We start from the raw sequence: 57,671 nt of genomic DNA, 5'->3' as shown, positions 1-57,671 counted from the left end.
GGCAAGGATTTTGACGAAGCCGTCGCCTGGTGGACAACCCTGACCACCGATGATGGCGCGACCTTTGACAGCGTTGTCACCCTGCAGGCGGAAGAGATTGCCCCGCAGGTCACCTGGGGCACCAACCCAGGTCAGGTCATCTCCGTCACCGACATCATTCCGGATCCGGCATCATTCACCGACCCGGTAGAGCGCGCGAGCGCGGAAAAAGCGCTGGCCTATATGGGCCTGAAATCTGGCGTACCGTTAACCGACGTGGCGATTGATAAAGTCTTTATCGGCTCCTGCACCAACTCGCGTATCGAAGACTTACGCGCGGCGGCCGAAATCGCTAAAGGCCGCAAAGTCGCGCCGGGCGTTCAGGCGCTGGTCGTGCCAGGCTCTGGTCCGGTAAAAGCGCAGGCCGAAGCCGAAGGCCTGGATAAAATCTTTATTGAAGCCGGCTTTGAGTGGCGTTTACCCGGCTGCTCCATGTGCCTGGCGATGAACAACGACCGCCTGAACCCGGGCGAGCGCTGCGCCTCCACCAGCAACCGTAACTTTGAAGGCCGTCAGGGCCGCGGCGGGCGTACTCACCTGGTCAGCCCGGCCATGGCAGCCGCGGCGGCCGTTACCGGTCATTTCGCCGATATCCGTAGCTTGAAATAAGGAAACCATCATGGCAGAGAAATTTACCCAACATACCGGCCTGGTGGTTCCGCTGGACGCCGCGAACGTCGATACCGATGCAATCATTCCAAAGCAGTTCCTGCAGAAAGTCACGCGTACCGGTTTTGGCGCCCATCTGTTTAACGACTGGCGCTTCCTGGACGACAAAGGCGAACAGCCTAACCCGGAATTCGTGCTGAACTTCCCGGAATATAAAGGCGCCTCTATCCTGCTGGCGCGGGAAAACTTCGGCTGCGGCTCTTCGCGCGAGCACGCGCCGTGGGCGCTGACCGATTACGGTTTTAAAGTCGTCATCGCGCCGAGCTTCGCCGATATCTTCTACGGCAACAGCTTTAACAATCAGCTGCTGCCGGTCACCCTGAGCGAAGCGCAGGTCGATGAGCTGTTTAAGCTGGTCCACTCCCAGCCGGGCATTAAGTTTGAAGTCGATCTGGAAGCCGAAGTGGTTAAAGCAGGCGATAAATCTTACAGCTTTAAAATTGACGCTTTCCGCCGCCACTGCATGCTGAACGGTCTGGACAGCATCGGCCTGACTTTGCAGCATGAAGAGGCGATCTCAGCCTATGAGAAAAAACAGCCGGCCTTTATGAATTAAGGCAGCCGCCATGTATATCTCAGCCCGGACCGCGATCCGGGCTTTTTTTTCGCCGGTAAAAATGAGATCTGGCGCACATATATCAATATTCGTCGCTATCACGGGGCGACATTTTTGCCGCGATAAAAATAAATCATTATCAATTGGGCATCTATTCAATCATTCCCCTACTATTTTTGTGTCATTCCACAAGTACAAGTAAAAAATCGATTGAAATATTTAAGGTAAAAACACCAATGTGTAAATAAATTGTTAATCCCATAGAATCACGCTATAGCTCCGCGCAAAAAAAAGCATTATTTTTCTATTAAACGCCTCGTTATCTTTCCCACAGAGAAATATTAACTTTGGACAGGCCAGAATCGCCGTAAAAGGCCATCAGGCATCCAGTGGAGAGAGCATATGAGCCACTATCCCCATCTTTTTTCCCCGTTGACCATTAACGGAATGACAATAAAAAACCGCATCATCATGCCGCCAATGGGCACCAACCTGGCGAGCCTGAACGGGGAAGTCACGCAGGAGCAGATTGACTACTATGAGCTACGCGCGCGGGGCGGCACAGGACTCATCACTATCGAGAATATTTGCATCGATTTTCCTTTCGCCTCTAACGGCACTACGCAGCTGCGTATCGATAACGATCAATATATTCCGCGCCTGTTCAAATTAACCGAAACCTTACATAAACACGGCGCCTGCGTCAGTATTCAATTAAACCACGCCGGCGCGTCGGCCTATGCGTATCGCCTGAACGGCGAAATGCCGCTGTCTTCTTCCAGCACGCCGTCCAAAAAGAACGGGAATATTCCCCGCCCGATGACGCACGATGAGATATATCATGCCGTCGATAAATTTGGTGACGCGGCGGAGCGCGTTCGCCGCGCTGGATTCGACTGCGTGGAAATTCACGCCGGCCACTCTTATTTAATTAGCCAGTTTTTATCACCGCTGTTTAATAAGCGCACCGATGAATTTGGCGGCAGCGTAGAGAATCGCGCCAGAATATTAACCTTAATCGTCGATAAGGTTCGGGCCTGCGTAGGTCCGCGTTTTCCGGTCAGCCTGCGTATTAGCGCCGATGACTTTCTGAAAGGTGGAAATACGCTCGAAGACTCCTTGCGGATCCTCGAACTGTGCCAGGAAAAAGTGGATATTATCAACGTCTCCGCCGCGCAAAACGACAACCTCAATTTCCAGATTGACCAGATGTCTCTGGAAGATGGCTGGAAGCGCTACCTCTCGCGTGCGGTACGCGACAAATTCCACAAGCCCACGGTGATTGCCGGCAACATCCGTACCCCGAAAGTCGCCGAAGATATTATCGCCAGCGGCGATGCCGACCTGATTGCCATTGGCCGCGGCCTGATCGCCGAGCCGGAGTGGGTGCAAAAAGTTCAAAGCGGCAACGAACGTTTGATGCGGAAATGCATCTCCTGCAACATTGGCTGCGCGGATCACCGCATCGCCCGCTCCCGCCCTCTTCGCTGCTCGATCAACCCGGATATCATCCACGGCGACGCGTATAAGCAGCAGCGCGTGATCCGCGATACCAACGTCGTGGTCATCGGCGCGGGTACGGCGGGAATGGAAGCGGCCTGCACCGCGGCTGAAGTCGGCTGTCATACCTGGCTGCTGGAAGAGAAGCACAGCATCGGCGGACTGGCCAGCGAGATCTCCCTGCTGCCGGAGAAAAAGCGTATCGCTGATTTTCCGCAGTTTATGAAAAACCGTATCGCCTCGCTCGATAACCTGATGCTGCAGGTCGGCAAACGCGCCACCGTGGCGTCCGTTTCCGCTCTTCGCCCGGATTTAATCGTCAACGCCACCGGTTCAGTGCCCCTGCTGCCGCCCATTGAAGGACTGCGCGAGAACATCGATGTCGAAGGCGGGAACGTCTTCTCCATTACCAACATGATTCATCATCTGGACCAGTTTGCCGATGCTACAGGTAAACGCATCGCCGTCGTCGGCGCAGGCGCCGTGGGTCTGGACGTTATCGAGTACTTCTCCGCGCGCGGTGCCAGCGCCGTGCTTATCGAGATGCAGGACGCGCCGGGTCGCGATCTGGACATCATTACCAAAAACGCCATGTTGACCATGCTGGATGAACATCACGTGGAACAGCACATGCGCACGCAGCTGGTTGCCGTCACCCCGACGCATTTCACCGTTAAAAATGCGGATGGCACCTTCGACATTCCTTTCGATTACGGCTTCGTCTGCCTGGGAATGCGCGCCAACACCGCCGGTCTCACTGAGATTGAACAATGGGCCAGAGCCAATAACGTAAAAATAATGAACATCGGCGACAGCCTGATGGCCCGGCGAATCATTGATGGCGTGCGCGAAGGGCGCAACGTGCTGGACACCCTCGAAGATATGGGGGCTCTCGGCAACCGCGAATCGACAAAAATTCCATTTCTAACATATTGAGGATTTTATCATGGCAGAACGTATTACCGGACATACCGAGCTGATTGGCCTGATTGCGACCCCGATTCGTCACAGCATGTCGCCAACCATGCATAACGAAGCCTTTGCCCATCTGGGGCTGGACTACGTTTACCTGGCCTTCGAAGTGGGTAATGAAACGCTGAAAGATGTCGTTCAGGGCTTTCGCGCGTTAAAACTGCGCGGCTGTAACGTCTCCATGCCGAACAAAACGGAGATTTGCCAGTATCTGGACAAGCTCTCGCCGGCGGCAGAACTGGTTGGCGCGGTGAATACCGTGGTGAACGACAATGGCGTACTGACCGGCCACATTACCGATGGCACCGGCTATATGCGCGCGCTCAAAGAAGAGGGCATTGATATCATCGGCAAAAAAATGACCGTTCTGGGCGCTGGCGGCGCGGCAACCGCGCTCTGCGTTCAGGCCGCGCTCGATGGCGTCAAAGCGATCTCCATCTTTAACCGCAAAGATAAATTCTTCGCCAATGCCGAACAGACCGTCGCCAAAATCCGTAATAACACCAACTGCGAGATCCACCTGTTCGATCTGGACGATCATGACAAACTGCGCGCGGAAATCGACAGCAGCGTCATTCTGACTAACGCCACCGGCGTGGGCATGAAACCGTTTGAAGGCCAGATGCTGCTGCCTGACGACAGCTTCCTGCGCCCGGACCTGATCGTGTCTGACGTGGTCTACAACCCGCGCAAAACTTATCTGCTGGAAGTGGCCGAGAAAAAAGGCTGCCGCACCATCAACGGTCTGGGGATGATGCTCTGGCAAGGCGCGCGCGCTTTTGAAATCTGGACGGGCAAAGAAATGCCGGTTGAACACATCAAAAGTATCCTGTTCTAAGGATGGTCGCGATGAAAAATCCATATGTCCCAACGGCGGCTGGGCTCTATCTTAACTACCTGATCCACGGCATGGGGGTTTTGTTAATCACCCTCAATATGGCGAATCTGCAGGAACAGTGGGGGACCGACGCTGCCGGCGTCTCCATCGTCATTTCGTCGCTCGGGATCGGTAAGCTCGCCACGATCGTCACAGGATTCCTGTCCGACCGTTTTGGCCGTAAACCTTTTATCTATCTCGGCATCGCCAGCTATCTGGTGTTTTTCCTCGGTATTCTGCTGACGAAAAACATTTATATGGCCTACTTCTTCGGCATTATGGCCGGTCTGGCAAACAGCTTCCTCGATTCCGGAACCTATCCGGCGCTGATGGAAGCCTTCCCTAACTCCGCCAGCCGGGCAAATGTGCTGATCAAAGCCTTTGTCTCTGCCGGGCAGTTCCTGCTGCCGTTCATTATCGGTGCGCTGATTTGGGCGAATATGTGGTACGGATGGTCGTTTATCATCGCCGCCGTATTGATGATTATTAGCGCTATCTACCTGATAAAAATGCCTTTCCCGGACCATCGGGCGAAAAAGGAAACCGCAGAAAAATCGTCGGCCGCCGCCGTTGCCCCGCAGGCGAACGCCGGCAAGCTGGATATGGCCATCTTTACCCTGTACGGCTATATCGGTATGGCGACTTTTTATCTGGTCAGCCAGTGGTTAGCGCAGTACGGCGAGTTCGTTGCCGGCATCCCGCACGAGTCGGCCATTAAACTCCTGAGCGTCTATACTGCCGGTTCCCTGACGTGCGTGTTCGTCACCGCGGCCTTTGTCAAAGAGGTATTTAGCTCGGCCGTCGCCATGATCGTTTACACTTTCCTGTCGATGATGTCACTGCTGATCGTTTGCCTGTTCCCTACGCCAATGATAGTGACCGGCTTCGCCTTTATCATCGGCTTTGCCGCCGCCGGCGGCGTGCTGCAGATAGGCGCGACCATTATGGCCATGAGCTTCCCGAACGGAAAAGGCAAAGCCACCGGGATCTTTTATACCGCAGGAAGTCTGGCCAGCTTTACGATCCCGCTGATCACGGCAAAACTGTCGAAGATAGGTATTGCCAGCATTATGTGGTTCGATCTTCTGATCGCGATCGTCGGCTTTGTGATCGCCCTGTACATCGGTTATCGTCAGCTTCAGGTTCGCGCCGCTGCAAAAACATCCCGGGTTGCAGCAACCGCCTGATGGTCAATGACAAAAAGAATAATGGATACCAACATGACTCAAGCAGTAACAGTAAAAAACATCACCTTCCAGGAAGGGGAAACCTTAATCTGCGTACCGCTGATCGGCAAAACGCTCGCCGAGCTGCAGACTAACGCGCGCGCGCTGGCTACCGCCGGAGCCGATATTATCGAGTGGCGCGTCGATCACTTCACCCAGGTCAGAGAAACGGAGCAGGTACTACTGGCGCTGGGCGAGATTCGCCAGCTGCTGAAAGAGATCCCGCTGCTGTTCACCTTCCGCAGTAAAAAAGAGGGTGGCGAAACGGAAATCAGCGACGAAGCCTATTTTGAGCTGAATCGCCAGGCGGCCGTTAGCGGTCTGACCGACGTGATTGATATCGAGCTGTTTAATGACGAAGCGCAAATTCGCTCGCTGGTGAGCGATGCCCACGCTGCGGGCGTCAAAGTTATCATGAGCAATCACGATTTCCATAAAACGCCGGCTCAGGAAGATATCATCTACCGCCTGCGCCGCATGCAGGATCTTGGCGCTGACCTGCCGAAGATCGCGGTTATGCCGCAGTCGCCGCAGGATGTCCTGACCCTGCTCTCGGCAACCCTGACGATGAAAGAGAAGTACGCGACTCGGCCGTTAATCACCATGTCGATGGGTAAATCCGGCGGCGTGAGCCGGGTAACCGGCCGTTTGTTCGGTTCAGCAATGACCTTCGGTACCGTCGGCCAGGCTTCTGCGCCAGGGCAAATCGCCATTACCCAACTGCGTGAACTGATGGATATTCTTTCCTGATAAAACTTCGCCCGGGGGTCACCCTCCGGGCGATGTTGCTAGCGGATTTTTTGGCTGTCATTAATAATGACATCTTTAAATGACTGAATCGCCGGAGAAAGTACCCGCTCTTTCATCGTTGCCAGATAGATATAACGCGGAGGAATCGCATTTTTAATCGTCAGGATATGCACGTTGTAATACGAGAGCGCGGAAATTCGCGGCATAATCGCAATACCGTAATCAATACTGACCAGCCCCGCCATCGCCGTATCCTCATCAACGTAGCAGGCAATATCCGGCACCAGCTTTTGCTGCATAAACACGTTATCAATAAAGGGGCGTAACCCGCTATTTTCTGAAAAATAGATATAGGGATAGTGGATAGTCTCCACCAGGTCGACTTCATTTTCATAGAGCCTGGCCAGAGGGTGATCTTTTGCCGTCACCACGACCAGCTCCTGCTGAATAATAGGAATAAAGTCGATATCAGGTTCATCCGCAATATAGGAACAAATCGCCAGGTCGCTTTTCCCGGCCTTCAGTTCCTGCAGAAGCGTTAACGACGTTCCCTGAGTAAAAGAAAATGTCACATTGTGACGAGATGGTGAAAGTGAATATTTATTAATTAACTGCGGAACAACATATTCGCCCATGGTGTAAATAAACGCAATGCGAATATTCTCCTTGTTCTCGTCGCTATTTTTTTGCAACGTCATGCGGCCATTCTCTAATGAGGCCAGGGCATCTTCGACGTAGGGCAGAAAGCGCTTACCATTCTGCGTAATTTTGACATTACGCCCTTTCCTGGCAAATAGCGCCACGCCAAGCTCTTTCTCCAGTTCAGATATGGCGTGGCTTAGCGAGGGTTGAGTGATAAAAAGACTGGAGGCAGCTTCAGTGTAGTGCTCGGTTTCTGCCAGCCGCTTAAAATAATAAAGTTGCTTTAGGTTCATTATTTTTGCTCGTATAATATAAGAATAAAACTCATGCCCCTAATATACCATACAGGCTATCGATGATGAGCCGAAAAGGAGAAATATCGGGGTTATATCAAATATTGTTATGCCATGTCACAGAAGCCGTAACAAAGCGTGACTTATCATCGATAGCGTCAACGTCAAATAGAATATTTTTGCCTGCATAAATTCATGCAAAAATATTTTAAACTTTAAAGGAAATCACTATGAGGACGATCGATGCTCAGGAACGGCCGATTTTGCCGTCGGCCACGCAAAAGCGAACTAAAACGCGAATTGTAATTTTAATGTTACTATCGATAGGGACGATGATAAATTATCTCGATCGGACTATTTTAGGTATTGTTGCGCCCAAGTTAACGAGCGAAATAGATATTGACCCGGCCATGATGGGGATCGTTTTTTCCGCTTTCGCCTGGACCTACGCTCTGGCGCAAATTCCCGGCGGGATGTTTCTCGATCGCTTCGGCAATAAGCTGACCTACGCGCTTTCTATTTTTTTCTGGTCAACCTTTACCTTACTGCAAAGCTTTTCTGTCGGCCTAAAATCGCTGCTGCTGCTGCGTTTAGGCTTAGGCATCAGCGAAGCCCCCTGTTTCCCGGTTAATAGCCGTGTCGTCAGTAAATGGTTTCCGCAGCATGAACGCGCCCGGGCAACGGCGACTTACACCGTCGGTGAATATATTGGCCTGGCCGCATTCTCTCCGCTCCTTTTTTTAATTCTGGAGCATCATGGCTGGAGAACGCTATTTTTCCTGACCGGTGGGTTGGGTATTGCGTTTACTTTTGTATGGTGGAAGTTTTATCACGAGCCACATGAATCAAAAACGGCAAATAAAGAAGAGCTGGAGTATATCGGCGTAGAAAATACGGCATGCGTCAATGAAAATATCCCTTTCAACTGGCATGATGCGAAACGTCTGCTGTGCTGCCGGCAAATCATCGGCGCCAGCCTTGGTCAATTTGCCGGTAACACCACGCTGGTTTTCTTCCTGACATGGTTCCCGACTTATCTGGCTAACGAACGCCACCTCCCCTGGCTTCACGTGGGTTTCTTCGCCTCCTGGCCGTTCCTGGCCGCGGCTATCGGTATCTTTTTCGGCGGTTGGGTATCCGATAAAATAATAAAGAAAACCAACTCAGTAAATATTAGCAGAAAGCTGCCAATTATTTCCGGACTGCTACTGTCGAGCTGCATCATCATTGCTAACTGGGTCGATAGCAACACCGCTGTCATTATTATTATGTCGATTGCATTTTTTGGCCAGGGTATGGTTGGCCTCGGCTGGACGCTTATTTCTGACATTGCCCCTAAGAATATGGGCGGATTGACCGGCGGCATTTTCAACTTCTGTGCTAATATGGCATCAATTATTACCCCATTAATTATTGGGGTTATCATATCCATGACCGGTAATTTTTTCTATGCGCTGATTTATATCGGTTTAACCGCGCTGGTTGGCGTTATCGCGTATGTTTTTATTATCGGCGATATTAAAAGGATCGTGTTGAAATAACCTGTCCAGCCCCTGTCCCGGCATCCTGCCGGGACAGGGGTGGCGATTCAGATATCTTTCACCCTGCTGGTCATAAACAGCGTCACCAGCGAAATTGCGGCAATCGTCCAGTAGACGCTGGCGTGACCATAGCTTTGCGACAGCGCGCCCTGAATCACCCCCGCCAGAATCACCCCGGTGGAAATACTGTTGGTAAACAGCGTCGTCGCGGCGCCCGCCCGTCCGGGCATCAGATCCTGAAACCACAGCATGCCAATCCCGGCAACAATCCCGATAAATACGGCATTAAACAGCTGTAGCACCAGCAGCGCCACGCGGTCGTGGAACAGAATCAGACCGATATAAAACAGCACGCCCGCCGCAACCGCTGTCACCATCATCTTGCGTTTGCCCCAGCGCTTAACGTAGTAGCCCGCCAGTATCATCGCCGGGATCTCCAGCCCGGCAGCGGTGCCCATCAAAATCCCCGCAAGGCTGTCCGGCAGGCCAAGATCGCTGCTGATCCACAGAGGCATATCAATGATATACATGGTATTGCAGGTCCACATCAGCGTGGAGGCGATAAACAGCATCCGCACGTTTTTATCGTGCCATCCTCCGGCCTGCACCAGCACGTCAGCGCCTTCCGAAGGCTGCTCAACGCGGGCGACCGAGGGCAGTTTGACGGCGATCAGCGCCAGGCTTATAACAAAGATCCCGGCGGCAATCGAAAACATGGTGGTGAAGCCATAATTCAGCGCCAGCATAAAAGCCAGCGGTGGACCAATAACCCACGCCAGCGAAAGCTGCGCACGCATTATCGAACTGAACATCACCACTTCGCGCGCCGAGCTATCGGCATATTCCCGCGCCAGGGCAAAAAGCTGCGGCATCGCGGCATTCGCCACCGAGGCCAGCATAACCCCGCAGGTAATCAGCGTCAGATAGTGGCGATTAAAAGCGAACAGCAGCGCGTTTCCCACCGCCATCAGGCAGCAAAACATAATCAGCCGCCGGCGATCGCCCCGGCTGTCGGAGCGTTTAGCCAGCGCCAGGCTGACCAGAATGCCGGCAATGGCGTTAACCGTATAGAACAGTCCTACCCAGAACGGCTGCGCGCCCACTTCGCGGCTGAGGAATAAGCTGAGCGTCGGCGCCTGCAGCGCGCCGGCGATCCCCATCATGAAAGCGACAAGCATAAAAGCGGCGTAAACGCCGTTTAGACGACGCCCCATCGTCATTAACCACAGCATGAAATATCCTTAAGCACGCGAAGAAAACGAAAAAAGCCAGCAGAAGTATTCTGCTGGCGGGTGATTCTATACTCTATGGATTTCGAGTTGCGGGCAGGCGGCCAGAACGTAAGTCACTGGAAACATAGATAACTATGTGGCCTGGGCGAGCGGGCGCAGCCAACGCACCTGCAGCTTGAAAGACGACGAGTATAACACCAATACTCAGTCACACATGATGTCTGCAAGTCAATGATCCGAGGTCTGCGACGTAACTCCCCACTGCATCAGCTCGCCGAGCATTTTCTGCTGTCTTCCTGCCATCAGGCGGGCCAGCCAGGACGCATCCTGCGTCGCAGAAAAGTAGCGTTGGTAGAACTGTTTCATGGTTGACCCCATCATATTCACCTCCTCGCTTCATCGATGTTGATTATTGACTTAATATAGGAAGTAATAAATTGCTGAGTTTTTATCAGGAGTTCCCCTTTTATGTCTTCCGGTCGTTTACAACAGCAGTTCATCCGCCTGTGGCAGTGCTGCGATGGCAAGTCGCAGGAGACCACGCTGAATGCGCTGGCAGAGATGCTAAGCTGCTCGCGCCGCCATATGCGTACCCTGCTCAACATGATGGAAGCGCGCGGCTGGCTGACCTGGGAGGCGGAGGCCGGGCGCGGCAAGCGCTCCCGCCTCTCTTTTCTCTATACCGGTCTCGCCCTGCAGCAGCAGAGGGCGGAAGATCTGCTGGATCAGGACAGAATCGATCAGCTGGTGCAGCTGGTTGGCGATAAAGCCGCCGTCCGGCAAATGCTGGTTTCCCATTTAGGCCGCAGCTTTCGTCAGGGCCGGCATATCCTGCGCGTGCTCTACTATCGGCCGATGAAAAATCTGCTGCCCGGCAGCGCGCTGCGCCGCTCGGAAACGCATATTGCCCGGCAGATTTTTAGCGCCCTGACGCGGGTAAATGAGGAAAATGGGGAACTGGAGGCCGATATTGCTCACCATTGGCAGCAGATCGCCCCCACCCACTGGCGCTTTTTTCTGCGTCCGGGGATTCATTTTCATCATGGACGAGAGCTGGAGATGGAAGATGTCATTACCTCTCTGCAGCGCAGCAACGCCCTGCCGCTGTTCTCTCATATCGAGCGCATCGACTCTCCCACCGCATGGACCCTCGACATTCATCTCCGCCAGCCCGACCGCTGGCTGCCGTGGTTGTTAAGCCAGGTCCCGGCCATGATCCTCCCGCATGAGTGGCGAACGATGGAGAATTTCTCCAGTATCCCCGTGGGGACCGGGCCCTACTCGGTTGTGCGTAATAACCAGAATCAGCTCAAAATTCACGCCTTCGATGACTATTTCGGCTACCGGGCGCTGATCGATGAAGTGAACGTCTGGGTCCTGCCGGAAATCAGCGAAGAACCCAACGGCGGGTTGACGTTACAGGGCACCACGCAAAGCGAAAAAGCGGTGGAAAGCCGCCTGGAAGAGGGGTGTTATTACCTGCTGTTCGACGCCCGCAGCCCGCTGGGCGGTAACAGCGCGGTACGCCAGTGGCTAAGCTATGTGTTCCAGCCCGCTAACCTGCTCTATCACGCGGGCGAGCACTATCAGGGCAACTGGTTCCCGGCGTATGGCCTGCTGCCCCGCTGGCATCATGCGCGCAGCCACGCCTGCGAGAAGCCTGCCGGCCTTGAGACGGTCAGGCTGACCTACTACCAGGATCACGTCGAGCATCGCGTGATGGGCGGGATCATGGCAACGCTGCTGGCCGAGCATCAGGTTAAACTGGAGATCCAGGAGCTGGAGTATCAGGAGTGGCACCGCGGGGAGGTGGTCAGCGACGTATGGCTCAACAGCGCCAACTTTACGCTGCCGATCGATTTCTCCCTGTTTGCCTGGCTGTATGAAGTTCCGCTGATTCGCAACTGTATCCCCATCGACTGGGAACAGGACGCCGCTCGCTGGCGCGCGGGCGAGCTGAACCCGGCCACCTGGAGTCAGCAGCTGTTGGCCAATCAAACCGTGGTGCCGCTGATCCACCACTGGCTGATGATCCAGGGGCAGCGCAGCATGCGCGGCGTACGCATGAACACGCTCGGCTGGTTTGACTTTAAGTCCGCGTGGTTCGCGCCGCCGGAGCCGTAATGCTTTCCGTTGGCAAACAAAATCATTACACTAACTGCCGTTCTCAACGGGGTGCTAATAAACATACGCAATCTCATTCAAGTTGCCTCAACGCGCGGTTAGCGCAGAAGCAACCCGAAGATAAAGCGTATGGGCTGAGAAAATACCCGTCGAACCTGATCCGGATAACGCCGGCGAAGGGATTTGAGGCCCTCTCAAAATCCTTTGCCACCCCTTTTTCTGAGGTGCAAAGTGTTGAAAAAATTACTCCCCCTGCTGGCGCTGGTCGCCGCGCCCGTTTTTGCCAAACCGCTGCTCACCGTTTATACCTACGACTCGTTCTCCGCCGACTGGGGCCCGGGCCCGGCGGTTAAAAAAGCCTTTGAAGCCGACTGCGGCTGCGAGCTGAAGTTCGTGGCGCTGGAAGATGGCGTCTCGCTGCTCAACCGCCTGCGAATGGAAGGCAAAAACAGCAAAGCCGACGTGGTGCTGGGGCTGGATAACAACCTGCTGGAAGCCGCTTTGCAAAGCAAGCTGTTCGCCAAAAGCGGCGTCCCGGCCAGCGCGGTCAGCGTGCCCGGCGGCTGGGACAACGACACCTTCGTGCCGTTCGATTACGGCTACTTCGCCTTTGTTTACGATAAAAACAAGCTGAAAAATCCGCCGAAAAGCCTGAAAGAGCTGGTTGAGGGCGAGCAAAAATGGCGGGTGATTTATGAAGATCCGCGCACCAGTACGCCGGGCCTGGGCCTGCTGCTGTGGATGCAAAAAGTCTACGGCAATAAAGCGCCGGAAGCCTGGCAGAAGCTGGCGGCGAAAACCGTTACCGTTACCAAGGGCTGGAGCGAAGCCTACGGCCTGTTCCTGAAAGGCGAAAGCGATCTGGTGCTGAGCTACACCACCTCCCCGGCTTACCACATTATCGAAGAGAAAAAAGATAACTACGCCGCGGCAAACTTCGCTGAAGGCCACTACCTGCAGGTTGAGGTAGCCGCCCGCACCGCGGCCAGCAAACAGCCGGAGCTGGCGGAAAAGTTCCTTAAATTTATGGTATCGCCGGGCTTCCAGAACGCGATCCCCACCGGCAACTGGATGTATCCGGTGACGACGGTTGCGCTTCCGGCAGGCTTTGACGCGCTGATGAAACCGCAAACGACCCTCGAATTCACACCGCAACAGGTGGCCGCCGAACGTCAGAACTGGATTAGCGCATGGCAACGCGCCGTCAGCCGCTAGCTTTCGGCTGGCTCCTGCCGGGACTCACGGCGGCCATCGTGCTGGTCGTCGTGGCGCTGGCCGCCTTTCTGGCGCTATGGTTCAGCGCTCCGGAGACCTCCTGGAACGCGCTTATCCGCGACAGCTATCTCTGGCACGTGGTGCGTTTCTCCTTCTGGCAGGCCTTCCTTTCCGCGCTTTTTTCGGTGCTACCGGCGATATTCCTCGCCCGCGCCCTGTACCGGCGTCGCTTCCCAGGGCGCACGCTGCTGCTGCGCCTTTGCGCGATGACCTTAATTCTGCCGGTACTGGTGGCGGTCTTCGGCATTCTTAGCGTCTACGGTCGTCAGGGCTGGCTGGCCCAGCTATGCCACGTTTTTGGCTGGCAGTGGGAATTCACGCCCTACGGGCTACAGGGGATCCTGCTGGCGCACGTATTCTTTAATATGCCGATGGCCACGCGCCTGCTGCTGCAGACGCTGGAAAATATCCCCGGCGAACAGCGGCAAATCGCCGCCCAGCTCGGCATGCGCGGCTACGTCTTCTTCCGGCTGGTCGAGTGGCCGTGGCTGCGCCGGCAAATTCCACCGGTCGCGGCGCTGATCTTTATGCTCTGTTTCGCCAGCTTTGCGACCGTGCTGTCGCTGGGCGGCGGCCCGCGGGCGACCACCATCGAACTGGCGATTTACCAGGCCCTTAATTTCGACTACGACCCGGCGCGCGCGGCGATGCTGGCGCTTATCCAGATGGTCTGCTGCCTCGGGCTGGTGCTGCTTAGCCAGCGCCTGAGTAAAGCCCTCGCCATCGGGGCCAGCCATATTCGCGGCTGGCGCGATCCCGACGACCGGCTGTACAGCCGGCTGTGCGACGCGGCGCTGATTGGCGCGGCGCTTTTACTGCTGCTGCCGCCGCTGCTGGCGGTGATAGGCGACGGGCTGAACAGCAATCTGCTGAGCGTGCTGCATCAGCCGGCGCTGTGGCAGGCGCTGTGGACGTCGCTGCGTATCGCGCTTGCCGCCGGGCTCTTAAGCGTCATCCTTACCATGATGCTGCTCTGGAGCAGCCGCGAGCTTCGCGCCCGCCGTCACCCTCTGGCCGGTCAGGCGCTTGAGCTGAGCGGGATGCTGATCCTCGCCATGCCGGGCATCGTGCTGGCCACCGGTTTCTTCCTGTTGCTCAATAACAGCGTGGGCCTGCCCGAGTCCGCCGACGGTATCGTGATTTTCACCAATGCGCTGATGGCAATCCCCTATGCGCTCAAGGTACTGGAAAATCCGATGCGCGATATCGCCGCCCGCTACGGCACCCTCTGCCAGTCGCTGGGGATGCACGGCTTCACCCGCCTTCGGGTGGTTGAGCTTCGCGCTTTAAAGCGGCCGCTGGCCCAGGCGCTGGCCTTCGCCTGCGTGCTATCGATTGGCGATTTCGGCGTCGTGGCGCTGTTCGGCAACGAAGATTTCCGTACGCTGCCCTTTTATCTGTATCAGCAAATTGGTTCTTACCGTAGCCAGGACGGCGCCGTGACCGCCCTTCTGCTTCTGCTGCTGTGCTTTTTACTCTTTAGCGTGATTGAAAAACTTCCGGGACGCGATGCTAAAACTGAATGATGTGACCTGGCTTTACCAGCATCTGCCGATGCGTTTTACGCTTTCCGTCGAACGCGGTGAGCGCATCGCGGTTCTTGGCCCGAGCGGGGCCGGAAAAAGCACGCTGCTGAACCTGATTGCCGGTTTTTTAACGCCCGCCAGCGGCAGTATCGCGCTCGACGGCCAGCCCCATACCCACACGCCGCCCGCGCGTCGTCCGGTATCGATGCTGTTTCAGGAAAATAATCTGTTCAACCATCTCACCATCCGCCAGAACATTGCGCTGGGAATGCATCCGGGGCTCAAGCTGAACGCGGATCAATCCGCCCATCTGCAGGCGATTGCCGGACAGATGGGGATTGACGCGATGTTAGAGCGGCTGCCGGGCGAGCTTTCCGGCGGCCAGCGCCAGCGTGCGGCGCTGGCGCGCTGTCTGGTGCGCCAGCAGCCGGTACTGCTGCTGGATGAGCCCTTCTCGGCGCTCGATCCCGCGCTGAGGCTGGAGATGCTGACGCTGGTTGCCGATGTCTGCCAGCAGCGGCAGCTGACGCTGCTGATGGTCTCGCACAGCGTGGAAGATGCGGCGCGCATCGCGCCGCGGTCGGTGGTCGTGGCTGAGGGACGCATTGCCTGGGATGGCGCGACCGCCGCGCTGCTCAGCGGCAACAGCAGCGCCTCGGCGCTGCTGGGAATTAGCGCAAAATAACCTTATGCAGGATGTCGAGATAGACCGGCATCAGCGGATGACGGAAGGCAAACACCAGCGCCGCGCCGGCGGCGCACACCATGAGCGGAGCGAGCCACAGCAGGCGCGAACGCGGCAGAAACCGGGTGAGACGATCGCCAGCGCTTTTGGCGCTGCGCCACAGCCGCCAGCATAGCCACGCCGCCAGCCACGCCAGCAGTGCCGCCCCCAGCAGCAGCCACTTAAAGCTGGCGCTATTCTCATCGGCCGGGATATCAATGGCCGCCCCGGCAAGGATTCCCGGTAAGAAGTAGAGCGGCGGCCACAGCAGGCAGCCGATGATATTCGGCGGGATGAACTTCGCGACCGGCAGATCGAGCATTCCGGCGACCATCGGCACCAGCGGACGCGTGGGCCCGACAAAGCGGCCAATCAGAATCGTAAACATGCTGTGCTGATGCAGCGCATGTTCGGTTTTATCCAGCAGCGCTTTGTTTTTCTTCAAAAAAGACCAGCGATGCAGCGGCTTTTTAAACCGCCAGCCAAGCCAGAATGAAATCCAGTCGCCGAGCAAACAGCCGATAATCCCCGCCAGCCACGCCTGCCAGAAGTTAACCTCGCCGCTGCCGATCAGCGCCCCCAATCCGGCCATCATCACCGTTCCCGGTAAGATAAGCCCCACCAGCGCCAGCGACTCGAGGAAGGCGACCAGCAGAACGGCTATCAGAGAATAGACCGTGGATTGAGTAATAAAGTGTTCCAGCAATGCTTGCATAATGTACCCGGTTTAAAAACGAAGCACGGATTCTCCGGAGCCGTTCATACTTCGTCAAGCCATCATTTGTTTGTATAGTTTACTGGCTGTGTTAAAAATCCGGGCCATCATTTCACTTTCTTTACTTTTTATTCACACCCTGCGCGAAACTCGCTCGGGCTGGCGCCGGTGCATTTCTTAAACACGCGCGAAAAGTAGAGCTGGTCCTCAAAACCGACGTTACGGCCAACGGTCGCGATCGGCATCCGCGTCGTGCTCAGCAGCAGCTTGGCCTGGCTAATGCGCTGATCCTCCCGCCACCCCAGTACGCTGATCCCCAGCTGCTGGCGGAACAGATGCGACAGGCGCGACGGCGACAGGCACACGTGCTGGGCGACGCTGGCAATATCGAAATGGCTGTCCGCCAGATGATCGCTGATGTACTGGCAGGCATCGCGCACCCGGTTATCCAGCGGCGGATGCAGCGATTCGTTGATAGCTTCCATGCGCCTGAGCAGCAGCTGCTCCATAAGATTGATCGCCAGCAGCTCGGAGTAACGCCCGGCGCCCTGCCCGGCCTCCACAATCTGCCCGAACAGTTCGCCAAAGCGCGCCTGCCACTGCTCATCCGGGCGGAAAAAGCCGGTCTGGGCAAAAATCGTTGGCCAGTTAAGCCATTCATGCCAGTAGGCGCGCGGCCGGAAATAGACCCACTGGTGATACCACTCGCGGGCATCGGGATGGCGGCCATAATGGTGAATCTCTCCCGGCGGGAACAGCAGCATATCGCCAGGCCGGCAGATAAACTGCTCCCCGTGGTTATTGATCACACCTTCGCCGCGAATCGTCAGATTAAGGATATAGCCCTTCATGCCCAGCGGACGGTCAATAAAGAAATCAAGATAGCCATCGGCTTCAATTGGCGTCAGGCCCGTCACCAGATGGGCGTTAAAAGAGTAACCCGGCAACAAAGGATCGTTTTGCGTTTCGGCCATAAACTCTGCTCTCCAGGAGACATTAAGGACACCAATTGTCCATACCTTGTATTTTATCCTCTGGCTGGTCGCTCATGCTGCGACGCGGGTTAGAAAATGAATTAAAACCCGCCTCTTCTCGATAAAAACTGAGCACGGCGCACAGTTCAGGCGCTTTCAGCGCATAACTGAAGTGTCTATAAAGACGGCAGGAAAGTCCACATTGAATATTTGCACGGCGTCACACTTTGCGACGTCACAGCAATATAGTCCATAAGATTAGCGAATACGGCCTGACGGTTTTCAGCCCAGATATCTACTGTTTCACCATGAATGATTTTTAGCATGGAGTAACAGTATGGCAATTGCGATTGGCCTCGATTTTGGCAGTGATTCAGTACGCGCCCTGGCGGTAGAGTGCGCGACCGGCGAAGAGCTCGCCGCAGGCGTCGAGTGGTATCCGCGCTGGCAGGAGGGGCTATTTTGCGATGGTCCGAACAACCAGTTCCGCCATCATCCACGCGACTATATCGAATCAATGGAAGCCGCGCTGAAAAGCGTCCTCGCCGCGCTTAGCGCCGAACAGCGCGCTGCCGTGGTGGGTATCGGCGTTGACAGCACCGGCTCCACCCCCGCGCCCATCGACGCCGACGGCAACGTGCTGGCGCTGCGCGACGAGTTCGCCAGCAACCCCAACGCCATGTTCGTGCTGTGGAAGGACCATACCGCGGTGGAGGAGGCGGAGGAGATTACCCGCCTGTGTCACCAGCCGGGCAAAGAGGATTACTCCCGCTATATCGGCGGTATCTACTCCAGCGAATGGTTCTGGGCCAAGATCCTCCACGTGACCCGCCAGGACAGCGCCGTCGCCGAGGCCGCCGCGTCGTGGATTGAGCTGTGCGACTGGGTGCCGGCCCTGCTTTCCGGGACCACCCGCCCGCAGGATATTCGTCGCGGCCGCTGCAGCGCCGGGCACAAATCCCTTTGGCATGAAAGCTGGGGCGGACTGCCGCCTGCCGGTTTCTTCGATGAACTCGACCCGATAATCAACCAGAGCCTGGCCTACCCGATGTTCAGCGATACCTGGACTGCGGATATCCCGGTCGGCACGCTCACCGCCGAATGGGCCGCGCGCCTGGGCCTGCCGCAAACCGTCGCCATCTCCGGCGGCGCATTCGACTGCCATATGGGCGCCGTCGGCGCCGGTGCGCAGCCAAACGCGCTGGTCAAAGTTATCGGCACCTCCACCTGCGACATTCTGATCGCCGATAAACAGAGCGTTGGCGAGCGCACGGTGCAAGGGATTTGCGGCCAGGTCGACGGCAGCGTCGTGCCTGACTTTATCGGTATGGAAGCGGGGCAATCCGCTTTTGGCGACATCTACGCCTGGTTTGGCCGCATTCTCGGCTGGCCGCTGGAGCAGCTGGCGCAGGCCCACCCGGAACTCAAAGAGCAGATCAAAGCCAGCCAGAAACAGCTGCTGCCCGCGCTGACCGACGCATGGGCAAAAAATCCGTCTCTTGACCACCTGCCGGTGGTGCTGGACTGGTTTAACGGCCGCCGTACGCCGAATGCCAACCAGCGTCTGAAAGGGGTCATTACCGATCTGAACCTCGCCACCGACGCCCCGGCGCTGTTCGGCGGACTGATTGCCGCCACCGCTTTTGGCGCCCGCGCCATTATGGAGTGCTTCACCGAACAGGGGATCCCGGTCAATAACGTGATGGCGCTCGGCGGCATCGCGCGCAAAAACCCGGTGATCATGCAGGCCTGCTGCGATGTGCTGAATCGCCCGCTGCAAATCGTCGCGTCCGATCAGTGCTGCGCCCTGGGCGCGGCTATCTTCGCCGCCGTTGCCGCCGGCGTATACCGCGATATCCCTGCCGCGCAGGAAAACATGGCCAGCCAGGTGGAAAGTACCCTGCAGCCTCGTCCGGCGCAGGCGCAACGCTTCGAACAACTCTATCAGCGCTACCAGCAGTGGTCGCTCAGCGCGGAACAACGTTATCTCCCTTCGACTGCAAAAGCGGAATCCGCGCCGCAATCTCAGGCAGCCCTCACCCATTAAGGACATGAAAATGACGATTTTTAATAACTATGAAGTGTGGTTCGTTATCGGTAGCCAGCATCTGTACGGCCCTGAAGCGCTACGTCAGGTGACAAAGCACGCAGAACATGTGGTGAACAGCCTGAATGCGGAAGCCAAACTGCCGTGCAAACTGGTGCTTAAGCCGCTGGGTACCACGCCGGATGAGATCACCCATATCTGCCGCGACGCAAACTACGATGATAAGTGCGCCGGGATGGTGGTGTGGCTGCATACCTTCTCGCCGGCGAAAATGTGGATCAATGGCCTCACGATCCTGAATAAACCGCTGATGCAGTTCCATACCCAGTTCAACGCGGCCCTGCCGTGGGACAGCATCGATATGGACTTTATGAACCTGAACCAGACCGCCCACGGCGGCCGCGAATTTGGCTTCATCGGCGCCCGCATGCGTCAGCAGCACAGCGTGGTGACCGGCCACTGGCAGGATAAAGAAGCCCATCAGCGCATCGGCGCGTGGATGCGCCAGGCGGTCTCTAAACAGGATACCCGCCACCTGAAAGTGTGCCGTTTCGGCGATAACATGCGCGAAGTGGCGGTCACCGACGGGGATAAAGTCGCCGCGCAGATTAAGTTTGGCTTCTCGGTTAACACCTGGGCGGTGGGCGATCTGGTGCAGGTCGTCAATGCGGTCACCGACGGTGAAATCAGCGCCCTGGTGGATGAGTATGAAAGCAGCTATCGCCTGACCCCCGCGGTGCAAATCCACGGCGATAAGCGGCAGAACCTTCTCGATGCCGCGCGCATTGAGCTGGGGATGAAGCGCTTCCTGGAACAGGGCGGCTTCCACGCGTTCACCACCACCTTTGAAGATTTACACGGCCTGAAACAGCTTCCGGGTCTCGCCGTGCAGCGTCTGATGCAGCAGGGCTACGGCTTTGCGGGCGAGGGCGACTGGAAAACCGCCGCTCTGCTTCGCATCATGAAGGTGATGGCAACCGGTCTGCAGGGCGGCACCTCCTTTATGGAGGATTACACCTACCACTTCGAGAAAGGCAACGATCTGGCGTTGGGCTCGCATATGCTGGAAGTCTGCCCGACCATCGCCACCCCTGAAAAACCGATTCTCGACGTGCAGCCGCTGGGCATCGGCGGGAAAGCCGATCCGGCGCGCATCATCTTTAACACCCAGACCGGCCCGGCGATCGTCGCCAGCCTGATCGATCTCGGCGATCGCTATCGTCTGCTGGTGAACACCATTGAAACGGTGAAAACGCCGCACGAACTGCCGAAGCTGCCGGTGGCCAACGCCTTGTGGAAAGCGCATCCGGATCTGCGCACCGCGTCCGAAGCCTGGATCATCGCCGGCGGCGCGCACCACACCGTCTTCAGCCATGCGCTCACCCTCGACGATATGCGCCAGTTTGCCGAGCTGCAGGATATCGAGCTGACCGTGATTGATAACGAAACCCGTCTGCCCTCCTTCAAGGACGCGCTGCGCTGGAACGAAGTGTATTACGGTTCAAAACGCTAAGGGCCGTCCCCTCACCCTCTCCCTGAGGGTGCGGGTGAGGGGAACTGACTCGCCAGCAATTCGGAGCACAGTATGTTAGAAGATCTTAAACGCCAGGTTCTCGAAGCCAACCTGGCCCTGCCAAAGCACAATCTGGTTACCCTCACCTGGGGCAACGTCAGCGCCGTCGACCGTGAACGGGGCGTGCTGGTGATTAAACCCTCCGGCGTCGACTACAGCGTCATGACCGCCGAGGATATGGTGGTGGTCAGCCTGGAGACCGGCGACGTGGTGGAAGGCAAGAAAAAGCCCTCTTCGGATACGCCAACCCACCGTCTGCTGTATCAGGCATTCCCGACGCTGGGCGGCATTGTTCATACCCATTCGCGTCACGCCACCATCTGGGCGCAGGCCGGACAGTCGATTCCCGCTACCGGCACCACCCACGCCGACTATTTCTACGGCGCGGTCCCCTGTACCCGTTTGATGACCGACGATGAGATCAACGGCGAGTACGAGTGGCAAACCGGCGAAGTGATCGTTGAAACCTTCCGTGAAAAAGGTATCGATCCGGCGCAAATGCCCGGCGTGCTGGTGCACTCGCACGGCCCGTTTGCCTGGGGGAAAAACGCCGAAGACGCGGTGCATAACGCTATCGTGCTGGAAGAGATCGCCTATATGGGCATCTTCTGCCGCCAGCTGGCGCCGCAGCTGCCGGAGATGCAGCAAACGCTGCTGGATAAACACTATCTGCGCAAGCACGGCGCGAAAGCCTATTACGGGCAGTAAGGCCGCAGCATTCCCGGCTCGCGCTGCGCTTAGCGGGGCTACAGGCTGGTAGCCCGGCTAAGTCCGGGAAACAGCGCGCCACACCTGTATAAAACCCCAGCATCATTTGGTGAACCAGGCTATAATCAGGCCTGGTTTTTACTGATGAGAGCACGGCGTGACGCAGCCACGAGCAGGTTTTTTACTCACCCGTCACTGGCGGGATACCCCGCAGGGCACCGAACTGACATTCTGGCTGGCGACCGATGACGGCCCGCTTGAGGTCACCCTGCCGCCGCAGGAATCCGTCGCGTTCATTCCCGAATCGCAGCGCCCGCAGGCTGAACGCCTGCTGCAGGGCGAAAACGGCCATCGCCTTGCTGCGCTCACTCTGCAAGATTTTCATCGCCAGCGGGTGTTTGGTCTCTACTGCCGCGCTCACCGCCAGCTGATGCGGCTGGAAAAAAAGCTGCGCGAAAACGGCGTCACGGTATATGAAGGCGACGTTCGCCCGCCGGAGCGCTATCTGATGGAGCGCTTTATCACCGCCCCGGTGTGGGTTGAAGGCGAGTCGCGCGGTCAGCGGCTGGTCAACGCGCGGATGAAGCCCAATCCCCACTACCGGCCGCCCCTAAAGTGGGTGTCGCTGGACATCGAAACCAGCCGCCACGGCGAGCTCTACTGCATCGGCCTTGAAGGCTGCGGCCAGCGGGTCGTCTATATGTTAGGGCCGGAACCGGCCACCCCGCCTGCCGTCGATTTCGAACTGGAGTACGTCGCCAGCCGCCCGCTGCTGCTGGAAAAGCTTAACGCCTGGTTTGCCGCCCACGACCCGGACGTGCTGATCGGCTGGAACGTGGTGCAGTTTGATTTACGCGTCCTGCAAAAGCACGCCGAGCGCTATCGCATCCCGCTGCTGCTCGGCCGCGGCAACAGCGAACTGGAGTGGCGCGAACACGGTTTTAAGAATGGCGTCTTCTTTGCTCAGGCCAACGGCCGCCTGATTATCGATGGCATCGAGGCGCTGAAATCCGCGTTCTGGAACTTCTCCTCTTTTGCGCTGGAGTCGGTCGCCCGCGAGCTGCTCGGCGAGGGCAAGGCCATTGATAATCCTTGGGATCGGATGGATGAAATCGATCGCCGCTTTCACCAGGATAAACCGGCGCTGGCCACCTATAACCTGCAGGACTGCGAGCTGGTCACGCGCATCTTCCATAAAACCGAGATCATGCCGTTTTTGCTGGAGCGCGCGACGGTCAACGGCCTGCCCGCGGATCGCCACGGCGGTTCGGTCGCCGCCTTCAGCCATCTCTATTTCCCGCGCATGCACCGGCTCGGCTACGTCGCGCCGAACCTCGGTGAAGTGCCGCCGCAGGCCAGCCCCGGCGGCTACGTGATGGACTCCCGCCCCGGCCTCTACGACTCGGTGCTGGTGCTGGACTACAAAAGCCTGTACCCGTCGATTATCCGCACCTTTCTGATCGACCCGGTAGGGCTGGTGGAAGGTCTGGCGCAGCCCGATGACGCCCACAGCACCGAAGGCTTTCTCGGCGCGCGCTTCTCGCGAGAAAGACACTGCCTGCCGGGGATCGTCGGGCAAATCTGGCACGGGCGCGACGAGGCCAAGCAGCATAAAAACAAACCGCTGTCGCAGGCGCTGAAAATCATTATGAACGCCTTCTACGGCGTGCTCGGTACCAGCGCCTGCCGCTTTTTCGATCCGCGTCTGGCCTCATCCATCACCATGCGCGGCCACGCGATTATGCGCCAGACCAAAGCGCTGATTGAATCCCAGGGCTATGACGTTATCTACGGCGATACCGACTCCACCTTCGTGTGGCTCAAGCGATCCCACAGCGAAGAGGAAGCCAGCAGCATCGGCCGCTCGCTGGTGGCCTTCGTCAACGAATGGTGGGCGGCGGAGCTGAGCAAAGAGGGGCTTGTCAGCACCCTCGAGCTGGAGTTCGAAACCCACTTCTGCCGCTTTCTCATGCCCACCATTCGCGGCGCGGATACCGGCAGTAAAAAGCGCTACGCCGGGATGATTCAGGAAGGCAGCGAGCAGCGCATGGTGTTTAAAGGGCTGGAGACGGTACGCACCGACTGGACGCCGCTGGCCCAGCAGTTTCAGCAGGAGCTTTATCTGCGCATTTTCCGCCATCAGCCCTATCGCGATTACGTGCGCGAAACCATTGATAAGCTGATGAACGGCGAGCTTGACGATCGGCTGGTCTACCGCAAGCGCCTGCGCCGTCCGCTGGCGGAGTATCAGCGCAACGTGCCGCCGCACGTGCGCGCGGCCAGGCTCGCTGATGAGCAAAACGTCAGGCTGGGCAGGCCGCAGCAGTATCAGCAGCGCGGCAGCATTAAATACGTCTGGACTACCGGCGGGCCGGAGCCGGTGGATTATCAGCAGTCACCGCTGGATTATGAACACTATCTTTCTAAGCAATTAGAGCCTGTCGCCGAAGGAATACTTCCCTTTGTCGACGACGATTTTGCTACAATAGTGACGGGGCAGCTGGGGCTATTTTGATTTTTTCTCACTCATTCCGCTGGCGCAAAAGCCGCAAAATGAAGGGTGAGGAGGACGTGACGAACGTTCCGCCATCCAGTAATATAGCGCCCTTTCCATTCCTGGACCCAATTTTGACGTATCTCCGATTCTCCATGGAGATGCTCAACTATTGCCTGCAATCAAAGAACTAAAGAGCCGAACATATATGCCTTTTACACTTGGTCAACGCTGGATTAGCGACACAGAGAGCGAACTGGGATTAGGGACGGTCGTTGCGCTGGACGCGCGCATGGTGACCCTGCTTTTCCCCGCCATCGGCGAAAACCGTCTGTACGCACGCAACGACTCCCCAATCACCCGCGTGATGTTTAACCCGGGCGATACCATCACCAGCCACGAAGGCTGGCAACTCCAGGTTGACGAAGTTAATGAAGAGAACGGTCTGCTGGCCTACACCGGCACCCGCCTCGATACCCAGGAAGCCAACGTTACCCTGCGTGAAGTGCTCCTCGACAGCAAGCTGGTCTTCAGCAAACCGCAGGACCGTCTGTTCGCCGGACAGATCGACCGTATGGATCGTTTCGCCCTGCGCTATCGAGCGCGTAAATTCCAGAGCGAACAGTACCGCATGCCGTGGAGCGGCCTGCGCGGCCAGCGCACCAGCCTGATCCCGCATCAGCTGAATATCGCCCACGACGTTGGCCGCCGCCACGCGCCGCGCGTCCTGCTGGCGGATGAAGTAGGTTTAGGTAAAACCATTGAAGCCGGGATGATCCTGCATCAGCAGTTGCTCTCCGGCGCCGCGGAACGCGTCCTGATCGTCGTCCCGGAAACCCTGCAGCACCAGTGGCTGGTGGAAATGCTGCGCCGCTTTAACCTGCGCTTCTCGCTGTTTGACGATGAGCGCTATGCCGAAGCGCAGCACGACGCGATTAACCCGTTCGAAACCGAACAGCTGGTGATCTGTTCGCTGGATTTCGTGCGCCGCAGCAAGCAGCGCCTGGAACACCTGTGCGAAGCCGAATGGGATCTGATGGTCGTTGATGAAGCGCACCACCTGGTCTGGAGCGAAGACGCCCCGAGCCGGGAATATCAGGCGATTGAACAGCTGGCCGAATGCGTGCCGGGCATTCTGCTGCTCACCGCGACGCCGGAGCAGCTGGGAATGGAGAGCCACTTCGCCCGCCTGCGCCTGCTCGACCCCAACCGTTTCCACGACTTCGCCCAGTTTGTTGAAGAGCAGCAGAACTACCGTCCGGTTGCCGACGCGGTCGCCCTGCTGCTGGCCGGTAATAAGCTGAGCGACGCCGATCTGAACGCGCTGAGCGATCTGATCGGCGAACAGGATATTGAACCATTATTGCAGGCCGCCAACAGCGATCGCGATGATGCCCAGGCCGCTCGTCAGGAGCTGGTGTCGATGCTGATGGACCGCCACGGCACCAGCCGCGTGCTGTTCCGCAACACCCGTAACGGCGTCAAAGGTTTCCCGAAACGCGAGCTGCATACGATTCGTCTGCCGCTGCCGACCCAGTACCAGACGGCCATTAAGGTTTCCGGCATTATGGGCGCCCGCAAAACCGCCGAAGAGCGCGCCCGCGACATGCTCTATCCGGAGCAAATTTATCAGGAATTTGAAGGCGATACCGGCACCTGGTGGAACTTCGATCCGCGCGTTGAATGGCTGATGGGCCATCTCACCAGCCACCGCTCGCAGAAAGTGCTGGTCATCTGCGCCAAAGCGGCCACCGCGCTGCAGCTGGAGCAGGTCCTGCGCGAGCGCGAAGGCATTCGCGCCGCGGTGTTCCACGAAGGGATGTCGATTATCGAACGCGACCGCGCCGCCGCCTGGTTCGCCGAGGAAGATACCGGCGCTCAGGTGCTGCTGTGTTCTGAGATCGGCTCCGAAGGCCGCAACTTCCAGTTCGCCAGCAATCTGGTGATGTTCGACCTGCCGTTCAACCCGGATCTGCTGGAGCAGCGTATCGGCCGTCTTGACCGTATCGGCCAGGCTCACGATATTCAGATCCACGTTCCCTATCTGGAAAGAACCGCCCAGTCGGTGCTGGTGCGCTGGTATCACGAAGGCCTGGACGCGTTCGAGCACACCTGCCCGACCGGCCGTACCGTCTACGACAGCGTGCATAACGAACTGATCAACTATCTTGCCACGCCGGAAAATACCGACGGCTTCGACGACCTGATCAAAGCCTGCCGCCAGCAGCATGAAGCGCTGAAAGCGCAGCTGGAACAGGGCCGCGACCGTCTGCTGGAGATCCACTCCAACGGCGGAGAAAAAGCCCAGCAGCTTGCGGAAAGCATTGAAGAACAGGATGACGACACCAGCCTGATCGCCTTCTCCATGAACCTGTTTGATATCGTCGGCATCAACCAGGACGATCGCGGTGAGAATCTGATTGTCCTGACCCCCTCCGACCATATGCTGGTCCCGGATTTCCCGGGCCTGCCGGAAGATGGCTGCACCATTACCTTTGAGCGTGACGTCGCCCTGTCCCGCGAAGACGCGCAGTTCATCACCTGGGAGCATCCGCTGATTATCAACGGTCTGGATCTGATCCTCTCCGGCGATACCGGCAGCAGCACCATTTCGCTGCTGAAGAATAAAGCGCTGCCGGTAGGTACTCTGCTGCTGGAGCTGATTTACGTCGTTGAAGCGCAGGCGCCGAAGCATCTGCAGCTCAACCGCTTCCTGCCGCCGACGCCGGTGCGCATGCTGCTCGACAAAAACGGCAACAACCTCGCCGGTCAGGTGGAGTTCGAAAGCTTCAACCGTCAGCTGAGCGCGGTTAACCGCCACACCGGCAGCAAGCTGGTCAACGCCGTCCAGCAGGACGTCCACGCGATTTTACAGCAGGGCGAAGGGCAGGTAGCCAAAGCGGCCCAGGCGCTGATCGACGCCGCGCGTAAAGAAGCCGACGATAAGCTGACGGCCGAGCTGTCGCGCCTTGAAGCGCTGCGCGCCGTGAACCCGAACATCCGCGATGATGAACTGACGGCTATCGAGAGCAACCGTCAGCAGGTTATGGACGCGCTGGCGCAGGCGGGCTGGCGCCTGGATGCGCTGCGCTTAATCGTGGTCACCCACCAGTAACGGAACGCGAATATGGCGATGGAAAACTACAATCCGCCGCAGGATCCCTGGCTGGTTATCCTCTACCAGGATGAGCACATTATGGTGGTCAACAAGCCAAGCGGCCTGTTGTCCGTGCCGGGCCGGCTTGCCGAGCACAAAGACAGCGTGATGGCGCGCGTTCAGCGCGACTTCCCGCAGGCCGAGTCGGTGCACCGGCTGGATATGGCGACCAGCGGCGTGATTGTGGTGGCCCTGACCAAAGCGGCAGAGCGCGAGCTGAAGCGGCAGTTCCGCGAACGGGAGCCGAAAAAGCAGTACGTCGCCCGCGTCTGGGGGCATCCGGAGAAAACCGAGGGTCTGGTGGATTTACCGCTGATTTGCGACTGGCCGAACCGGCCAAAGCAGAAGGTGTGTTACGAAACCGGCAAAGCGGCGCAAACCGAGTATGAAGTGCTGGAGTTGGCGGCGGACAACACCGCCCGCGTGCGCCTGAAGCCGATTACCGGGCGTTCGCATCAGCTGCGCGTGCATATGCTGGCGCTGGGCCATCCGATTCTTGGCGACCGCTTTTATGCGTCGCCGGAAGCGCTGGCCTTGGCGCCGCGTCTGCTGCTGCACGCCGAAACGCTGACCATCACCCACCCCGCTTTCGGTAATACGATGACGTTTCGCGCGCCGATCGACTTCTGACCGTACCTCTCTGTCCCGGGTCGTGCCGCCAGCGGCTCACCCGGGCAACTCCTCGCTCATCAATGCCGCGGAAAACGGGCGTCAGTCGCGGGCAAACCACGCATCAATCATCTGCTCAACGCGGGCCACAACCTGCCCGGTGTCATGACGGCGGCTGCGCGCGCAGGCGTGCGCGGGCTCGTCGCACAGCAGGCAGCGGCGCTGGTTCTCCCCCATTGACTGACGGCCAACCAGGCCATTTTTCGGGCAAATGACGTCAATATCCCACAGGCGGCCCAGCGGATGGGTATGCTCAAGATCGGTACAGAAGGCTTTGATTTCACTGGCGGCGTGATCGACGCACCACAGCGCTTCCGGCCCGGTCGGCAGCCACAGCACCTGGCGATCCAGCGTCTGCCAGCGGTGTTTCCACAGCATCTGATCGCAGGCCTGCAGCGCCACCCCCATCATATTACGGTAGCGAATGCTGTCTTTCACCGCGCCCGGCGTCACCAGGGTCAGCGAAATCACCGGCCGCTGATAATGGGCTAACCAGTCGGCCTGGCGCGCGGCGCGCTGCTCTTTCGCCGCCAGCAGCGCTTCCATGCTTACGCCCTCACGGGCGAGAGTATCCACTGACATTTGTTTCTCTCCTCACTTAATAAAAGGCAGCGGACAGGCTGCCGTCGCAGTCGCGAATAATGGCGCTGATTGTATCGCTAAACGATCCCTGTTTTGGAGACGGGGCGCAGATATTTTCTGCGCCATTTAGCACGAAAAAGCAGACTTAGCGGTTATAAAAAAGTTAAATCAGGCCAGAAAGTGACTGAGGAACAGCAGACCCAGCGAAACATTAATCGCGCCGCCGATCCGGGTTGCGATCTGCGCGAACGGCATCAGGTTCATGCGGTTGCCGGAGGTCAGAATCGCCACGTCGCCGGTACCGCCCTGACCGCTCTGGCAGCAGGAGACAATCGCCACGTCAATCGGGTACATGCCAATCTTTTTGCCGACCAGGAAACCGGTCGCCACCAGCGCCGTTACGGTGCTGATAATCACCAGCAAATTGGTCACGGTAAAGGCGTTGACCAGCTCCTGCCATGGGGTGATCGCCACGCCGACGGCAAACAGAATCGGATAGGTGACCGCCGTGCGGAAGAACTTATACACCATCTGCGAACCTTCCTGCAGGCGCGGAGAGACGCCGTTCACCAGCTTCAGCAGCACCGCGAGGAACAGCATGCCCACCGGCGCGGGCAGGCCGATGGTCTTCTGCCCCAGCATACCCAGCATATAAAGCAGCACCGCCAGCAGCGCGCCGGAGGCCAGCGTTGTCACGTCCATTTTGCCCTCGGCGGGCGTTTCGCGATGCGTCTCGTTGCGGCGGTTCGGCATCAGCTGCCCCTCCCCGGTCAAATGCGGGAAACGCTTGCCCAGTTGGTTCAAACAGCCGGAGATAACGATCGCCGTCAGGCTGCCCAGCATTACCATTGGCAGCACGCGCCCAAGCGCCACGCCCTGATCCATATGCATCAGCGCGGCGTAGCCAATCGACAGCGGGATCGCCCCCTCGCCAACGCCACCGGCCATGATCGGCAGGACGATAAAGAAGAACACCTGAAACGGCTCCAGCCCCAGCGCGGTACCGACGCCGACGCCGACCACCATGCCGACGATTTCGCCGCACAGCATCGGGAAGAAAATCCGCAGAAAACCCTGAATCAGCGTGGTGCGGTTCATGCTCATAATGCTGCCGACGATAATGCAGCAGATATAAAGATAAAGAATGTTGGTCGACTTATAGAATTTGGTGGTCGACTCCACCACCACCTCCGGCAGCAGGCCGTAATGCACCAGCGCAGAAGGGATGAAGGTCGCGCAGATGGCCGCCGCGCCGAGCTTGCCGAGTACCGGCAGCCGTTTACCGAATTCGCCGCAGGCAAAACCGAAAAAGGCCAGCGTCGCTACCATCACGACGATATCGCTCGGCAGCTTGCCGCCCAGGCAGTCCAGCGCGATCAGGCCGCCGGCCAGCAAAAAGAGCGGCAGCGGGATAATACCGACTTTCCAGTTATCGAGGATATGCCACCAGCGCTGCTTAAGCGCGGGTTTCGGCGTATTAATAGGGTCGATGGTTGCAGAGAATGCATTGTCTGTGGTGCTCATAATTAAGCCCTCTGGTTATTATTACTTTTCAGGTTAGAGGGCCACGTGCGGAGTTAATGTGAGGATCGGCAGATTAAAAAAGAAGTTTTAATGGTCACTATGGTTTTTATGGTTTCTATTATTATTGTGAAACCGCTCTGATTTATTGCCGTGGTTTTTAAGGTTTTTAAATCCAGCGCCTGATTAACCTTGATAAATTCCCCGCCAGCGGATAATTGTGGTTCCCGGACGCTCTTGTGACGTTCACCGGTTTCCCTCAGCCACGATGCCGGCAGCGAAAAAATGATACGCTGCCGTATCCCTGATACTGTGCATTATACTTATGAAGGTTTCATTTCAGTTTAAGCTGTTCATTTCGCTGGTCGCTTTTTTCTCAGTGCTGTTTGCGCTGCTGGGCGTGTATTACTATTTCGACGCCAGCCATCAGCTTTATCAGGAAATGAGCGCCCGCGCGAAAATACAGGCAGAAGAAATCGCGCTGATGCCGGATTTACGTCAGCAGGTGGCGCGTGAAGACGCGCTGGCGACAAAGCCTTTTATGCAAAATATCGCCGCCCACAGCGACGCCAGTTTTATCGTCATTGGCGATAAGCGGGGCGTGCATCTGTTTCACTCTGTCCATCCGGAGTGGGTCGGCACGCGGCTGGTTGGCGGCGATAACCAGCCGGTACTTGAGGGGAAAAGCACGACCACCATCCGCAAAGGGGGACTCGGTATTTCCCTGCGCAGCAAAGCGCCCATTTTCGATGACGCGGGTCGGGTCGTTGGCATTGTCTCCGTCGGCTACCTCACCAGCTATCTCGACAGCATCACGCTGGCAAAAGTCATCAATATTTTCATCGCCGCGGTGCTGCTGCTTATCGCGCTGTTTATCTTCTCCTGGTACTTCACCCGCAGCATTAAGAAACAAATTTTCTCGCTGGAGCCGCGCGAAATCGGCCTGCTGGTACGTCAGCAAAAAGCGATGATGGAGTCGATATACGAAGGGGTGATTGTGATTGACCATCACCGGCGTATTGAAGTGATAAACCACGCCGCCCGCAGCCTGCTCGGACTGAGCCAGCCCGCGCACCAGCTGCGCGGTAAGTCTATCGATAGCGTCATTACGCCGCAGCCGTTTTTCGCCGGCGGAGAGATGTTCGAAAGCGATACCCACGACGAGCTGTGCCGTTTTAATCAGCTGACGGTACTCGCCAGCCGGGTGCGAATCATGCTGGAGAATGCGCTCCAGGGCTGGGTGATCACCTTCCGCGACCGCGATGAAATCAACTCCCTGAGCGCCCAGCTCAGCCAGGTAAAACGCTACGTTGATAATCTGCGCATCATGCGCCATGAACAGCTCAACCGGATGACGACCCTCTCCGGCCTGCTGCATATGGGCCACTATGATGAGGCGATTCGCTATATTCAGGCGCAGTCGGAGCATGCCCAGGAGCTGCTGGACTTTATTTCATCGCACTTTAATTCGCCGACGCTGTGCGGCCTGCTGCTGGGTAAAGCCGCCCGCGCGCGGGAAAAAGGGGTTGAGCTGAGCTTTGACCCGGCCTGCCGCATCGACCGCCCGCTGCCGTCGTTGATGGAGTCCGAGCTTATCTCTATCATCGGTAATCTGCTGGATAACGCCATTGAAGCCACCCAGCGCGCCGAACTGCCGCACGAACCGGTCGAGATCCTGATTCAGCTCAACGCCCGGGAATTAATGATTGAAGTCGCCGATCGCGGCGTCGGTATTCGTCCGGAGATCCGCGAGCATATATTTGAGCGCGGCGTCACCACCAAAACCCGCGGCGATCACGGTATTGGACTGTATCTTATTGAGCGCTATGTCACCCAGGCTGGCGGCACGATTGAAGTGGCCGACAACGCGCCGCGCGGGGCGATTTTCACGCTGTTTATTCCCGCCAGCGGGCCAGCCCATCCGCAAGAAGAGACGCACTATGCATCATGACCTGGTCGATGTCCTGATCGTTGAAGATGAAAGCGAACTGGCGCGGCTGCACGCCGAGCTTATCCAGAAACACCCGCGCATGCGGCTGACCGGCACGGCGGCCTCTCTCGCCCAGGCGCGGCAGATACTCAACGCCAGACCGCCGCAGCTGGTGCTGCTGGATAACTACCTGCCGGACGGCAAAGGGGTCACCCTGATGAACGACCCTATTATGGCCCATGCTAACTGCTCGGTGATCTTTATCACCGCCGCCAGCGACATGGAAACCTGTAGCCAGGCAATCCGCAACGGCGCCTTCGACTACATTCTTAAGCCGGTATCATGGAAGCGCCTGAGCCAGTCCCTTGAACGGTTCGTGCAGTTCTACGATCAGCAGCGCGAATGGAAAATCGTCGACCAGCAGAACGTGGATTCGCTGTATCAGCTGCAGGCTAAAAACTACCGAGCCGATAGCGGCAGTAAAGGCATTGAAGAAAAAACGCTGGCGCTGGTGCAGAGCCTGTTTATCGGCGAAGAAGAGCGCTGCTTTTCGGTTGATGACGTGGTGAGCGAGGCTGGCTTGAGCAAAACCACGGCCCGTCGCTATCTGGAGCACTGCGTGGAAATCGGCTTTCTGGAGGTGGAAATGCTGTACGGCAAGATTGGCCATCCGCGGCGTATGTACCGCCGCGCCGCCAGCGTATCGTGACGCCTCTCCCACCCGGGAGAGGCCGGTCGTTTAGAAGCCGCGCTGCTCTTTAATCAGTTCCCAGGCTTTCTGGATCTCCTGCGCTTTCTGCTTAGCCATCTCCATCATTTCCGGCGGTAGCCCTTTCGCCACCAGCTTATCCGGATGGTGCTCGCTCATCAGCTTACGATAGGCGCGCTTGACGGTGGCGGCATCGTCGGTCGGTTTGACGCCCAGCACATTGCAGGCATCTTCAAGGGTTGGCCCGCGCTGCGCCTGCTGCCAGCCGGCGTTGCCGCCGCGCTGGCCGTAAGATTGCTGCTGCGAACCGCCGCCAAACTGCGCCCCGCCCTGCATCATGCGCAGGAACTGTTCGAACTGAGCGCGGGAGATGCCCAGCTCGTCGGCAATCACAAACAGCACGTCACGTTCGTTGGGATGCAGTTCGCCGTCGGCGAAAGCCGCCTGCAGCTGAATTTCCAGAAACATCCGAATTAAATCAAAACGCCCAAAGCAGACGCTGCGCAGCTGGCGCATTTTCTCCCGCAGCGGGTAATCATCTGATTTCCCTACGCGAAACGCGTGCTGGGCCGCGGTACGCGCTTCGCCGTGCAGGTTCATGCGATCCATCAGCAAATTGGCGACCTGAATATCGGCTTCGGTGACCCGCCCTTTCGATTTGGTCAGATGCCCCATCACTTCAAACGTCGTCGAGAAGAACAGCGACTGGCGCTCCTGCTGATTAGCAAAGACGTTCAGCCGGCGGCTGCGCGCGCGGTCAAACATATGCCCGATTAAGAAGCCCAGCACCACGCCCCAAAAGCCGCCGCCCATCATCAACGCAACCGCAACGCCAATTATTTTACCCAAATACTGCATAGACTCCCCAATCTCTCTGCCGCCAGTTAAGCTATATCTGACCGCACGTTACAAAGCGTTTACGCCTCGGTCAATTGTGGGACATAGCCTATAATTTGCTTTATCATACTCGTCATTCTACACGGTGCCTAACGCTCGGGCTCGAAACGGGCAGGATTAACACTAGCGCGATTTAGACGAGTACGTTAGGCTCTGACCGTTTGCAAGCCGCTGCCACACGATGACGGAACAACAAATACAACGTATGAAAAAACGTATTCCCAGCCTCCTGGCCACCATGATTGCCAGCGCCTTGTATAGCCAACAGGGCCTCGCTGCCGATCTCGCCACGCAGTGTATGCTTGGCGTACCAAGCTACAATCGTCCTTTGGTTGAAGGGAAACCCAACGACCTGCCGGTGACGATCGATGCCGATCATGCGAAAGGCAACTATCCTGATAACGCCGTATTTACCGGCAACGTTGATATCAATCAGGGGAACAGCCGACTGCAGGCCGATGAAGTGCAGCTTCACCAGCAGCAGGCCGCGGGCCAGCCGCAGCCGGTGCGCACGGTCGACGCCCTCGGCAACGTTCACTATGATGACAATCAGGTGATCCTCAAAGGGCCGAAAGCCTGGTCGAATCTGAACACCAAAGATACCAACGTCTGGCAGGGCGATTACCAAATGGTTGGCCGTCAGGGGCGCGGTACCGCTGACCTGATGAAACAGCGCGGTGAAAACCGCTATACCATCTTAGAAAACGGCAGCTTCACCTCCTGTCTGCCGGGCTCTGACACCTGGAGCGTGGTCGGCAGTGAAGTCATCCACGACCGCGAAGAACAGGTCGCTGAGATCTGGAACGCCCGCTTCAAGCTCGGTTCCGTACCGATTTTTTATAGTCCCTACCTGCAGCTGCCGGTGGGCGACAAGCGTCGTTCGGGCTTCCTGATCCCCAACGCCAAATACAGCACCAAAAACGGCGTCGAGTTCTATCTTCCTTACTACTGGAACATCGCCCCGAACTTCGACGCCACGCTGACGCCGCACTATATGAGCAAGCGCGGCGGCGTCATGTGGGAGAACGAATTCCGCTATCTGACCAAAGCAGGAACCGGCCTAATCGAGTTCGACTACCTGCCTTCGGATAAAATTTACCAGGACGATCACTCTGGCGACAGCAATAGCCGCCGCTGGCTGTTCTACTGGAACCATTCTGGCGTCGTAGACCAGGTGTGGCGCTTCAACGCCGACTACACCAAAGTCAGCGACCCGGACTACTTTAACGACTTCAGCTCTAAATACGGTTCCAGTACCGATGGCTACGCGACGCAGAAGCTCAGCGCCGGCTACGCGAATCAGAACTTTGACGCCACCGTATCGACCAAGCAGTTCCAGGTCTTTAACCGCGACTCAAGCAACGCCTATTCAGCCGAGCCGCAGCTGGACGTGAACTACTACCAGAACGATGTCGGCCCGTTTGATACCCATCTTTATGGCCAGGCGGTGCATTTTGTTAACTCGAACAGCAGAATGCCGGAAGCAACGCGCGTTCACTTCGAGCCAACCATCAATCTGCCGCTGTCTAACGGCTGGGGAAGCATCAATACTGAGGCAAAACTGCTGGCAACCCATTACCAGCAAAGCAACCTTGATGACTACAATGCGGCCAACGGTACCGATTACAAAGACTCCGTTAACCGCGTCATGCCGCAGTTTAAAGTCGATGGTAAAATGGTTTTCGAGCGCGATATGCAGGAGAACTATACCCAGACGCTTGAGCCGCGGATGCAGTATCTGTATATCCCCTATCGTGACCAGAGCAAGATCGGCAGCTACGACTCAACCCTGCTGCAGTCGGACTACAGCGGCCTGTTCCGCGACCGTACCTATAGCGGCCTCGACCGTATCGCTTCCGCCAACCAGGTCTCCACCGGCGTCACATCTCGCGTTTATGATGCCGCCGCCGTTGAACGTTTTAATATTTCCGTTGGTCAAATCTACTATTTCACCGAGGCACGTACCGGTGACGACAACATCAACTGGGAGAACAACGACACGCGAGGTTCACTGGTATGGGCTGGCGATACCTACTGGCGCATCGCCGATGACTGGGGTTTACGCGGGGGAATTCAGTACGATACGCGTCTGGATAACGTCGCAACCGGCAGCGGAACCGTGGAATACCGTCGCGACGAAAACCGTTTAGTACAACTTAACTATCGTTATGCGAGCCCGGAATACATTCAGGCGACCCTGCCGTCTTATTCCACCGCTAAGCAGTACAAAGATGGTATCTCGCAGGTGGGGATGACCGCCAGCTGGCCAATCGTCGATCGTTGGGCAGTCGTCGGCGCGTATTACTACGACACGAATACCAGAAAGTCAGCGAACCAGATGTTAGGGGTTCAGTATAGCTCCTGCTGCTACGCTATCCGCGTCGGCTATGAACGTAAGATCAACGGCTGGGATAACAGCAGCAGCGAAAGCAAATACGACAACACCTTCGGCTTTAACATTGAGCTGCGCGGCCTGAGCTCCAACTACGGTCTCGGCACCCAGCAGATGCTGCGTTCGAACATTTTACCGTACCAGAGCTCCCTGTGATGTGGCTGGTTTACACGTAATCCGCAATTGCGGTTAATTGAAATGGAAAAAGTATGAAGAACTGGAAAACGCTGCTTCTCGGTATCGCCATGATCGCGAATACCAGTTTCGCTGCCCCACAGGTTGTCGATAAAGTAGCGGCTGTCGTCAATAATGGCGTTGTTCTTGAAAGCGACGTCGATGGCTTGATGCAATCGGTAAAACTGAACGCCGGCCAGGCCGGGCAGCAGCTGCCGGATGACGCCACCCTGCGTCATCAGATCCTTGAGCGTCTGATCATGGACCAGATTGTCCTGCAGATGGGCCAGAAAATGGGCGTGAAGATCTCTGACGATCAGCTCGACCAGGCCATCGCCAACATCGCCAAACAAAACAACATGACCATGGATCAGATGCGCAGCCGTCTGGCCTATGACGGTATCAACTACAGCACCTACCGTAATCAGATTCGTAAAGAGATGCTGATTTCGGAAGTACGTAACAACGAAGTCCGTCGTCGTATCACCGTTCTGCCGCAGGAAGTTGAAACCCTGGCCAAACAGATTGGCGATCAGAACGACGCCAGCACCGAGCTGAATCTCAGCCACATACTGATCCCGCTGCCGGAAAACCCAACGTCCGAGCAGGTGGCAGAGGCTCAGGATCAGGCCAATTCAGTGGTTCAGCAGGCGCGCAGCGGCGCGGACTTTGGCAAACTGGCTATCACCTACTCTGCCGACCAGCAGGCGCTGAAAGGCGGCCAGATGGGCTGGGGCCGGATTCAGGAACTGCCGGGCATCTTCGCCCAGGCGCTGAGCACCGCGAAAAAAGGCGATATCGTCGGCCCGATACGTTCCGGCGTGGGCTTCCATATCCTGAAAATTAACGATATGCGCGGCGGCAGCCAGAACATCTCCGTGACCGAAGTTCACGCTCGCCATATCCTGCTGAAACCGTCGCCGATCATGAACGACGATCAGGCTCGGGCGAAGCTGGAGCAGATCGCGGCGGATATTAAGAGTGGAAAAACCACCTTTGCCAAAGCGGCAAAAGAGTTCTCTGAAGATCCGGGCTCTGCCAACCAGGGCGGTGATTTAGGCTGGGCGACGCCGGATATCTTCGATCCGGCCTTCCGCGACGCCATTCTGCGCCTCAATAAAGGCCAGACCAGCGCTCCGGTTCACTCCTCCTTCGGCTGGCACCTGATTGAGCTGCTGGATACCCGCAACGTCGACAGAACCGACGCCGCGCAAAAAGATCGTGCTTACCGCATGCTGATGAACCGTAAGTTCTCTGAAGAAGCGGCGACCTGGATGCAGGAACAGCGCGCCAGCGCCTACGTGAAGGTTCTGAGCAACTAATTGCATTAGCCTCATACACAACATCGCTCAGGGTGTATCGAGGCGGCTGAGCAAATCGCCCCGGTCTCTGACGGGGGCGACGAAGCGCAGCCAGTAAGAGACCGCCTGAAGGATGACGTGTATGAATCGAGTTGTTATCACTCCCGGTGAACCCGCCGGGATTGGCCCCGACCTCGTTGTGCAGCTTGCGCAGCGCGACTGGCCGGTAGAGCTGGTGATCTGCGCCGATGGCGCTCTGCTGTCTGACCGGGCGAACCTGCTCGGTCTTCCTTTATCGCTTCTGCCTTACAACCCCACCGCTCCCGCTACGCCGCAGCGTGCAGGTACCCTGACCCTTCTCCCCGTCGCGCTCAACGCGCCGGTTGAACCGGGCGTGCTCAACGTCAGCAACGGCAGCTACGTGGTGGAAACGCTGGCCCGCGCCTGCGATGGCTGCCTGAACGGCGAATTCGCCGCGCTGATTACCGGGCCGGTGCACAAGGGCATTATTAACGATGCGGGGATCGCCTTTACCGGTCATACCGAGTTCTTTGAAGAGCGCTCGCAGGCCAGTAAAGTGGTGATGATGCTGGCGACCGAAGCGCTGCGCGTGGCGCTGGTGACCACTCACCTGCCGCTAAAAGCGATAAGCGATGCGATTACCCCTGAGCTGCTGCGGGAAATCATCACTATCCTGGATCACGATCTGCGCACCAAATTTGGTATCAGCAACCCGCACGTGCTGGTTTGCGGCCTGAACCCGCACGCGGGCGAAGGCGGCCATATGGGGATGGAAGAGATCGATACCATCATTCCGGTGCTCGAAGAGATGCGCGCGAAGGGGATGAATCTCAGCGGCCCGCTGCCGGCGGATACCCTGTTTCAGCCGAAATACCTCGACCAAGCCGATGCGGTACTCGCGATGTATCACGATCAGGGCCTGCCCGTGCTAAAATACCAGGGCTTTGGCCGCGGCGTGAACATTACGCTCGGTTTACCATTTATTCGCACTTCCGTTGACCACGGCACCGCGCTTGAACTTGCGGGCCAGGGGAAAGCGGAAGTCGGCAGTTTTATCACGGCGCTTAATCTCGCCATTAAAATGATTGTTAATACTCAATGAATAATCGAGTCCATCAGGGCCACTTAGCCCGTAAACGCTTCGGGCAAAACTTTCTCAACGATCAGTTTGTGATCGACAGCATTGTCTCGGCCATCAATCCACAAAAAGGCCAGGCGATTGTTGAAATCGGCCCCGGCCTCGCCGCGCTGACCGAACCGGTCGGTGAACGCCTCGACCAGCTCACCGTTATCGAGCTGGACCGCGACCTGGCCGCTCGTCTGCAGACGCATCCGTTCCTCGGACCTAAGCTGACGATTTATCAGCAGGACGCGATGACCATGAACTTCGGCGAGCTGTCGCAGAACATGGGCCAGCCGCTGCGCGTATTCGGCAACCTGCCGTACAACATCTCGACCCCGCTGATGTTCCATCTGTTCAGCTATACTGATGCCATTGCCGATATGCACTTTATGCTGCAAAAAGAGGTCGTCAATCGCCTGGTTGCCGGGCCGAACAGTAAGGCGTATGGTCGGTTAAGCGTAATGGCGCAGTACTACTGCCAGATCATTCCGGTGCTTGAAGTTCCGCCGAGCGCCTTTACGCCGCCGCCTAAAGTCGATTCCGCCGTGGTGCGTCTGGTGCCTTACCGCACGCTGCCGCATCCGGTGAAAGAAGTGCGCGTACTGAGCCGTATCACGACGGAAGCCTTTAACCAGCGTCGGAAAACGATCCGCAACAGTCTCGGCAACCTGTTCAGCGTTGAGGTTCTGACCGAACTGGGCATCGATCCGGCGAAGCGCGCAGAGAATATTTCCGTAGCGCAGTACTGTCAGCTAGCTAACTGGTTATCTGAGAACGCGCCCACCAAGGAGAGCTAACCATGATTAATTCGCCCCGAGTTTGTGTACAGGTGCAAAGCGTCTACATCGAATCGCAATCTTCTCCGCAAGAAGAGCGCTACGTCTTCGCTTATACCGTGACCATTCGCAATCTGGGGCGGACGCAGGTTCAGCTTCTTGGCCGCTACTGGCTTATCACCAACGGCCACGGTCGTGAGACCGAAGTCCAGGGTGAAGGCGTGGTCGGCGAGCAGCCGCATATTCCGGCCGGCGGCGAATATCAATATACCAGCGGCGCGGTCATTGAAACGCCGCTGGGCACCATGCAGGGACATTATGCGATGATCGATGTGAACGGCGCGCCGTTCACCATCGAAATCCCTGTTTTCCGTCTCGCAGTACCCACTCTCATCCATTAAAACATGTCTACATACCTTATTGGCGACGTTCACGGTTGCTACGATGAACTGATCGCATTATTAGAGCAGGTGGAGTTTAACCCTGAGACTGATACGCTGTGGCTCACGGGCGACCTGGTCGCGCGCGGCCCCGGTTCGCTCGAAGTACTGCGTTTCGTGAAACAGCTTGGCGATAGCGTACGCCTCGTTCTGGGCAATCATGACCTGCACCTGCTGGCGGTCTTTGCGGGCATTAGCCGCAATAAACCCAAGGATCGGCTGAAATCGCTGCTTGAGGCGCCGGACGCCGACGATCTGCTCAACTGGCTGCGTCGTCAGCCGATGATGCAAATCGATGAAGAGAAAAAGCTGGTCATGGCCCATGCCGGGATCACCCCGCAGTGGGATCTGGAAACCGCCAAACAGTGCGCCCGCGATGTGGAAGCCGTACTTGCCAGCGACTCCTATCCGTTCTTCCTTGATGCGATGTACGGCGATATGCCGAACAACTGGAGCAACGAACTCAGCGGCCTGGCGCGCCTGCGCTTTATCTCCAACGCCTTTACCCGCATGCGCTACTGCTTCCCGAACGGGCAGCTGGATATGTACGCCAAGGAGGCGCCGGAAAACGCGCCCGCGCCGCTCAAGCCGTGGTTTGCTATTCCCGGGCCGGTGGCCAGCGAGTACAGCATTGCCTTCGGTCATTGGGCTTCGCTGGAAGGGAAAGGCACGCCGGAAGGGATTTACGCGCTGGATACCGGCTGCTGCTGGGGCGGCGATCTGACCTGCCTGCGCTGGGAAGATAAAACGTACTTCACGCAGCGATCGAACCGGCAGAGCAATCTTGATGAAGGCGAGGCGATCGCCTCCTGAAGAGAGTCACCCCGGTGAGCGAACGTCACCGGGGAAAACCTTAGCGGCGCTCCAGAATCTCGAAGCAGTAGCTATGGGAATTCTGCGCATCGGCATCGTGGAACTCGCTGAATACCGACTCCCACTCATCCGGATCGTAATCCGGGAAGTGGGTATCCCCTTCCACTTCCGCATCAATATGGGTCAGATAGAGCTTGTGCGCTTTCGGCAGGAACTGCTCGTACACGCGTCCGCCGCCGATCACCATCATCTCTTCCACGTCGCCGCAGGCGGCAATGGCTTCATCTACCGATTTGACCCACTGCACGCGATCGTCGGTGCCGGGCTGGCTGCTAATCACGATATTTTTACGCCCCGGTAACGGACGACCGATGGATTCCCAGGTAAGACGTCCCATCACTACCGGTTTGTTTAAGGTATTGCGCTTAAACCAGGCGAGATCGGCAGGCAGATTCCATGGCATGGCGTTTTCCATACCAATGACGCGATCTACCGCTAACGCCGCAATCAGACTGATCATTGAATAATTCCCGAATGCAAAAAATTGTCGCCACTATACGGAAAGCGTAATACTTCGTCGACTGGGCGAAGAGTAAAGAATCAGAAAATTTTAAGATTTGCTGGCGAGCCCACGTAAGCCCCGTGAGCCGCCAGGCAGGATTTAAATTGAAAACAAAATGTTACTTGTAAAGCTAACGTAACACCCTGAATTCTCCCTTATGCCGAGGGCTTATTTTGCGGCTCATCGGCGATGTCACCGGTATGCCGTCCCTCTTCCGTTCCTTGCCAGCCGTGACGCTGAACCAGCGATAAATGATTGCGGTCTTCGTTGATAATGCCGGTCAGCATATCGCTGGTGCGCTTGAATACCGCCACCCGGGAAGCCGCGTCGTTTTCCGCCATCGCCACCATCTCTTCCACCATTTGCAGATTGAAACGGCGGAACAGATCGGCCCGTTCGCGGGCCTCGTAGGCGCCCAGGCCCAGCGCCTCCAGCGTCATGCGTCCGGACTTCAGCGCCGCTTCGAAGGTTTCACGCTCCGGCGCTTCGACCCCGGCCTGGCGCAGCTTGATGTAATGATCGACATCGCGGGCGCGGGAGATGATCTGCAGATGCGGGAAATGCTCTTTTGCCAGCTCCGCCAGCTGCAGGTTCGTCTGCGGATCGTCGATGGCGTTAATCAGCACTTCCGCCTTTTCCGCCCCCGCCGACTCCAGCAGGTCCACCCGCGTCGCATCGCCGTAGAACACCTTCATATCAAATTTACGCAGGGTGTCGACGTGGTCAGGATCGTGATCGAGAATCACCATCTTCACCCCGCTGGAGAGCAGTACGCGGCCGGCGATCTGCCCGTAACGACCAAAGCCGGCGATAATCACCCGCGGCTGCTCTTCGTCAATTTCATCGGCTTCGCGCTCCTGGCCGCTGGCGGATTTCTCCAGGCGGGTCAGCAGCACCAGCAGGATTGGCGTGGCCGCCATTGATAGCGCCACCGCGAGGGTCAGCGCCTTCGCCCATTCGCCGTCCAGGACATCGGCCATCTGCGCCGCGCCGAAGACCACAAAGGCGAATTCGCTCCCCTGCCCCAGCAGCACCGCAAACCAGCGGCGCTGGGCGCGCGGAACGCCTAACGGCCGGGCGATCAGCCACAGCATCAGGGATTTAATCACCAGGAATCCCACCAGCAGAATCAGGATCCGCAGCGGATGCGTCACCAGGGTACCGAAGTCGATAGACATCCCGACGCCGATAAAAAACAGCCCCAGCAGCAGGCCCTTAAACGGTTCAATGTCGCTCTCCAGGGCGTGGCGGTACTCCGAGCTCGCCAGCAGCACGCCGGCGAGGAAGGCCCCCATCGCCATCGACAGCCCGACCTCTTCCAGCAGCAGCCCGAAGCCAAACACCAGGAACAGCGCCACGGCGCTGAAGACTTCACGCAGGCCGGAGCGCGCGACAAAACGCAGCATCGGCCGGGTCAGATAGCGTCCGAGCGCCACCACCAGCGCCAGCGCGCCCGCTACTTTCAGGGCCGAGAGCGCAAACGCGCCCAGCGTCGTCGAGCCGCCGCTCGCCGCCAGCAGCGGGATCATCGCCACCAGAGGAATGGCCGCGATATCCTGGAACAGCAGCACCGCAAAGGCGCTGCGGCCCAGCTGGGTAACCGTCAGGTTACGTTCGTTCATCGCCTGCATAGCGATCGCCGTTGAGGAGAGCGCCAGGGTCATGCCAATCAGCTCGGCAACCTGCCAGCGCAGACCCAGCGACATGCAGAACAGGCCAATCAGCACGCCACAGACGACCATCTGCAGCGCCCCGCCGCCGAACACCGAGGCGCGCAGTTTCCACAGCCGCTGGGGATCGAGCTCAAGACCGATAACGAAAAGCATCAGCACCACGCCGATTTCCGCGAAGTGCAAAATCGACTCGGCGTCGGTGACCAGCCGCAGCCCCCACGGGCCAATAATACAGCCGGCAATTAGGTAGCCGAGCACCGACCCCAGCCCAAGGCGTACGGCAATCGGCACGATCAGCGCGGCGGATCCTAAATAGATCAGCGCCTGTATCAGCGTATGGCTATCCATTATTGTGCGCCTCCTGCCATTCGATTAAACGTTGACGGTAGTGGCGCGCCTGCGCCTGAAGGGTTTCGTCATCGCAGATAAAAGTGCAATGCATCGCGAACGGCGGCAGCCATTTCATGCCGCAATACAGCGCGGTCGCCTGCAGCGGCTGCGCCAGGACGTCGAAACCGGGAAAGGAACCAATATCAAAGTGGCTTTCGCCGCCGCCGGTGGTCACCGCCCACATCAGCGATTTACCGCGCAGCGCGATACCGTTGTGCCCGTATGCCCAGCCGTGCGCCAGCACTTTGTCCATCCACAGCTTGAGCAGCGGCGGCACGCTGTACCACTGCATCGGATGCTGCCAGATGACCAGATCGGCACGGGCCAGCGCCGCCTGCTCGGCAGCGATATCGATATTGAAATCGGGGTAAAGTTGATAGAGAGAGCGTATCTCGACGCCGTCAAGCGTCCCTGCCTGCTCAAGCATCCGCTTATTCGCATGCGAGTGCTGCGGATAAGGGTGCGCATAAATTATGAGGATCATTGATTAGCCTGCGTTAGCTCTTGTTGTAATCAGCAAGAGTGTAGACAGTTAATCGAACCGCTTACAGTGATAAGTGTGATTTATCTCTCGTTCAGGGCGAGGATCGGTCAGGCAGGCGTGACCCCGCGGTACGGGGCCGTGGATAACGCTTAGTTATCCAGTTCGTCCATGGACTTAACCTGATCGCGATTGATCTGCTCGGTGCGGCCGGTTTCCGCGTTTTTGTAGGACACCAGGCCGGTGTCGTCATCCACCTGCGGTTTGCCATCGGTGACAATGGTTTTTCCGTCGGTCGTTTTTAGCGACTGATTAGATGAACAGCCGGCCACGGTGAACAGTGCGGCAGCGGCGAAGATAGCAGCGGTGAGGGGCTTGTTGTGCATGGTGTTTCTCTCCCGTTATTAAGAGCCTATCCCATTAGGACTATTTCACTTGCCATTTTGGACCTGGGCAGTGCCCGAAATCCTCACGTACTACGTGTACGCTCCGGTTTCTCCGCGCTGTCCGTATCCAAACTGGCTGCGCCAATAACGCCTACTGGGATAGGCTCTAAGTCATATTCATTATCACCCTAACCACTTTAGGCTAGCTGACTGTCCGGCGAGAGAAAACCAGAACTCTCCGAAGTGGCCTGTTAACGCCGATCCCCCTGTTTTTGTTCGACGTTCAGCGCCGAGGGGAGCGTCACTTTATTCCGCCCAGGCTTATCGTCACGCAAAAAAAAGCGCCTCCGGCGTGGCCACCGGAGGCGCTTTTACTGGCAGATAATATTACTTTTTAATCTGCGCGTGCATTTCCTGCACCGAGGTCACTTTTTCCATCGCGTTGGCATTCAGCGCCATTGCGGTCGCGAAACCACCGTTCAGCGTGGTGTCGTAGTGCACTTTGTACTGCAGGGCGCTGCGGCGAATCAGCTTGGAGTCTTCAATCGCCTGGCGGCCCGCGGTGGTGTTGATGATGTAGGTGTATTCGCCATTCTTGATGCGGTCCTGAATGTGCGGACGGCCTTCATGCACCTTGTTCACCAGACGCGGGTTGATGCCGGCTTCGCCCAGCACAATCGCGGTACCGTGGGTCGCATCCAGCTCGAAACCAAACTTCAGCAGTTTTGCCGCCAGATCCACCACGCGCTCTTTGTCGCCTTCGCGAACGGAGAGCAGCGCGCGTCCCTGTTTCTTCATCGTCGAGTTGCTGCCCAGCTGCGCCTTGGCGAACGCTTCCGCGAAGGTGCGGCCTACGCCCATGACTTCACCGGTAGAGCGCATTTCTGGCCCTAACAGCGGGTCGACGCCCGGGAATTTGTTAAACGGCAGCACCACCTCTTTCACCGAATAGTACGGTGGGATGATCTCTTTCGTGACGCCCTGCTGAGCCAGCGTTTTGCCCGCCATCACGCGCGCCGCGACTTTCGCCAGCGGTACGCCGGTGGCTTTCGAGACGAACGGGACGGTACGCGCCGCGCGCGGGTTGACTTCAATCAGGTAGACTTCGTTGTTTTTGACCGCAAACTGCACGTTCATCAGGCCGCGCACCTGCAGCTCAAAGGCCAGCTTCTGCACCTGCTCGCGCATCACGTCCTGAATTTCCTGGCTCAGAGTGTAAGCCGGCAGCGAACACGCGGAGTCGCCGGAGTGCACGCCCGCCTGCTCAATATGCTCCATGATGCCGCCAATCAGCACCATTTCGCCGTCGCAGATCGCATCGACGTCGACTTCAACCGCATCGTCAAGGAAGCGGTCCAGCAGCACCGGCGCATCGTTAGAGACGCTGACGGCAGTCTGGAAGTAGCGACGCAGGTCGATTTCGTCGTAGACGATTTCCATCGCGCGGCCGCCGAGAACGTAGGACGGACGCACCACCAGCGGGTAGCCAATCTCTTTCGCCTTTTCGACCGCCATTTCGATCGCGGTCACGGTGGCGTTCGCCGGCTGCTTCAGCTTCAGGCGGTCAACCGCGTGCTGGAAGCGCTCGCGGTCTTCCGCACGGTCGATGGCATCCGGGCTGGTGCCGATAACCGGCACGCCTGCCGCTTCCAGCGCGCGCGCCAGCTTCAGCGGCGTCTGGCCGCCGTACTGCACGATAACGCCTTTCGGTTTCTCAATGCGCACGATTTCCAGCACGTCTTCCAGCGTCACCGGCTCAAAGTAGAGGCGGTCGGAGGTGTCGTAGTCGGTAGAGACGGTTTCCGGGTTACAGTTGACCATAATGGTCTCGTAGCCGTCTTCGCGCAGCGCCAGGGAGGCATGGACGCAGCAGTAGTCGAACTCGATGCCCTGGCCGATACGGTTCGGGCCGCCGCCGAGCACCATGATTTTGTCGCGGTCAACGGACGGGTTGGCTTCGCACTCGTCTTCATAAGTGGAGTACATGTAGGCGGTGTCGGTAGCGAATTCCGCCGCGCAGGTATCCACGCGCTTGTAGACCGGGTGCAGGTCATACTGGTCGCGCAGCTTGCGGATTTCCGCTTCGCGCACGCCAGCCAGCTTCGCCAGACGCGCATCGGCAAAGCCTTTACGCTTGAGCTGACGCAGGAAGTCGGCGTCGAGGCCGGTAATACCGACTTCAGCCACTTTCTCTTCCAGACGCACCAGCTCTTCAATCTGCACCAGGAACCAGCGGTCGATATTGGTCAGGTTGAATACGCCATCAACGGAGAGGCCCGCGCGGAAAGCGTCAGCGATGTACCAGATACGCTCAGCGCCCGCGTCTTTCAGCTCGCGGCGAATCTTGGTCAGCGCTTCCGGGTCATCGAGGCTCACTTTCGGGTCGAAACCGGTAGCGCCCACTTCCAGGCCGCGCAGCGCTTTCTGCAGGGACTCCTGCTGGGTACGGCCAATCGCCATCACTTCGCCCACCGACTTCATCTGGGTGGTCAGACGGTCGTTCGCGCCGACGAATTTTTCAAAGTTGAAGCGTGGGATTTTGGTCACGACGTAGTCGATGGACGGCTCAAACGACGCCGGGGTGCGGCCGCCGGTGATATCGTTCATCAGCTCATCAAGGGTGTAACCAACCGCCAGCTTCGCCGCCACTTTAGCGATCGGGAAGCCGGTGGCTTTCGAGGCCAGCGCCGAGGAGCGGGAGACGCGCGGGTTCATTTCGATAACGATCAGGCGACCATCTTTCGGGTTCACCGAGAACTGAACGTTGGAGCCGCCGGTTTCTACGCCGATTTCACGCAGTACCGCCATCGAAGCGTTACGCATGATTTGGTACTCTTTGTCGGTCAGGGTCTGCGCCGGCGCCACGGTGATGGAGTCGCCGGTGTGGATGCCCATCGCGTCGAAGTTTTCGATGGAGCAGACGATGATGCAGTTGTCGTTTTTATCACGCACTACTTCCATCTCGTACTCTTTCCAGCCGATCAGCGATTCATCAATCAGCAGCTCGTTGGTCGGGGAGAGATCCAGACCGCGTTCGCAGATCTCTTCGAACTCTTCGCGGTTGTAGGCGATACCGCCGCCGGTGCCGCCCATCGTAAAGGACGGACGGATGATGCACGGGAAGCCAACTTCAGCGGCAACCGCCAGCGCTTCTTCCATGGTATGCGCGATACCGGAACGCGCGGTATCGAGACCGATTTTCTTCATCGCCACGTCGAAACGGCGACGGTCTTCGGCTTTATCAATCGCGTCGGCGGTCGCGCCAATCATGGTCACGCCGAACTCTTCAAGCACGCCCTGACGCTCCAGCTCCAGCGCGCAGTTCAGCGCCGTCTGGCCGCCCATGGTCGGCAGAACCGCATCCGGACGCTCTTTCTCGATGATCTTGCGCACCACTTCCCAGTGAATCGGCTCGATGTAGGTGGCATCAGCCATTTCCGGGTCGGTCATGATAGTGGCCGGGTTAGAGTTCACCAGAATAACGCGGTAGCCCTCTTCGCGCAGCGCTTTACACGCCTGGGCGCCGGAGTAGTCAAACTCACACGCCTGACCGATAACAATCGGGCCCGCGCCCAGAATCAGGATGCTTTTTATATCTGTACGTTTTGGCATGGCTCTCTTAACTCCTGATTATTTCGCGGACTGACGGTACTGCTCAATTAATTCGATAAAATGGTCGAACAGCGGTGCGGCATCGTGCGGGCCAGGGCTCGCCTCCGGATGTCCCTGGAAGCTGAACGCCGGTTTATCGGTACGGTGAATCCCCTGCAGGGTGCCGTCGAACAGCGACTTGTGGGTCACGCGCAGGTGGGCGGGCATAGACGCCTCATCCACCGCAAAGCCGTGGTTCTGCGCGGTGATCATCACCACGTTGTTATCAATATCTTTTACCGGATGGTTGCCGCCGTGGTGGCCGAACTTCATCTTCACGGTCTTCGCGCCGCTCGCCAGAGCCAGCAGCTGGTGGCCGAGGCAGATGCCGAATACCGGAATATCGGTCTCCAGGAACTTCTCAATCGCTGCGATAGCGTAGTCGCAGGGCGCCGGATCGCCGGGACCGTTGGACAGGAAGATACCGTCCGGATTCATTTTCAGCACCTCTTCAGCGGAGGTCTTTGCCGGCACCACCGTCAGACGGCAGCCGCGATCGACCAGCATGCGCAGGATGTTGCGCTTGGCGCCGAAATCGTAGGCCACCACGTGGAACGGCAGCTCGCTTTCCGCTTTGGCTTCCGGCAGGTCGCCCGCCAGCGTCCAGCTCCCCTGCGTCCAGCTGTAGGTTTCTGCGGTGGTCACTTCCTTCGCCAGATCCATGCCGTTGAGGCCCGGGAACGCTTTCGCTTTTTCCAGCGCCAGCTGCGCATCCGGGCTATCGCCGGCGATGATGCAGCCGTTCTGCGCGCCTTTTTCGCGCAGCAGGCGGGTCAGCTTACGGGTATCGATATCGGCAATCGCCACGATATTGTGGCGCTTCAGATAAGAAGAGAGGTCTTCGGTATTGCGGAAGTTGCTGGCAATCAGCGGCAGATCGCGAATGACCAGACCCTGCGCATGTACCTGAGAAGCTTCTTCATCGGCGGCATTGGTGCCGACGTTGCCGATATGGGGATAAGTTAGAGTGACGATTTGGCGGGAATAGGAAGGATCAGTGAGGATTTCTTGATAACCGGTCATTGAAGTATTGAAAACGACTTCCCCAACCGCCGTGCCGGTAGCCCCAATGGCCCGACCGTGAAACTGGGTTCCGTCTTCCAGAACCAATAGCGCTGACTTAATCAAAACACCCTCCAGAGAATATCCACTCACTTTATTTGCATATTAATTCATAATGTAGATCTGAATCAATGCAAATCTGTTGCCCGCAGAATTTTGGCAAACGGCGGCATTCTGGAGAGATGGCGGATAAAAGTCAACTTAAAGCGGATATTTTTAATCTTGTTTCAGGCCACTATTCAGCAATACCTGCCTTAACGGGCAAAAAGATCACCTAACTCGCCCGGGAAAACGCTTGCGGAGGAGGATGTTTGTAAAATCGCCGGGCAGGGATTGAAAAAGTAGACCAGATGGTCAAAATTTACAATAAAACAACAAAAATAAGGCGGATAAGATAGTATTTTTCAGGCCTGGCGATAAAAAATCGATTAAACGCCAAAAATAAAAAAGGGCAATAAGACATTGCCCCTTGCAATCAATTACTTATTGAAAGCAATAACCACATCACGATGGGTAATAATCGTTATAAAGAGTTCAACTCAAGCACATCACGCATATCAAAAAGACCGTTTTTCTTGCCTTTTATCCATAAAGCGGAACGAACGGCACCATTTGCAAAAGTCATTCGGCTGGAAGCCTTATGGCTGATCTCAATACGTTCGCCGATATCCGCAAACATCGCCGTATGTTCGCCGACGATATCCCCGGCGCGCACGGTCGCAAAGCCGATGGTGCCGGGAACGCGTTCGCCGGTATAGCCTTCGCGACTGTAGACCGCACACGCTTTCAGATCTTTATCCAGGGCTCCGGCAATCGCCTCGCCCATCGCCAGCGCCGTACCCGATGGCGCGTCGACTTTGTGACGATGATGCGCTTCGATAATCTCAATATCGGTATAGTCGCCCATCACCTTCGCCGCCTTTTCCAGCAGCTTAAGCATCACGTTGACGCCGACGCTGAAGTTGGCGGCAAACACGATGGCGATCTCCTGCGAAGCGTCGCGAATCGCCTGCTTCCCGGCGTCGTCAAAGCCGGTGGTGCCGATAACCATGCCTTTGCCGTGTTGACGGCAAAACGCAAGATGGGCCAGCGTGCCTTCCGGGCGGGTAAAATCGATGAAAACGTCAAAATCGTCTTTTACCGCCTCAAGGCTGCTTTGCACCACCACCCCTGACCTGCCCGCGCCCGCCAGCTCGCCCGCATCGCTGCCGAGCAGCGAGGAACCTTCGCGCTCCAGCGCCGCGCCAAGCGCCGCGCCGTCCATCTGCTGTACCGCCTGAATTAACTGGCGTCCCATCCGGCCGCCCGCGCCCGCGATGGCCACGCGGATTTGTGCATCATGCATAGCTATTCTCTTTTGTTAACACTACGTAAATTGTTTTCAGAGTAACCAGCCCAACGATGAGCCGCTACTCAAAAACACCGATAATTAGAAATTTATGACAAACTGCCGCCGATATCAGTAAAAACTATAAGATTGTGCCGGGAATTTGCCGTGGAGTAGTGAGAAGCGAGGAGCGCGCGCAGTCCGCAACCCCGGATTGGCCCTGTATGGCCAATCCGGGGAATACGGCGACAGAAAAGCAGCGATTAGTGCAGGAACAGCTCGCCGGCCGGGAAACCGGACAGGAACCAGGTGACCGCCAGCAGGTCGGCGCTGCCGCCCGGGCTAAGGTGGCGAATAATCAGCTCATCATCCAGCCGGCGCAGCGCGTCCATCCCGCCGTCGGACAGCACCCCGCCTTCCCACAGCAGCTTTTGCGCCTGCTGCTGCACAAAATTGAGCCCTTCCAGCCCGCCGCGCGACACCAGATTGGTATCGTCATTCCAGGCCATCAGGTGCAGCAGAGTCTGCAGTAACGCCAGATTGGTATCGCCGGTGTCCGCCATAACGCGATTGAAGACCGGCATCGCCTGAGTGCGCACGGTGCGAAAGCCGCTTTCCGCTTCGCCTCTGGCGCCGGAGAGCCCGTAGCGCAGGAAATGCCCTTCGCCTTTACTGACCTTCATTCCTTCTGGAGAGGAGAGCTCGCGCCCGACCAGGCCGCGGCAGAAGCGGGCCACCCGATCGCAAACCCGGTGCTGTTCAACCGGCTCCCCTCTGGCCACCAGCCTTCCCGCCGCCGCGCTGAGCAGGCCAAAAGCGAAGATCGCGCCGCGATGGGTATTCACCCCGCCGGTAGCCTCCAGCATATCCGTCTCGCACGCCATGCCCACCGGACGCAGCATCGTCAATACCTGCTCCGGCGTGATATTGGCCGTGTCGTGGCCCATAATGAAAAACTTCTCCATCCATGGCGCGACAGCCGCCGTGCTGGCCTCAAAGGAGGCCAGATCCATATCCCGATGCGCGCCGGCGTTACGAATATCCACCAGGCCCGGTTTCGGCGTCAGGCGGACTTCGGTCAGCAGCGCTCGTTCCACGCGAGAAACCATCTCCTCCGCCGTCACCGTTTGACGGCTCAACGGGCGACGCTGGCTTATCATCACTTCGCTCATGCCTTTCTCCTCAGCGCGTTTAACCGGCGCTTTTGACCTGATGAATGACATCAATCACTGAACCGTCGCGATAGCGCACCACGGCCACCACCCGATCGGTGAATTCGATCGGGTCAGGCGTGCCGGTCAACAGTTCGGCGCGCTGCTGCAGCTCTTCAATGGTCATCAGCGGGATACCCGCGTTACGCAGGTTATCAATCAGGTCCTGACGCGCCGGGTTGACGGCGATACCGTGATCGGTGACCAGCACATCCACGCTGGCGCCCGGCGTCACGCGAGTCAGCACCTTCTCCACCACGCACGGAATACGCCCACGCACCAGCGGCGCGGTGATAATGGTTAAATCCGCGCCTGCCGCCGTATCGCTGTGGCCGCCGGATGCCCCGCGCAGCACGCCGTTGGAGCCGGTCATCACGTTAACGTTGAATCCGGTATCGATCTCCAGCGCGCTCAGCATCACCACGTTCAGGCGTTCGCAGGAGACGCCTTTCGAACCGGGATTGGCGTACTGATTAGCGGAAATTTCAATATGGTTAGGGTTATTGGCCAGCGAACGCGCGGCATCGCCGTCAAAAGACTGGGTATCCAGCAGCGCTTTGATCAGACCCTTTTCGTGCAGATCGACCATCGTGCCGGTGATCCCGCCCAGACCAAAGCTGGCGGTAATATTGTTACGACGCATCTTATCTTCGAGGAAGCGGGTCACCGCCAGCGATGCGCCGCCGGTCCCCGTCTGCAATGAGAAACCGTCTTTGAAATAGCCAGAGTGTTCGATCACCTTCGCCGCCTGGCGGGCGATCAGCAGTTCGCGCGGGTTGCTGGTCAAACGGATCGCCCCGGCGGTGATTTTCGCCGGATCGCCGACCTCGTCGACCTGCACGATCAGATCGACCCGATCCTGGGCGATGCTGGCCGGATAGTTTGGATAATCCACCCACTCTTCGGTGAGCAGCACCACGCATCCGGCGGCCTCGGCATCCACTCTGGCGTAGCCCAGCGATCCGCAGCGGGATTTACCGCTAAAGCCGTTGGCGTTGCCATACTCATCGCAGCACGGCACGCCGAGGAACGCCACATCAATGCGTAGCTCACCGGTTTGCACTAAATGCGCCCGGCCGCCGTGAGAGTGGATTTGTACCGGGTTTTCCATCAGCCCGGCGGAGATCGCTTCCCCCAGCTTCCCGCGCAGACCGGAGGTGTAAATCTGGCGGATCACGCCATTCTTAATATGTTCAATCAGCGGCCAGTGGGCGTCGATCAGCGAGCTTGAGGCCAGCGTCAGATCGCGAAAACCCATTTCAGCCAGCTTCGCCACCACCATATTGACCACCTTGTCGCCGCCGCGAAACGCGTGATGGAAGGAGATGGTCATACCGTTTTGCAGCCCGGAACGGCGAATCGCCTCCTCCAGCGAGGCGCAGATTTTACGCTGCCGCTTTTCGCTTTCGCTGGCCAGCCACGGGCTCTGCGCCGTCACGCCCGCATAGGGCGCTAATCCTTCCGGCATCACGTACTGCTGATTAAGCATTGCTACGGTCTCTTTCATTATTTACTCCTTAATCACGAATGCCGGAAGCCGACAGCGCCACGACTTTGCGCGCATGATCGATAATCGGTCCATCTATCATCTTGCCGTTCAGCGATACCACGCCCAGACCGCGCGCTTCCGCCTCTTCCGCCGCCGCGATCACCTCCCGCGCATGTTCAACGTCTTTCAGCGTGGGGGCATAAACCTGGTGCAGCAGCTCAATCTGGCGCGGGTTGACCAGCGATTTACCGTTAAAGCCAAGATTCTTCGCCAGATTCGCTTCCGCGAGGAAACCCTCTTCATTGTTAATATCCGACCACACCACGTCGTACGCCGCGATCCCGGCGACGCGCGCCGCGTGCAGCACCGCGCAGCGGGCGTAAAACAGTTCGGTGCCATCGCCGCGGCTGGTGCCCATATCCATAACGTAATCGAAGGCCGCCAGCGCGATGGCCGACAGGCGCGGGCTGGCGCGAGCGATCTCAACCGCGTTCACTACGCCCAGCGCCGACTCTATCGCCGCCATTAATTTCGTGCTGCCCACTTCCCGGCCGCATTCGCGCTCAATCCGCTCGACGTGCGCTTCCAGCTCATGGATATCTTCTTTGCTATCGGTTTTGGGCAGGCGCACCATATCGACGCCCGCGCGCACCACCGCCTCAAGGTCGGCGAGACCAAACGGCGTGCTGAGCGGGTTAATGCGCACCACGGTTTCCACGTCCCGGTAGAGCGGATGCTGTAGCGCATGATGCACCAGCAGGCGGGCGGTATCTTTTTCACGGAGCGAGACAGCATCTTCGAGGTCGAACATCACCGCGTCAGCGCCGTAAACAAATGAGGTGCTTAACATCGCGGCGTTGGCGCCGGGGATAAACAGCATACTGCGACGAGGTTTCATAGCTGACTCCAGTGCGGTTGAGATTGTTGCGCCGCGCGCAGCGCCGCGGCCTGAACCCGAGCCTTCAGTACGCATTCGAGCGCGCCTTTATCATCGACGACGACGTTCGCCCGGGTAACGCCAAGCTGCGTCAGCGTCTCTCTGACCACCCGCTCAATCGCCGCGCCAAACTGCTGCTTCACAATGCTGTCGATTTCAAGCTGAATACCTGGCTCATTCGCAGGCCCGATCCTGACCATCACATCGCTGGATTCCAGCGTGCCGGCCAGGGCGTCAATCATCATTTCCATAGAGGCTGATCCTTAGTTATGGAGGTAAATCAGGCGGTTTGGTGTTCGCTTTCCGCCAGATGCATCAGAAAAGAGAGGGTTCCCGGCGGCACCAGCGGCGCAATCGACGACCACTGGCGCTGCTGATACAGCCTGCGCACCCGGGAAGCGGAAATGGGCGCGCCCTCTTTCTCAACCCGCGCCAGCTCAACCACCTGAATCGCCGGCGCGTCGCCGGGCGCTTCCAGCAGCTGGCGCATGCGCTGGTTGTAGCGACGGGTTAATTCACACAGCGGTTCGCTGCCGACAAAGCGGTGGGTCACGCCCAGCGCCGGAGCTAAACGTTCGCGAAAGAGCTGCAGATCGATCTGGCTGTGGCAATCGTCAACCACGCCTTTGTCTTTAAGGAAGTAGCCGGGAAAAGTGGCGCGCGAGATCAGATAGGCCGATCCCGGATGCAGGGTCACGTTGGCGATCCCGGCGATCCCCTGTTCAATCAGCGCCACGCGATCGCGGTAGCGGAAAAACGAAGCATCCTCCTTCACCACGAACAGATGCAGCCAGTTGCAGCGTTGAGCCGCCTGCTCCACCAGCCAACGATGCCCCAGGGTAAAGGGATTGGCGTTCATCACGATGGCGCCGATTTTTTCGCCGGGCTGACGATACATCGTAAGCTGGCGGCAATAGCGGGCCAGACGTTCGCGGCTATTTTCCATTAACACGGCCTGCTCCCCCGCGCGGGCGATAGGCCAGAACCCGGCGCAGGAGAAGAGCGCCGCGTTATAGGGTTTAGTGAACAGAAACAGTTCGCTGCGGCCCAGCTCATACGCCAGGGTCATCAGTTCAGTCAGCAGCTTCAGGCTGAGCCCTTCCCCCTGCAGCGACGGGTCGACGGCAATACACTTCAGGACGCATCCGGCAATGGCGCCGCAGCCGACAATGCGCCGCTGGTACTCGACGATAATCGCCCATTCGCAGTCCGCCTCCAGCGTGAGCTGGTGCTGATGAAGAAAGAGGTCAACGGCCTCTCGCCGCCGTGGGTCGAGCTGTACCGCGACGCGTTTTACTATCAGATTCATTTTTTTCGCGCTTCATTGACCAAAACGAGCTGTATTTCGCCATCGTTCCCGCAGCGGTTCTTTTATTTCAATCACATTTTTCCGCGTACCTTAATTGGCTTTATGGTTTTTATGTTGTTAATTAATTCAGCAGAATAAAAACAATTAAATTAATTAAAAACACGACTAATCAGTGAAGATAATCACATATCGCCGGGGAACATATTTATTATTATGCCGCCGTCCTATTATTGTTTTTTCTAACGGCATTAATACACAAAATCATTCAAGTTGCATCGAGGCGGTAACTGAATGAATCCCCAGGAGCTTACGCATAGTAAGTGACTGGGGTGAGTGAAGGCTGCCAACAAAGAGGCAGCTTGAAGGATGATGTGTATATTCCTTTTTTTAACAGGGTGACGTCATATGACTAATATGAGCCAGGCTCCATCTGCGGAGAAAAAAGGGGTTAGCGATATTCTGGGGTTTAAAATCTTCGGCATGCCGCTACCGCTTTACGCCTTTGCGTTAATCACTTTACTACTTTCACACTTTTATAATGCCCTGCCGACCGACATTGTTGGTGGCTTTGCGATCATGTTTATTATTGGCGCCGTTTTTGGCGAAATTGGCAAACGCCTGCCAATCTTCAATAAATATATTGGCGGCGCGCCGGTGATGATCTTCCTCGTGGCCGCCTATTTCGTTTACGCCGGCATTTTCACCCAGAAAGAAATTGATGCGATCACTAATGTGATGGATAAAAGTAACTTCCTGAACTTATTCATCGCAGTATTGATTACCGGCGCAATCCTCTCGGTTAACCGTAAGCTGCTGCTGAAATCTCTGCTGGGTTATATTCCGACCATTTTAATGGGGATCCTCGGCGCATCCATCTTCGGGATTATCATTGGCCTGTGCTTCGGTATCTCCATCGACCGCATCATGATGCTGTACGTCCTGCCGATTATGGGCGGCGGCAACGGCGCGGGCGCGGTGCCGCTGTCTGAAATTTATCACTCCGTCACCGGCCGTTCGCGTGAAGAGTACTACTCCACCGCGATTGCTATCCTGACCATCGCCAACATCTTTGCCATCGTCTTTGCTGCACTCCTCGATATTATCGGTAAAAAACACACCAGGCTGAGCGGTGAAGGCGAACTGGTGCGTAAAGCCTCCTTTAAAGTCGACGACGATGAAAAAGCGGGCCAGATTACCCATCGCGAAACCGCCGTCGGCCTGGTGCTCGCCACCACCTGTTTCCTGCTGGCCTACGTTATTGCCAAGAAAATTTTGCCAAGCATTGGCGGCGTCTCTATCCACTATTTCGCCTGGATGGTGCTGATCGTCGCGGCGCTGAACGCTTCCGGCCTCTGCTCGCCGGAGATCAAAGCCGGGGCCAAACGCCTGTCTGACTTCTTCTCTAAGCAGCTGCTGTGGGTACTGATGGTCGGCGTCGGCGTGTGCTACACCGACCTGCAGGAAATTATCGACGCGATTACCTTCGCGAACGTCATCATCGCGGCGGTGATCGTGGTGGGTGCGGTCGTCGGCGCAGCCGTCGGCGGCTGGATGATTGGCTTCTTCCCGATTGAGTCCGCGATCACCGCCGGTCTGTGCATGGCCAACCGCGGCGGCTCGGGCGACCTGGAAGTGCTCTCGGCCTGTAACCGTATGAATCTTATCTCTTATGCGCAAATCTCCTCCCGTCTGGGCGGCGGTATTGTGCTGGTCATCGCCAGCATCGTGTTCGGCATGATGATGTAACCAACACGCACGATGGCGATGTTTGAGCGTCAACCACAGCGGTGCTTTTTAGGGTCCAGAGCCGGGGGCGGCTTCGGGAAATCCACCCTACTCCTTAGCCGGAAGTATCGTTTGGTTAGCCTTCAGGCACGCCATCGTGCCCTTACTTTTGGATCTTTTCATGAGTGATGCAGTTCTGCTGGGTGAAGGCTTCACCCTGATGTTCCTCGGCATGGGGTTCGTGCTGGCGTTTCTGTTTCTGCTGATTTTCGCCATCCGCGGCATGTCCGCCGCCGTCAACCGCTTCTTCCCCGAACCGGCTCCCGCGCCGAAGGCCGCACCCGCCGCCGTAGCGCCCGCTGACGACTTCGCCCGCCTGGCGCCGGTGATTGCCGCCGCTATCCACCACCATCGCCGACTTAACCCTTAATTCACGGAGGAATCCATGACCGTTGCCATTACCGATGTCGTCCTGCGCGACGCCCACCAGTCCCTTTTCGCCACCC

The 57,671-nt window shown here is 57.5% G+C and carries 48 protein-coding genes and 1 riboswitch (1 of these 49 running past the window's edge); of the genes, 28 read left to right on the top strand and 20 right to left on the bottom strand.

Annotated features, from left to right (window positions below; all coding sequences use genetic code 11):
• The 6 genes from leuC to aroD form a co-directional block, all read left to right on the top strand.
• Nucleotides 1–648, top strand: partial view of a 3-isopropylmalate dehydratase large subunit gene (gene leuC / locus FQK12_RS24380; protein ID WP_014227914.1) — the 3' portion only. The gene continues 753 nt to the left of window position 1, outside the view; the window shows 648 of its 1,401 coding nt (coding positions 754–1,401); its start codon lies off the left edge, out of view; it ends in the stop codon at nucleotides 646–648.
• 10 nt (nucleotides 649–658) lie between these two features.
• The gene (gene leuD, locus FQK12_RS24375; RefSeq protein WP_014227913.1) at nucleotides 659–1,264 is read left to right on the top strand and encodes a 3-isopropylmalate dehydratase small subunit; all 606 of its coding nucleotides are present in this window, start codon (nucleotides 659–661) and stop codon (nucleotides 1,262–1,264) included.
• 402 nt (nucleotides 1,265–1,666) lie between these two features.
• Nucleotides 1,667–3,700 carry an FAD-dependent oxidoreductase gene (locus FQK12_RS24370; RefSeq protein WP_014227912.1) on the top strand — a complete coding sequence of 678 codons (2,034 nt, stop codon included), beginning with the start codon at nucleotides 1,667–1,669 and terminating at the stop codon, nucleotides 3,698–3,700.
• 10 nt (nucleotides 3,701–3,710) lie between these two features.
• Nucleotides 3,711–4,574, top strand: a complete 864-nt coding sequence (locus FQK12_RS24365) for a shikimate dehydrogenase (protein ID WP_014227911.1) — start codon at nucleotides 3,711–3,713, stop codon at nucleotides 4,572–4,574.
• Between the two features lie 11 nt (nucleotides 4,575–4,585).
• Entirely contained in the window at nucleotides 4,586–5,800 is a 1,215-nt protein-coding gene (locus FQK12_RS24360; protein ID WP_014227910.1) for an MFS transporter, read from the top strand.
• Nucleotides 5,801–5,833: 33 nt separating this feature from the next.
• Nucleotides 5,834–6,589 (top strand): type I 3-dehydroquinate dehydratase, encoded by a 756-nt coding sequence (gene aroD, locus FQK12_RS24355; protein ID WP_014837399.1) that lies wholly within the window; start codon nucleotides 5,834–5,836, stop codon nucleotides 6,587–6,589.
• Between the two features lie 38 nt (nucleotides 6,590–6,627).
• Here aroD and FQK12_RS24350 read toward each other — a convergent pair whose 3' ends face one another.
• On the bottom strand, nucleotides 6,628–7,524 hold the full coding sequence (locus FQK12_RS24350) for a LysR family transcriptional regulator (RefSeq protein ID WP_014227908.1): 897 nt from the start codon (nucleotides 7,522–7,524) through the stop codon (nucleotides 6,628–6,630).
• Between the two features lie 230 nt (nucleotides 7,525–7,754).
• Here FQK12_RS24350 and FQK12_RS24345 point away from each other — a divergent pair, with 230 nt between their 5' ends.
• Nucleotides 7,755–9,065 carry an MFS transporter gene (locus tag FQK12_RS24345; RefSeq protein ID WP_038423358.1) on the top strand — a complete coding sequence of 437 codons (1,311 nt, stop codon included), beginning with the start codon at nucleotides 7,755–7,757 and terminating at the stop codon, nucleotides 9,063–9,065.
• Nucleotides 9,066–9,112: 47 nt separating this feature from the next.
• Here the strand turns inward: FQK12_RS24345 and FQK12_RS24340 are convergent, their stop codons facing one another.
• Entirely contained in the window at nucleotides 9,113–10,297 is a 1,185-nt protein-coding gene (locus FQK12_RS24340) for a sugar efflux transporter (protein WP_009654594.1), read from the bottom strand.
• Between the two features lie 228 nt (nucleotides 10,298–10,525).
• Nucleotides 10,526–10,678, bottom strand: a complete 153-nt coding sequence (gene sgrT, locus FQK12_RS24335; protein ID WP_004098552.1) for a glucose uptake inhibitor SgrT — start codon at nucleotides 10,676–10,678, stop codon at nucleotides 10,526–10,528.
• An 87-nt stretch (nucleotides 10,679–10,765) separates the two neighbouring features.
• Between sgrT and sgrR the strand changes: the two genes are divergently transcribed.
• The 4 genes from sgrR (at nucleotide 10,766) to thiQ (ending at nucleotide 15,907) form a co-directional block, all read left to right on the top strand.
• Entirely contained in the window at nucleotides 10,766–12,421 is a 1,656-nt protein-coding gene (gene sgrR, locus FQK12_RS24330; RefSeq protein WP_014227906.1) for an HTH-type transcriptional regulator SgrR, read from the top strand.
• Nucleotides 12,422–12,458: 37 nt separating this feature from the next.
• Nucleotides 12,459–12,621: riboswitch (TPP riboswitch) on the top strand.
• A gap of 31 nt (nucleotides 12,622–12,652) precedes the next feature.
• Entirely contained in the window at nucleotides 12,653–13,636 is a 984-nt protein-coding gene (thiB, locus tag FQK12_RS24325; RefSeq protein WP_038423359.1) for a thiamine ABC transporter substrate binding subunit, read from the top strand.
• Complete coding sequence (gene thiP, locus FQK12_RS24320; RefSeq protein WP_014227904.1) at nucleotides 13,612–15,222, top strand: thiamine/thiamine pyrophosphate ABC transporter permease ThiP; 1,611 nt, start codon at nucleotides 13,612–13,614, stop codon at nucleotides 15,220–15,222. Before thiB ends, thiP begins: the two co-directional genes overlap by 25 nt.
• Entirely contained in the window at nucleotides 15,206–15,907 is a 702-nt protein-coding gene (gene thiQ / locus FQK12_RS24315) for a thiamine ABC transporter ATP-binding protein ThiQ (RefSeq protein WP_014227903.1), read from the top strand. The genes thiP and thiQ overlap by 17 nt, the downstream gene beginning before the upstream one ends.
• On the opposite strand, the gene FQK12_RS24310 is transcribed toward thiQ, so the two are convergent.
• On the bottom strand, nucleotides 15,894–16,661 hold the full coding sequence (locus FQK12_RS24310) for a DedA family protein (protein WP_014227902.1): 768 nt from the start codon (nucleotides 16,659–16,661) through the stop codon (nucleotides 15,894–15,896). The two genes, thiQ and FQK12_RS24310, sit on opposite strands and share 14 nt — an antisense overlap.
• A gap of 128 nt (nucleotides 16,662–16,789) precedes the next feature.
• Nucleotides 16,790–17,635: an arabinose operon transcriptional regulator AraC gene (araC, locus tag FQK12_RS24305; protein WP_004098545.1), complete on the bottom strand. Its 846-nt coding sequence runs from the start codon at nucleotides 17,633–17,635 to the stop codon at nucleotides 16,790–16,792.
• A gap of 337 nt (nucleotides 17,636–17,972) precedes the next feature.
• Between araC and araB the strand changes: the two genes are divergently transcribed.
• From araB to rluA, 6 genes are all read left to right on the top strand, one after another.
• Complete coding sequence (gene araB / locus FQK12_RS24300) at nucleotides 17,973–19,682, top strand: ribulokinase (protein ID WP_014227901.1); 1,710 nt, start codon at nucleotides 17,973–17,975, stop codon at nucleotides 19,680–19,682.
• A 10-nt stretch (nucleotides 19,683–19,692) separates the two neighbouring features.
• Nucleotides 19,693–21,195, top strand: coding sequence for an L-arabinose isomerase (gene araA / locus FQK12_RS24295; RefSeq protein ID WP_004098541.1), 1,503 nt, complete (start codon nucleotides 19,693–19,695; stop codon nucleotides 21,193–21,195).
• Between the two features lie 72 nt (nucleotides 21,196–21,267).
• On the top strand, nucleotides 21,268–21,963 hold the full coding sequence (gene araD / locus FQK12_RS24290; protein WP_014227900.1) for an L-ribulose-5-phosphate 4-epimerase: 696 nt from the start codon (nucleotides 21,268–21,270) through the stop codon (nucleotides 21,961–21,963).
• Nucleotides 21,964–22,120: 157 nt separating this feature from the next.
• Complete coding sequence (gene polB / locus FQK12_RS24285) at nucleotides 22,121–24,478, top strand: DNA polymerase II (RefSeq protein WP_014227899.1); 2,358 nt, start codon at nucleotides 22,121–22,123, stop codon at nucleotides 24,476–24,478.
• Between the two features lie 187 nt (nucleotides 24,479–24,665).
• Nucleotides 24,666–27,572: an RNA polymerase-associated protein RapA gene (rapA, locus tag FQK12_RS24280; protein ID WP_014227898.1), complete on the top strand. Its 2,907-nt coding sequence runs from the start codon at nucleotides 24,666–24,668 to the stop codon at nucleotides 27,570–27,572.
• Nucleotides 27,573–27,584: 12 nt separating this feature from the next.
• Nucleotides 27,585–28,244, top strand: coding sequence for a bifunctional tRNA pseudouridine(32) synthase/23S rRNA pseudouridine(746) synthase RluA (rluA, locus tag FQK12_RS24275; RefSeq protein WP_014227897.1), 660 nt, complete (start codon nucleotides 27,585–27,587; stop codon nucleotides 28,242–28,244).
• Nucleotides 28,245–28,325: 81 nt separating this feature from the next.
• Here the strand turns inward: rluA and citX are convergent, their stop codons facing one another.
• Together citX and FQK12_RS24265 are read right to left on the bottom strand one after the other, a co-directional pair.
• Nucleotides 28,326–28,865 carry a citrate lyase holo-[acyl-carrier protein] synthase gene (gene citX / locus FQK12_RS24270; RefSeq protein WP_004098536.1) on the bottom strand — a complete coding sequence of 180 codons (540 nt, stop codon included), beginning with the start codon at nucleotides 28,863–28,865 and terminating at the stop codon, nucleotides 28,326–28,328.
• 168 nt (nucleotides 28,866–29,033) lie between these two features.
• A complete protein-coding gene (locus FQK12_RS24265) occupies nucleotides 29,034–30,389 on the bottom strand; it encodes a 2-hydroxycarboxylate transporter family protein (protein WP_004098535.1) in 1,356 nt (451 codons plus the stop codon).
• Nucleotides 30,390–30,711: 322 nt separating this feature from the next.
• On the opposite strand from FQK12_RS24265, the gene FQK12_RS24260 reads away from it, so the two are divergent.
• Both FQK12_RS24260 and FQK12_RS24255 read left to right on the top strand, forming a co-directional pair.
• Entirely contained in the window at nucleotides 30,712–32,337 is a 1,626-nt protein-coding gene (locus tag FQK12_RS24260) for a sensor histidine kinase (protein ID WP_014227896.1), read from the top strand.
• On the top strand, nucleotides 32,327–33,025 hold the full coding sequence (locus tag FQK12_RS24255) for a response regulator (RefSeq protein WP_014227895.1): 699 nt from the start codon (nucleotides 32,327–32,329) through the stop codon (nucleotides 33,023–33,025). Before FQK12_RS24260 ends, FQK12_RS24255 begins: the two co-directional genes overlap by 11 nt.
• Nucleotides 33,026–33,055: 30 nt before the next feature.
• Here FQK12_RS24255 and djlA read toward each other — a convergent pair whose 3' ends face one another.
• Nucleotides 33,056–33,883 (bottom strand): co-chaperone DjlA, encoded by an 828-nt coding sequence (gene djlA / locus FQK12_RS24250; protein ID WP_014227894.1) that lies wholly within the window; start codon nucleotides 33,881–33,883, stop codon nucleotides 33,056–33,058.
• 244 nt (nucleotides 33,884–34,127) lie between these two features.
• Here djlA and lptD point away from each other — a divergent pair, with 244 nt between their 5' ends.
• The 6 genes from lptD to apaH all read left to right on the top strand — a co-directional run bounded on the left by lptD (nucleotide 34,128) and on the right by apaH (nucleotide 40,962).
• The gene (lptD, locus tag FQK12_RS24245) at nucleotides 34,128–36,470 is read left to right on the top strand and encodes an LPS assembly protein LptD (protein ID WP_014227893.1); all 2,343 of its coding nucleotides are present in this window, start codon (nucleotides 34,128–34,130) and stop codon (nucleotides 36,468–36,470) included.
• Nucleotides 36,471–36,523: 53 nt separating this feature from the next.
• Complete coding sequence (gene surA / locus FQK12_RS24240) at nucleotides 36,524–37,810, top strand: peptidylprolyl isomerase SurA (protein ID WP_004098530.1); 1,287 nt, start codon at nucleotides 36,524–36,526, stop codon at nucleotides 37,808–37,810.
• Nucleotides 37,811–37,931: 121 nt separating this feature from the next.
• Nucleotides 37,932–38,912 (top strand): 4-hydroxythreonine-4-phosphate dehydrogenase PdxA, encoded by a 981-nt coding sequence (gene pdxA, locus FQK12_RS24235; protein ID WP_014227892.1) that lies wholly within the window; start codon nucleotides 37,932–37,934, stop codon nucleotides 38,910–38,912.
• The gene (gene rsmA, locus FQK12_RS24230; protein WP_014227891.1) at nucleotides 38,909–39,730 is read left to right on the top strand and encodes a 16S rRNA (adenine(1518)-N(6)/adenine(1519)-N(6))-dimethyltransferase RsmA; all 822 of its coding nucleotides are present in this window, start codon (nucleotides 38,909–38,911) and stop codon (nucleotides 39,728–39,730) included. Before pdxA ends, rsmA begins: the two co-directional genes overlap by 4 nt.
• Nucleotides 39,731–39,732: 2 nt before the next feature.
• Entirely contained in the window at nucleotides 39,733–40,110 is a 378-nt protein-coding gene (gene apaG, locus FQK12_RS24225; protein ID WP_004098526.1) for a Co2+/Mg2+ efflux protein ApaG, read from the top strand.
• 3 nt (nucleotides 40,111–40,113) lie between these two features.
• Nucleotides 40,114–40,962, top strand: coding sequence for a bis(5'-nucleosyl)-tetraphosphatase (symmetrical) ApaH (apaH, locus tag FQK12_RS24220; protein WP_014227890.1), 849 nt, complete (start codon nucleotides 40,114–40,116; stop codon nucleotides 40,960–40,962).
• A gap of 40 nt (nucleotides 40,963–41,002) precedes the next feature.
• Here apaH and folA read toward each other — a convergent pair whose 3' ends face one another.
• The 12 genes from folA to citC form a co-directional block, all read right to left on the bottom strand.
• Nucleotides 41,003–41,482, bottom strand: a complete 480-nt coding sequence (gene folA, locus FQK12_RS24215; RefSeq protein WP_004098524.1) for a type 3 dihydrofolate reductase — start codon at nucleotides 41,480–41,482, stop codon at nucleotides 41,003–41,005.
• Between the two features lie 197 nt (nucleotides 41,483–41,679).
• Nucleotides 41,680–43,545 carry a glutathione-regulated potassium-efflux system protein KefC gene (gene kefC, locus FQK12_RS24210; RefSeq protein ID WP_014227889.1) on the bottom strand — a complete coding sequence of 622 codons (1,866 nt, stop codon included), beginning with the start codon at nucleotides 43,543–43,545 and terminating at the stop codon, nucleotides 41,680–41,682.
• Nucleotides 43,538–44,071 (bottom strand): glutathione-regulated potassium-efflux system oxidoreductase KefF, encoded by a 534-nt coding sequence (gene kefF / locus FQK12_RS24205; protein WP_004098522.1) that lies wholly within the window; start codon nucleotides 44,069–44,071, stop codon nucleotides 43,538–43,540. Before kefF ends, kefC begins: the two co-directional genes overlap by 8 nt.
• Before the next feature lie 149 nt (nucleotides 44,072–44,220).
• Nucleotides 44,221–44,454 carry a YgdI/YgdR family lipoprotein gene (locus FQK12_RS24200; RefSeq protein WP_014227888.1) on the bottom strand — a complete coding sequence of 78 codons (234 nt, stop codon included), beginning with the start codon at nucleotides 44,452–44,454 and terminating at the stop codon, nucleotides 44,221–44,223.
• Nucleotides 44,455–44,841: 387 nt separating this feature from the next.
• A complete protein-coding gene (gene carB, locus FQK12_RS24195) occupies nucleotides 44,842–48,066 on the bottom strand; it encodes a carbamoyl-phosphate synthase large subunit (protein WP_014227887.1) in 3,225 nt (1,074 codons plus the stop codon).
• A gap of 18 nt (nucleotides 48,067–48,084) precedes the next feature.
• On the bottom strand, nucleotides 48,085–49,233 hold the full coding sequence (carA, locus tag FQK12_RS24190) for a glutamine-hydrolyzing carbamoyl-phosphate synthase small subunit (protein WP_014227886.1): 1,149 nt from the start codon (nucleotides 49,231–49,233) through the stop codon (nucleotides 48,085–48,087).
• A 457-nt stretch (nucleotides 49,234–49,690) separates the two neighbouring features.
• The gene (gene dapB / locus FQK12_RS24185) at nucleotides 49,691–50,512 is read right to left on the bottom strand and encodes a 4-hydroxy-tetrahydrodipicolinate reductase (protein ID WP_014227885.1); all 822 of its coding nucleotides are present in this window, start codon (nucleotides 50,510–50,512) and stop codon (nucleotides 49,691–49,693) included.
• Between the two features lie 245 nt (nucleotides 50,513–50,757).
• Nucleotides 50,758–51,603, bottom strand: coding sequence for a triphosphoribosyl-dephospho-CoA synthase CitG (citG, locus tag FQK12_RS24180; RefSeq protein WP_369816094.1), 846 nt, complete (start codon nucleotides 51,601–51,603; stop codon nucleotides 50,758–50,760).
• 82 nt (nucleotides 51,604–51,685) lie between these two features.
• A complete protein-coding gene (citF, locus tag FQK12_RS24175; protein WP_014227883.1) occupies nucleotides 51,686–53,212 on the bottom strand; it encodes a citrate lyase subunit alpha in 1,527 nt (508 codons plus the stop codon).
• Between the two features lie 10 nt (nucleotides 53,213–53,222).
• The gene (gene citE, locus FQK12_RS24170) at nucleotides 53,223–54,092 is read right to left on the bottom strand and encodes a citrate (pro-3S)-lyase subunit beta (protein ID WP_014227882.1); all 870 of its coding nucleotides are present in this window, start codon (nucleotides 54,090–54,092) and stop codon (nucleotides 53,223–53,225) included.
• Nucleotides 54,089–54,382, bottom strand: coding sequence for a citrate lyase acyl carrier protein (citD, locus tag FQK12_RS24165; protein ID WP_014227881.1), 294 nt, complete (start codon nucleotides 54,380–54,382; stop codon nucleotides 54,089–54,091). The genes citE and citD overlap by 4 nt, the downstream gene beginning before the upstream one ends.
• Before the next feature lie 29 nt (nucleotides 54,383–54,411).
• A complete protein-coding gene (citC, locus tag FQK12_RS24160) occupies nucleotides 54,412–55,440 on the bottom strand; it encodes a [citrate (pro-3S)-lyase] ligase (protein ID WP_014227880.1) in 1,029 nt (342 codons plus the stop codon).
• A gap of 405 nt (nucleotides 55,441–55,845) precedes the next feature.
• On the opposite strand from citC, the gene citS reads away from it, so the two are divergent.
• From citS to FQK12_RS28040, 3 genes are all read left to right on the top strand, one after another.
• Nucleotides 55,846–57,186 carry a citrate/sodium symporter CitS gene (gene citS / locus FQK12_RS24155; RefSeq protein ID WP_014227879.1) on the top strand — a complete coding sequence of 447 codons (1,341 nt, stop codon included), beginning with the start codon at nucleotides 55,846–55,848 and terminating at the stop codon, nucleotides 57,184–57,186.
• Nucleotides 57,187–57,346: 160 nt separating this feature from the next.
• Nucleotides 57,347–57,595 carry an oxaloacetate decarboxylase subunit gamma gene (locus FQK12_RS24150; protein WP_014227878.1) on the top strand — a complete coding sequence of 83 codons (249 nt, stop codon included), beginning with the start codon at nucleotides 57,347–57,349 and terminating at the stop codon, nucleotides 57,593–57,595.
• 15 nt (nucleotides 57,596–57,610) lie between these two features.
• The coding region (locus tag FQK12_RS28040) for a hypothetical protein (protein ID WP_370380338.1) at nucleotides 57,611–57,671 on the top strand (61 nt) is incomplete at its 3' end.

This window comes from Klebsiella sp. ME-303 (assembly GCF_007910085.1).
GTDB classification, from domain to species: domain Bacteria; phylum Pseudomonadota; class Gammaproteobacteria; order Enterobacterales; family Enterobacteriaceae; genus Klebsiella; species Klebsiella michiganensis.
The sequence above is the reverse complement of the archived record's forward strand: the minus strand, read 5'-3'. Positions and strand labels throughout refer to the sequence as shown.

Bases quoted from the DNA above. Each gene is read 5' to 3' on its own strand.
- leuD (WP_014227913.1), top strand. From the start codon at position 659: ATGGCAGAGAAATTTACCCAACATACCGGCCTGGTGGTTCCGCTGGAC.
- FQK12_RS24370 (WP_014227912.1), top strand. From the start codon at position 1,667: ATGAGCCACTATCCCCATCTTTTTTCCCCGTTGACCATTAACGGAATG.
- FQK12_RS24365 (WP_014227911.1), top strand. From the start codon at position 3,711: ATGGCAGAACGTATTACCGGACATACCGAGCTGATTGGCCTGATTGCG.
- FQK12_RS24360 (WP_014227910.1), top strand. From the start codon at position 4,586: ATGAAAAATCCATATGTCCCAACGGCGGCTGGGCTCTATCTTAACTAC.
- aroD (WP_014837399.1), top strand. From the start codon at position 5,834: ATGACTCAAGCAGTAACAGTAAAAAACATCACCTTCCAGGAAGGGGAA.
- FQK12_RS24350 (WP_014227908.1), bottom strand. From the start codon at position 7,524: ATGAACCTAAAGCAACTTTATTATTTTAAGCGGCTGGCAGAAACCGAG.
- FQK12_RS24345 (WP_038423358.1), top strand. From the start codon at position 7,755: ATGAGGACGATCGATGCTCAGGAACGGCCGATTTTGCCGTCGGCCACG.
- FQK12_RS24340 (WP_009654594.1), bottom strand. From the start codon at position 10,297: ATGCTGTGGTTAATGACGATGGGGCGTCGTCTAAACGGCGTTTACGCC.
- sgrT (WP_004098552.1), bottom strand. From the start codon at position 10,678: ATGATGGGGTCAACCATGAAACAGTTCTACCAACGCTACTTTTCTGCG.
- sgrR (WP_014227906.1), top strand. From the start codon at position 10,766: ATGTCTTCCGGTCGTTTACAACAGCAGTTCATCCGCCTGTGGCAGTGC.
- thiP (WP_014227904.1), top strand. From the start codon at position 13,612: ATGGCAACGCGCCGTCAGCCGCTAGCTTTCGGCTGGCTCCTGCCGGGA.
- thiQ (WP_014227903.1), top strand. From the start codon at position 15,206: ATGCTAAAACTGAATGATGTGACCTGGCTTTACCAGCATCTGCCGATG.
- FQK12_RS24310 (WP_014227902.1), bottom strand. From the start codon at position 16,661: ATGCAAGCATTGCTGGAACACTTTATTACTCAATCCACGGTCTATTCT.
- araC (WP_004098545.1), bottom strand. From the start codon at position 17,635: ATGGCCGAAACGCAAAACGATCCTTTGTTGCCGGGTTACTCTTTTAAC.
- araB (WP_014227901.1), top strand. From the start codon at position 17,973: ATGGCAATTGCGATTGGCCTCGATTTTGGCAGTGATTCAGTACGCGCC.
- araA (WP_004098541.1), top strand. From the start codon at position 19,693: ATGACGATTTTTAATAACTATGAAGTGTGGTTCGTTATCGGTAGCCAG.
- araD (WP_014227900.1), top strand. From the start codon at position 21,268: ATGTTAGAAGATCTTAAACGCCAGGTTCTCGAAGCCAACCTGGCCCTG.
- rapA (WP_014227898.1), top strand. From the start codon at position 24,666: ATGCCTTTTACACTTGGTCAACGCTGGATTAGCGACACAGAGAGCGAA.
- rluA (WP_014227897.1), top strand. From the start codon at position 27,585: ATGGCGATGGAAAACTACAATCCGCCGCAGGATCCCTGGCTGGTTATC.
- citX (WP_004098536.1), bottom strand. From the start codon at position 28,865: ATGTCAGTGGATACTCTCGCCCGTGAGGGCGTAAGCATGGAAGCGCTG.
- FQK12_RS24265 (WP_004098535.1), bottom strand. From the start codon at position 30,389: ATGAGCACCACAGACAATGCATTCTCTGCAACCATCGACCCTATTAAT.
- FQK12_RS24260 (WP_014227896.1), top strand. From the start codon at position 30,712: ATGAAGGTTTCATTTCAGTTTAAGCTGTTCATTTCGCTGGTCGCTTTT.
- FQK12_RS24255 (WP_014227895.1), top strand. From the start codon at position 32,327: ATGCATCATGACCTGGTCGATGTCCTGATCGTTGAAGATGAAAGCGAA.
- djlA (WP_014227894.1), bottom strand. From the start codon at position 33,883: ATGCAGTATTTGGGTAAAATAATTGGCGTTGCGGTTGCGTTGATGATG.
- lptD (WP_014227893.1), top strand. From the start codon at position 34,128: ATGAAAAAACGTATTCCCAGCCTCCTGGCCACCATGATTGCCAGCGCC.
- surA (WP_004098530.1), top strand. From the start codon at position 36,524: ATGAAGAACTGGAAAACGCTGCTTCTCGGTATCGCCATGATCGCGAAT.
- pdxA (WP_014227892.1), top strand. From the start codon at position 37,932: ATGAATCGAGTTGTTATCACTCCCGGTGAACCCGCCGGGATTGGCCCC.
- rsmA (WP_014227891.1), top strand. From the start codon at position 38,909: ATGAATAATCGAGTCCATCAGGGCCACTTAGCCCGTAAACGCTTCGGG.
- apaG (WP_004098526.1), top strand. From the start codon at position 39,733: ATGATTAATTCGCCCCGAGTTTGTGTACAGGTGCAAAGCGTCTACATC.
- apaH (WP_014227890.1), top strand. From the start codon at position 40,114: ATGTCTACATACCTTATTGGCGACGTTCACGGTTGCTACGATGAACTG.
- folA (WP_004098524.1), bottom strand. From the start codon at position 41,482: ATGATCAGTCTGATTGCGGCGTTAGCGGTAGATCGCGTCATTGGTATG.
- kefC (WP_014227889.1), bottom strand. From the start codon at position 43,545: ATGGATAGCCATACGCTGATACAGGCGCTGATCTATTTAGGATCCGCC.
- kefF (WP_004098522.1), bottom strand. From the start codon at position 44,071: ATGATCCTCATAATTTATGCGCACCCTTATCCGCAGCACTCGCATGCG.
- FQK12_RS24200 (WP_014227888.1), bottom strand. From the start codon at position 44,454: ATGCACAACAAGCCCCTCACCGCTGCTATCTTCGCCGCTGCCGCACTG.
- carB (WP_014227887.1), bottom strand. From the start codon at position 48,066: ATGCCAAAACGTACAGATATAAAAAGCATCCTGATTCTGGGCGCGGGC.
- dapB (WP_014227885.1), bottom strand. From the start codon at position 50,512: ATGCATGATGCACAAATCCGCGTGGCCATCGCGGGCGCGGGCGGCCGG.
- citG (WP_369816094.1), bottom strand. From the start codon at position 51,603: ATGGTTTCTCGCGTGGAACGAGCGCTGCTGACCGAAGTCCGCCTGACG.
- citF (WP_014227883.1), bottom strand. From the start codon at position 53,212: ATGAAAGAGACCGTAGCAATGCTTAATCAGCAGTACGTGATGCCGGAA.
- citE (WP_014227882.1), bottom strand. From the start codon at position 54,092: ATGAAACCTCGTCGCAGTATGCTGTTTATCCCCGGCGCCAACGCCGCG.
- citD (WP_014227881.1), bottom strand. From the start codon at position 54,382: ATGGAAATGATGATTGACGCCCTGGCCGGCACGCTGGAATCCAGCGAT.
- citC (WP_014227880.1), bottom strand. From the start codon at position 55,440: ATGAATCTGATAGTAAAACGCGTCGCGGTACAGCTCGACCCACGGCGG.
- citS (WP_014227879.1), top strand. From the start codon at position 55,846: ATGACTAATATGAGCCAGGCTCCATCTGCGGAGAAAAAAGGGGTTAGC.
- FQK12_RS24150 (WP_014227878.1), top strand. From the start codon at position 57,347: ATGAGTGATGCAGTTCTGCTGGGTGAAGGCTTCACCCTGATGTTCCTC.